The organism is Acidobacteriota bacterium (assembly GCA_038040445.1).
Lineage (GTDB): Bacteria > Acidobacteriota > Blastocatellia > UBA7656 > UBA7656 > Onstottus_A > Onstottus_A frigus.
The window spans coordinates 1-57,671 of record JBBPIG010000009.1; the positions used below are offsets into that span (position 1 = coordinate 1).

Annotated in this window: 54 protein-coding genes (1 of these 54 running past the window's edge); 24 read left to right on the forward strand and 30 right to left on the reverse strand. The window is 56.7% G+C overall.

Features of this window, described 5'->3' with window-relative positions:
• From AABO57_11630 to AABO57_11640, 3 genes are all read left to right on the forward strand, one after another.
• On the forward strand, nucleotides 1–1,178 hold a 1,178-nt coding region (locus AABO57_11630), incomplete at its 5' end, for an RHS repeat-associated core domain-containing protein (GenBank protein MEK6286383.1).
• A gap of 53 nt (nucleotides 1,179–1,231) precedes the next feature.
• Nucleotides 1,232–1,717 carry a hypothetical protein gene (locus AABO57_11635; GenBank protein MEK6286384.1) on the forward strand — a complete coding sequence of 162 codons (486 nt, stop codon included), beginning with the start codon at nucleotides 1,232–1,234 and terminating at the stop codon, nucleotides 1,715–1,717.
• Nucleotides 1,718–2,316: 599 nt separating this feature from the next.
• Complete coding sequence (locus tag AABO57_11640; GenBank protein MEK6286385.1) at nucleotides 2,317–2,922, forward strand: hypothetical protein; 606 nt, start codon at nucleotides 2,317–2,319, stop codon at nucleotides 2,920–2,922.
• A gap of 1,619 nt (nucleotides 2,923–4,541) precedes the next feature.
• On the opposite strand, the gene dnaE is transcribed toward AABO57_11640, so the two are convergent.
• Nucleotides 4,542–8,045 carry a DNA polymerase III subunit alpha gene (gene dnaE / locus AABO57_11645; protein MEK6286386.1) on the reverse strand — a complete coding sequence of 1,168 codons (3,504 nt, stop codon included), beginning with the start codon at nucleotides 8,043–8,045 and terminating at the stop codon, nucleotides 4,542–4,544.
• 413 nt (nucleotides 8,046–8,458) lie between these two features.
• Here dnaE and AABO57_11650 point away from each other — a divergent pair, with 413 nt between their 5' ends.
• Nucleotides 8,459–10,915: an SBBP repeat-containing protein gene (locus tag AABO57_11650; GenBank protein ID MEK6286387.1), complete on the forward strand. Its 2,457-nt coding sequence runs from the start codon at nucleotides 8,459–8,461 to the stop codon at nucleotides 10,913–10,915.
• Between the two features lie 170 nt (nucleotides 10,916–11,085).
• Here the strand turns inward: AABO57_11650 and AABO57_11655 are convergent, their stop codons facing one another.
• The gene (locus AABO57_11655; protein MEK6286388.1) at nucleotides 11,086–12,966 is read right to left on the reverse strand and encodes an ABC-F family ATP-binding cassette domain-containing protein; all 1,881 of its coding nucleotides are present in this window, start codon (nucleotides 12,964–12,966) and stop codon (nucleotides 11,086–11,088) included.
• 115 nt (nucleotides 12,967–13,081) lie between these two features.
• Nucleotides 13,082–14,269: a SurA N-terminal domain-containing protein gene (locus AABO57_11660; GenBank protein ID MEK6286389.1), complete on the reverse strand. Its 1,188-nt coding sequence runs from the start codon at nucleotides 14,267–14,269 to the stop codon at nucleotides 13,082–13,084.
• 184 nt (nucleotides 14,270–14,453) lie between these two features.
• Between AABO57_11660 and rpmB the strand changes: the two genes are divergently transcribed.
• Nucleotides 14,454–14,645, forward strand: coding sequence for a 50S ribosomal protein L28 (gene rpmB, locus AABO57_11665; GenBank protein MEK6286390.1), 192 nt, complete (start codon nucleotides 14,454–14,456; stop codon nucleotides 14,643–14,645).
• An 88-nt stretch (nucleotides 14,646–14,733) separates the two neighbouring features.
• On the opposite strand, the gene AABO57_11670 is transcribed toward rpmB, so the two are convergent.
• The 12 genes from AABO57_11670 to AABO57_11725 form a co-directional block, all read right to left on the reverse strand.
• On the reverse strand, nucleotides 14,734–15,114 hold the full coding sequence (locus AABO57_11670; protein MEK6286391.1) for a RidA family protein: 381 nt from the start codon (nucleotides 15,112–15,114) through the stop codon (nucleotides 14,734–14,736).
• Nucleotides 15,115–15,284: 170 nt separating this feature from the next.
• Nucleotides 15,285–17,468, reverse strand: coding sequence for a bifunctional (p)ppGpp synthetase/guanosine-3',5'-bis(diphosphate) 3'-pyrophosphohydrolase (locus AABO57_11675; GenBank protein MEK6286392.1), 2,184 nt, complete (start codon nucleotides 17,466–17,468; stop codon nucleotides 15,285–15,287).
• A gap of 92 nt (nucleotides 17,469–17,560) precedes the next feature.
• Nucleotides 17,561–18,370, reverse strand: coding sequence for a hypothetical protein (locus AABO57_11680; protein ID MEK6286393.1), 810 nt, complete (start codon nucleotides 18,368–18,370; stop codon nucleotides 17,561–17,563).
• A gap of 59 nt (nucleotides 18,371–18,429) precedes the next feature.
• Nucleotides 18,430–18,885, reverse strand: coding sequence for a biopolymer transporter ExbD (locus tag AABO57_11685; protein MEK6286394.1), 456 nt, complete (start codon nucleotides 18,883–18,885; stop codon nucleotides 18,430–18,432).
• Nucleotides 18,886–19,000: 115 nt separating this feature from the next.
• A complete protein-coding gene (locus AABO57_11690; protein MEK6286395.1) occupies nucleotides 19,001–19,453 on the reverse strand; it encodes a biopolymer transporter ExbD in 453 nt (150 codons plus the stop codon).
• 9 nt (nucleotides 19,454–19,462) lie between these two features.
• A complete protein-coding gene (locus AABO57_11695) occupies nucleotides 19,463–20,242 on the reverse strand; it encodes a MotA/TolQ/ExbB proton channel family protein (GenBank protein MEK6286396.1) in 780 nt (259 codons plus the stop codon).
• Nucleotides 20,243–20,326: 84 nt separating this feature from the next.
• Entirely contained in the window at nucleotides 20,327–21,088 is a 762-nt protein-coding gene (locus AABO57_11700; protein MEK6286397.1) for a TonB family protein, read from the reverse strand.
• A gap of 369 nt (nucleotides 21,089–21,457) precedes the next feature.
• Nucleotides 21,458–22,951, reverse strand: a complete 1,494-nt coding sequence (gene secF, locus AABO57_11705) for a protein translocase subunit SecF (protein MEK6286398.1) — start codon at nucleotides 22,949–22,951, stop codon at nucleotides 21,458–21,460.
• Between the two features lie 58 nt (nucleotides 22,952–23,009).
• Nucleotides 23,010–24,668 carry a protein translocase subunit SecD gene (gene secD, locus AABO57_11710; protein MEK6286399.1) on the reverse strand — a complete coding sequence of 553 codons (1,659 nt, stop codon included), beginning with the start codon at nucleotides 24,666–24,668 and terminating at the stop codon, nucleotides 23,010–23,012.
• Between the two features lie 18 nt (nucleotides 24,669–24,686).
• Entirely contained in the window at nucleotides 24,687–25,040 is a 354-nt protein-coding gene (yajC, locus tag AABO57_11715; GenBank protein ID MEK6286400.1) for a preprotein translocase subunit YajC, read from the reverse strand.
• A 71-nt stretch (nucleotides 25,041–25,111) separates the two neighbouring features.
• Complete coding sequence (gene tgt, locus AABO57_11720; protein MEK6286401.1) at nucleotides 25,112–26,287, reverse strand: tRNA guanosine(34) transglycosylase Tgt; 1,176 nt, start codon at nucleotides 26,285–26,287, stop codon at nucleotides 25,112–25,114.
• Nucleotides 26,288–26,585: 298 nt separating this feature from the next.
• A complete protein-coding gene (locus AABO57_11725) occupies nucleotides 26,586–27,230 on the reverse strand; it encodes a Uma2 family endonuclease (GenBank protein ID MEK6286402.1) in 645 nt (214 codons plus the stop codon).
• 236 nt (nucleotides 27,231–27,466) lie between these two features.
• Here AABO57_11725 and AABO57_11730 point away from each other — a divergent pair, with 236 nt between their 5' ends.
• Both AABO57_11730 and AABO57_11735 read left to right on the forward strand, forming a co-directional pair.
• The gene (locus AABO57_11730; protein MEK6286403.1) at nucleotides 27,467–28,645 is read left to right on the forward strand and encodes a CoA transferase; all 1,179 of its coding nucleotides are present in this window, start codon (nucleotides 27,467–27,469) and stop codon (nucleotides 28,643–28,645) included.
• 219 nt (nucleotides 28,646–28,864) lie between these two features.
• Nucleotides 28,865–30,007 carry an acyl-CoA dehydrogenase family protein gene (locus tag AABO57_11735; protein MEK6286404.1) on the forward strand — a complete coding sequence of 381 codons (1,143 nt, stop codon included), beginning with the start codon at nucleotides 28,865–28,867 and terminating at the stop codon, nucleotides 30,005–30,007.
• Between the two features lie 300 nt (nucleotides 30,008–30,307).
• Here the strand turns inward: AABO57_11735 and AABO57_11740 are convergent, their stop codons facing one another.
• Nucleotides 30,308–31,141 (reverse strand): MqnA/MqnD/SBP family protein, encoded by an 834-nt coding sequence (locus AABO57_11740; GenBank protein ID MEK6286405.1) that lies wholly within the window; start codon nucleotides 31,139–31,141, stop codon nucleotides 30,308–30,310.
• Between the two features lie 84 nt (nucleotides 31,142–31,225).
• Between AABO57_11740 and eno the strand changes: the two genes are divergently transcribed.
• The 3 genes from eno to AABO57_11755 all read left to right on the forward strand — a co-directional run bounded on the left by eno (nucleotide 31,226) and on the right by AABO57_11755 (nucleotide 34,353).
• Nucleotides 31,226–32,560 carry a phosphopyruvate hydratase gene (gene eno / locus AABO57_11745; protein ID MEK6286406.1) on the forward strand — a complete coding sequence of 445 codons (1,335 nt, stop codon included), beginning with the start codon at nucleotides 31,226–31,228 and terminating at the stop codon, nucleotides 32,558–32,560.
• A 108-nt stretch (nucleotides 32,561–32,668) separates the two neighbouring features.
• Entirely contained in the window at nucleotides 32,669–33,739 is a 1,071-nt protein-coding gene (gene rsgA, locus AABO57_11750) for a ribosome small subunit-dependent GTPase A (protein MEK6286407.1), read from the forward strand.
• Between the two features lie 26 nt (nucleotides 33,740–33,765).
• Nucleotides 33,766–34,353 (forward strand): class I SAM-dependent methyltransferase, encoded by a 588-nt coding sequence (locus AABO57_11755; GenBank protein ID MEK6286408.1) that lies wholly within the window; start codon nucleotides 33,766–33,768, stop codon nucleotides 34,351–34,353.
• 59 nt (nucleotides 34,354–34,412) lie between these two features.
• Here AABO57_11755 and AABO57_11760 read toward each other — a convergent pair whose 3' ends face one another.
• The 5 genes from AABO57_11760 to AABO57_11780 all read right to left on the reverse strand — a co-directional run bounded on the left by AABO57_11760 (nucleotide 34,413) and on the right by AABO57_11780 (nucleotide 38,633).
• Entirely contained in the window at nucleotides 34,413–34,736 is a 324-nt protein-coding gene (locus AABO57_11760) for a hypothetical protein (GenBank protein MEK6286409.1), read from the reverse strand.
• A gap of 99 nt (nucleotides 34,737–34,835) precedes the next feature.
• Complete coding sequence (locus AABO57_11765) at nucleotides 34,836–36,431, reverse strand: PQQ-dependent dehydrogenase, methanol/ethanol family (GenBank protein MEK6286410.1); 1,596 nt, start codon at nucleotides 36,429–36,431, stop codon at nucleotides 34,836–34,838.
• A complete protein-coding gene (locus AABO57_11770; protein ID MEK6286411.1) occupies nucleotides 36,428–37,210 on the reverse strand; it encodes a c-type cytochrome in 783 nt (260 codons plus the stop codon). The genes AABO57_11765 and AABO57_11770 overlap by 4 nt, the downstream gene beginning before the upstream one ends.
• Nucleotides 37,211–37,273: 63 nt before the next feature.
• On the reverse strand, nucleotides 37,274–38,221 hold the full coding sequence (locus tag AABO57_11775; protein MEK6286412.1) for a slipin family protein: 948 nt from the start codon (nucleotides 38,219–38,221) through the stop codon (nucleotides 37,274–37,276).
• 25 nt (nucleotides 38,222–38,246) lie between these two features.
• Nucleotides 38,247–38,633 (reverse strand): GntR family transcriptional regulator, encoded by a 387-nt coding sequence (locus AABO57_11780; GenBank protein ID MEK6286413.1) that lies wholly within the window; start codon nucleotides 38,631–38,633, stop codon nucleotides 38,247–38,249.
• A 184-nt stretch (nucleotides 38,634–38,817) separates the two neighbouring features.
• On the opposite strand from AABO57_11780, the gene AABO57_11785 reads away from it, so the two are divergent.
• The 5 genes from AABO57_11785 (at nucleotide 38,818) to AABO57_11805 (ending at nucleotide 43,688) form a co-directional block, all read left to right on the forward strand.
• Nucleotides 38,818–39,279: a rhodanese-like domain-containing protein gene (locus tag AABO57_11785; protein ID MEK6286414.1), complete on the forward strand. Its 462-nt coding sequence runs from the start codon at nucleotides 38,818–38,820 to the stop codon at nucleotides 39,277–39,279.
• Between the two features lie 154 nt (nucleotides 39,280–39,433).
• Entirely contained in the window at nucleotides 39,434–39,922 is a 489-nt protein-coding gene (locus tag AABO57_11790) for a glutathione peroxidase (protein MEK6286415.1), read from the forward strand.
• Between the two features lie 161 nt (nucleotides 39,923–40,083).
• The gene (gene gpmI, locus AABO57_11795; protein MEK6286416.1) at nucleotides 40,084–41,658 is read left to right on the forward strand and encodes a 2,3-bisphosphoglycerate-independent phosphoglycerate mutase; all 1,575 of its coding nucleotides are present in this window, start codon (nucleotides 40,084–40,086) and stop codon (nucleotides 41,656–41,658) included.
• 106 nt (nucleotides 41,659–41,764) lie between these two features.
• The gene (ychF, locus tag AABO57_11800) at nucleotides 41,765–42,826 is read left to right on the forward strand and encodes a redox-regulated ATPase YchF (GenBank protein ID MEK6286417.1); all 1,062 of its coding nucleotides are present in this window, start codon (nucleotides 41,765–41,767) and stop codon (nucleotides 42,824–42,826) included.
• 157 nt (nucleotides 42,827–42,983) lie between these two features.
• A complete protein-coding gene (locus AABO57_11805; GenBank protein MEK6286418.1) occupies nucleotides 42,984–43,688 on the forward strand; it encodes an HAD hydrolase-like protein in 705 nt (234 codons plus the stop codon).
• Between the two features lie 198 nt (nucleotides 43,689–43,886).
• Here AABO57_11805 and AABO57_11810 read toward each other — a convergent pair whose 3' ends face one another.
• Entirely contained in the window at nucleotides 43,887–44,318 is a 432-nt protein-coding gene (locus AABO57_11810) for an aspartyl protease family protein (protein ID MEK6286419.1), read from the reverse strand.
• Nucleotides 44,315–44,524 (reverse strand): DUF5678 domain-containing protein, encoded by a 210-nt coding sequence (locus tag AABO57_11815; GenBank protein MEK6286420.1) that lies wholly within the window; start codon nucleotides 44,522–44,524, stop codon nucleotides 44,315–44,317. Before AABO57_11815 ends, AABO57_11810 begins: the two co-directional genes overlap by 4 nt.
• 250 nt (nucleotides 44,525–44,774) lie before the next feature.
• Here AABO57_11815 and AABO57_11820 point away from each other — a divergent pair, with 250 nt between their 5' ends.
• Complete coding sequence (locus AABO57_11820) at nucleotides 44,775–44,936, forward strand: hypothetical protein (GenBank protein MEK6286421.1); 162 nt, start codon at nucleotides 44,775–44,777, stop codon at nucleotides 44,934–44,936.
• 87 nt (nucleotides 44,937–45,023) lie between these two features.
• Here AABO57_11820 and AABO57_11825 read toward each other — a convergent pair whose 3' ends face one another.
• Nucleotides 45,024–46,265, reverse strand: coding sequence for a cation:proton antiporter (locus AABO57_11825; GenBank protein ID MEK6286422.1), 1,242 nt, complete (start codon nucleotides 46,263–46,265; stop codon nucleotides 45,024–45,026).
• A gap of 199 nt (nucleotides 46,266–46,464) precedes the next feature.
• Here AABO57_11825 and AABO57_11830 point away from each other — a divergent pair, with 199 nt between their 5' ends.
• Together AABO57_11830 and AABO57_11835 are read left to right on the forward strand one after the other, a co-directional pair.
• Nucleotides 46,465–47,481 carry a hypothetical protein gene (locus AABO57_11830; GenBank protein ID MEK6286423.1) on the forward strand — a complete coding sequence of 339 codons (1,017 nt, stop codon included), beginning with the start codon at nucleotides 46,465–46,467 and terminating at the stop codon, nucleotides 47,479–47,481.
• A 200-nt stretch (nucleotides 47,482–47,681) separates the two neighbouring features.
• Complete coding sequence (locus AABO57_11835) at nucleotides 47,682–47,897, forward strand: hypothetical protein (GenBank protein ID MEK6286424.1); 216 nt, start codon at nucleotides 47,682–47,684, stop codon at nucleotides 47,895–47,897.
• A 174-nt stretch (nucleotides 47,898–48,071) separates the two neighbouring features.
• Here AABO57_11835 and AABO57_11840 read toward each other — a convergent pair whose 3' ends face one another.
• The 4 genes from AABO57_11840 to rsmD form a co-directional block, all read right to left on the reverse strand.
• Nucleotides 48,072–49,274: a pyridoxal phosphate-dependent aminotransferase gene (locus AABO57_11840; GenBank protein ID MEK6286425.1), complete on the reverse strand. Its 1,203-nt coding sequence runs from the start codon at nucleotides 49,272–49,274 to the stop codon at nucleotides 48,072–48,074.
• On the reverse strand, nucleotides 49,271–49,639 hold the full coding sequence (locus tag AABO57_11845; GenBank protein ID MEK6286426.1) for a hypothetical protein: 369 nt from the start codon (nucleotides 49,637–49,639) through the stop codon (nucleotides 49,271–49,273). The genes AABO57_11840 and AABO57_11845 overlap by 4 nt, the downstream gene beginning before the upstream one ends.
• A gap of 62 nt (nucleotides 49,640–49,701) precedes the next feature.
• A complete protein-coding gene (gene coaD / locus AABO57_11850; GenBank protein MEK6286427.1) occupies nucleotides 49,702–50,181 on the reverse strand; it encodes a pantetheine-phosphate adenylyltransferase in 480 nt (159 codons plus the stop codon).
• Between the two features lie 218 nt (nucleotides 50,182–50,399).
• Nucleotides 50,400–51,065, reverse strand: a complete 666-nt coding sequence (rsmD, locus tag AABO57_11855) for a 16S rRNA (guanine(966)-N(2))-methyltransferase RsmD (GenBank protein ID MEK6286428.1) — start codon at nucleotides 51,063–51,065, stop codon at nucleotides 50,400–50,402.
• Between the two features lie 243 nt (nucleotides 51,066–51,308).
• Here rsmD and AABO57_11860 point away from each other — a divergent pair, with 243 nt between their 5' ends.
• From AABO57_11860 to AABO57_11870, 3 genes are all read left to right on the forward strand, one after another.
• Entirely contained in the window at nucleotides 51,309–51,950 is a 642-nt protein-coding gene (locus AABO57_11860) for a carboxypeptidase-like regulatory domain-containing protein (GenBank protein ID MEK6286429.1), read from the forward strand.
• Nucleotides 51,951–52,307: a helix-turn-helix domain-containing protein gene (locus AABO57_11865; protein MEK6286430.1), complete on the forward strand. Its 357-nt coding sequence runs from the start codon at nucleotides 51,951–51,953 to the stop codon at nucleotides 52,305–52,307.
• Nucleotides 52,308–52,407: 100 nt separating this feature from the next.
• A complete protein-coding gene (locus AABO57_11870; GenBank protein MEK6286431.1) occupies nucleotides 52,408–52,755 on the forward strand; it encodes a hypothetical protein in 348 nt (115 codons plus the stop codon).
• On the opposite strand, the gene AABO57_11875 is transcribed toward AABO57_11870, so the two are convergent.
• Complete coding sequence (locus AABO57_11875) at nucleotides 52,744–53,763, reverse strand: hypothetical protein (protein ID MEK6286432.1); 1,020 nt, start codon at nucleotides 53,761–53,763, stop codon at nucleotides 52,744–52,746. The two genes, AABO57_11870 and AABO57_11875, sit on opposite strands and share 12 nt — an antisense overlap.
• Nucleotides 53,764–53,822: 59 nt before the next feature.
• Complete coding sequence (locus tag AABO57_11880) at nucleotides 53,823–54,839, reverse strand: hypothetical protein (protein ID MEK6286433.1); 1,017 nt, start codon at nucleotides 54,837–54,839, stop codon at nucleotides 53,823–53,825.
• Between the two features lie 335 nt (nucleotides 54,840–55,174).
• Between AABO57_11880 and AABO57_11885 the strand changes: the two genes are divergently transcribed.
• The 3 genes from AABO57_11885 to AABO57_11895 all read left to right on the forward strand — a co-directional run.
• Nucleotides 55,175–55,612 carry an NUDIX hydrolase gene (locus AABO57_11885; GenBank protein ID MEK6286434.1) on the forward strand — a complete coding sequence of 146 codons (438 nt, stop codon included), beginning with the start codon at nucleotides 55,175–55,177 and terminating at the stop codon, nucleotides 55,610–55,612.
• A gap of 42 nt (nucleotides 55,613–55,654) precedes the next feature.
• A complete protein-coding gene (locus tag AABO57_11890) occupies nucleotides 55,655–56,452 on the forward strand; it encodes an SAM-dependent chlorinase/fluorinase (protein MEK6286435.1) in 798 nt (265 codons plus the stop codon).
• Nucleotides 56,453–56,800: 348 nt separating this feature from the next.
• Nucleotides 56,801–57,671: the 5' portion of a citrate synthase gene (locus AABO57_11895; protein MEK6286436.1), read on the forward strand. The gene runs 269 nt beyond the window's last position; only the first 871 of its 1,140 coding nucleotides appear in the window; the start codon lies at nucleotides 56,801–56,803; its stop codon lies beyond the right edge, outside the window.

Here is a 57,671-nt window from a genome sequence, read left to right on the forward strand (position 1 = left end):
TTGAGTACGATGGTGAGAACCGCCAAACGAAATTCAATAGCACGGTTGGGCAGTACTTCTATGATGGCGACGGGCGTCGGGTGAAAAAGATCGACGGGTCTGGAACGACTGTGTTCGTGTACAATGTCGGAGGTCAGTTGATAGCTGAATATCACAACGACCCGGTGCCTGCACCTCCGGGTGGAGGCGGCACGAGCTATTTGACAAGCGATCATCTCGGAAGCACTAGAGTAGTGACGAAGTCCGATGGGAGCGTGAAGGCGCGTTATGATTATCTGCCCTTTGGTGAGGAATTGGGCGCGACGATCGGCGGTCGGACGGTTGGGACCGGCTACGGAGCTGCTGATGGCACGAAACAGAAGTTCACCCAAAAAGAAAGAGACAGTGAATCGGGCCTCGACTACTTCCTTGCGAGGTACTACTCGTCGGCGCAGGGAAGATTCACAAGCGTCGATCCCCTTATGGCGAGTGCTAGTGTCACCGCGCCGCAAAGCTGGAACCGATATGCTTACGCGTTTAATAATCCTCTAAGGTTCATTGATCCGGATGGCCAAGAGGTAAAGGTGTTAGATGAAAAGGCGTTGGAGTACATCAGGAGCACATTGCCAAAAGCGGTAAGGGATCGAGTGAAGCTCGACAAGAACGGAATGATCGATAGAAAGGCCCTGAATGGAATCAAGAGCAAGGACAAAAACGTTCTCGATTTGAAGGCGTTGGCTAACTCATCTAGCGTCATCGAGGCCGCGACCGGGAAGGGCGTTTCTGGCCAGCCTGAGTTCTCATACACGTCAGTCGAGCAAGTAAGAAAAGAGGTAATTGACGCGCTCGTCAAGCGAGGTGAGGACCCGAAAGACGCAGCTGAAGTAGCAAAGGAAGTCAGTCTGCCGACCGAGTTCCTTGGGCGCACTCAGACTGCGAATGAGAGTGGATCGGGAAATCCGCGGGTCGTAGTCTCGGACGGTACTGGAGCGGCGGCTACCGCCCCGATGCAGGAACTCGTTGTCACTATGGCACACGAGCTTTACGGACACGGGTTGCCTTTGACTAAAGGGAAACCTTGGGGGCACGACAATGGTGGTCCTGTGGACGTGAACATCAGACGAATTGAGCAGCAAACAAAGCGCAACTTTCCAGGACCGCAGGCCACGCCACAAAGTCCTCGGCCTAAGAAACCCTGAGACAGCGAGTTTCTAAGTCAGAGTCTTTAACGCAGCCTACCAAGGAGAAACGTATGTTTATACTCCCGATGTTGTTAGTTATTTATGGGATCTTCCTTGACAATCCAGCGACAGAGAAAGTCGCAATAGAGCTTAGTTTCTGCAACTTCGAGCTTCCCGACTCTGTGAAGATTAGCAATGCCAGCTTTGATGTCATTTACTCCTTTGAGATCGGTGATGACGGACGCCCTGCTAGAATTGCCAAAGTGTTGGATGATTACGTAGGTAAAGAACGGGTTTCTAGTTGTCTGGCAGACTGGCGCTTTCAAGGTGTACAAAGAGGCCTACGAATGATCGCGCTCTTTCGCTGGCAACACGGAGAGGGATGGGTGCACGCCAGTGCATCTGGCCCGGGGTTGTCTCAACGAGTGAAGATCACAGGAGAGCGCTGTCCTTATCAACGTCCGCAATCACGAGACCTTAAACGGACCACGATTACTCACCGAAGGAAAGCCGCAAGACGGCAGGCACTTGAGCGCGCGTTCTCTCCCCTTGTGTAAATCACAAAAAGATATCAGTGCCATCCCCCTGTGGGGCGTCGGCGCAAGGGGGGATGAACCGCAGCGCGCGGCGGCGGTGTCGTTTCCGCCGCAAGCGCGAGGAAGATATTGGAGGACCTCAAGCGCGTAATCGAGCACGGCACCTCGGAGCTTTCGTCCGAGAGTTGAATAGTGAGCATTGACCTTGGAGCATCGGCGATGCGGGCTTGATCGCGGCACTCATCCGGCATATGCTGAGCGTGAGTTGCTTCTCTCTTTAGCCGCTTCTTAGTTGCGTTTTGAGAGGCCCTGATCTTTGACAACTTGCACACGCGGCGGGGGTTGGCGGGAGTCACTGCGCGTTCTTAACCCAAAAAGAAAGAGACAATGAATCGGGGCTGGATTACTTTCTTGCTAGGTACTACTCATCGCCGCAGGGGAGATTCACATCTCCTGATGAGTTTAACGGGGGACCCGTCGAATTCTTTGCGGCAGCCGCATCAGCTAATCCGACCTTCTATGCTGACATAGTCGACCCGCAGACTCTCAATAAGTATCAGTATTGTCTCAACAACCCGCTGAAGTACGTTGATCCTAATGGACATCAAGAAAAGAAGAGTTTGACGGAGCAGCTGAAAAACTCCATGAGGGCCGTTGCCGAGTATTTTGGAGTATCAAGTAAGCCCGTCAAAACTGAGGATGATGCTAATCCGAACAACCCAGAGAATAAGAATTATGGTCCCGGTGGTGTCCTGCCAAGCAGCAGCGATGTAGCTGGAAAGACCTTTGAGACATACGCAAAGGCTGTAGACAAGTACACCGACGTTCTTGAGTTTCTAGACCCTGTAGGCGGCGCCAGCTTTGTCCGAGCCTTTATGAAGGGGGATGCCGGAGGCGCGACGTTAGCAGGGGCGGGAATTGTTTTCGGTAGTAAAGCGTCTGTAGAGGCGCTCAATATTCTAAGAACGGCCGGGACTCATGAGGTTTTGGAAGTTTCGGGACGCTTCGGAATTCAGAAACTAATTCCGACCCGGCAAGAAGCTGAGAAGTTGATTGCAGCTGCAGGCGGACGTATCCAGAGGATAGAGAAGGCTCATAAAGGAGAGGGCCACGCATACGCACACATCAATTACTACCTTGGTGGCGATCCAAAAAAGACGGCAACCATTCGGGTTCAAAGCGTGGGTAAAGAATTCCACCGAACGCCAAAAAAGATAGTCGACTAGAGTAGCCTCGAAGTTGCCCAAGGTCAGTGCGGTCGACCGGGGGATATAAAATGAACTACCGAGTCCCGACCAAGGAATTCATCCGAGCGTGGTACGAATGGCAACATACGCCGGAGCCTGTTTCCAATTTTAGGCGTCGTCGCGCAGCCGCACCCACGTACCAGATTGAGTGTGACTTGGACCATCTGGCAAGCAGCATATACTCACTTGGTAGTGGGGTGATTGGCCGGGCAAGTTGGGATCCTGCCGAGCTTGCTTCTGAGCAAATCCTTGAACTCGAGAGGATAGGTTCTGAACTAGAAGGTTGCGCAATATCGGATACCGACAGGGACCAGTTCACGAATTATCTGTCGGTTACAATCGCTCTGCTCGAAGAGTTGATGAAGCTTGGCGGAGGAGACGAAAAGGTTCCCAGCCACCCGACCGAAGGAACAGGATAGCTAGCCCGATCCGGTTGAACTTCCTATGCTGAGCAACTTGGTCGCTTCTCGCTTTAACCGCCTTTTGGTAGTTGCTTTTTGGGCGACCCTGATCTTTGACAGCTTGCACAACCAGCCGGGGTTGGCGGGAGTCACTGCGCGTTCTTAACCCAAAAAGAAAGAGATAGTGAATCGGGGCTGGATTACTTCCTCGCGAGGTACTACTCATCGGCTCAAGGGAGGTTCAATAGTCCTGATGAACCACTCGTCGGCCAAGACGAGGAAGATCCCCAGACCTGGAATCTGTATGCCTACACATCAAACAATCCAATAAACCGGGATGATCCAGATGGCCTGTGGGAAGTTGTCTGGGGTCTTCATAATCTCTTGCCGGACAGCGGAGAATCAGAGCTAAGGAGTGTTGCCGAAAGAGAGATAAGGGAACTCTTGGCGAAAGGCCGGGTATCTCTGTTTCGACGTAACGGAGTCGAAGGCGAAGAAAGACCGCTTCCGCCGGATGAGGTAGCGTCTGCACTCTCGGACCAGAAAAACTGGGAAGAACCGAAGGCTAATTCGATGCAAATTCTCATAGGCGCTACGGAAGAAGGAGAACGTGTTTACTACTCGTTGGAGACGGGACCATAATGTAATCTACTGTCGCAGAGGAACCCCAGGGAGCCGACCCGCAAATTACGCCTACAGAGTTCAATCCGTGTGATCGTCTGGCTCTTGAGCATCCGTGCTGGCTGTTTATGATTGGCCATCGGAGGCGTCAAGGGTAAAGAGAGATCGGAAGGTCATCCGATAACCGTGGCTTATAACTCCGAAGACAACCGAGCGCGCCACTAGAAAGTAGTGTCACGCCGGTTGCGTCGTCGTCATACTACGCCAGACCCTTCGAGACGCAGCGACCAGAATGGCGCAAGGGGGGAGCCAACCGGAGCGCGCGGCGGCGGTGTAGTTTCCGCCGCAAGCGCGAGGAAGATATCGGGGCGTACGATAACGCGTATTGTGTTGTCGTGCAGCGCAAGTGCCACTGGCTTTTTTTAGTGGCACGCGCGCTGCGTCGACGAACATAATGCCGCGTTATCGGATGACCCTTCCGGTTAGACAAACTCTCTCGCCACGAGGGGACTTCGGACTACGACGCGCGGTTCTAATCGATTGAAGGGGAGGTGGTCAGGATCGCCCTTACATTGATCATCGCGCGGCACCGCTGGCCCGCTGAACTACAAGCTCGACGTTGCAGTCGGCTATGATTTCTTTTATCGAATTGGTTAGAGCGGCTGTGACCTTAACCCGAACATGTTGATTCGGCTGTACGCGAGCGATGCTGCCGTCGGCAAGTTTCACTTCAAAGATGATTCCGCATTCACCGCGGTTGTTGTCGAGCAACCAATGCAGGCGCTCCAATCTTTTTTCATCGACCGAATCGACATCGAAGTGCAGCACCACAGTTCGCGCGGCTCGCTCGCGAATGTTCTCGAGCGGTTGGACCTCATCGGCGATAATGGTAATCGAGCCGCCGTCATCTATCTCGAGCCGGCCGCGCACCAGCACAGGGGTGTCACTCTGCATCACGCCGTTCGCCTTGCTGAACACGTCGGGCCATGCGACGACCTTGACCGATCCGAATTGATCTTCGAGTTGAAACAAACCGAAGCGGTCTCCCTTCTTCGTCGTGCGCACGTTGAGGTCCATCACCACGCCGCCGAGCGTCACCACGGAACCATGACTGAGACCGGACAACCGATCGACGTCCGCATCGGCGAAATCCTTGAGCGCTGCTTCGTAGTTGGACAGCGGGTGACCGGAAATGTAAAAGCCGAGTGTTTCCTTCTCGCCTTTTAGGAGTTCGTGATGCTGCCACTCCGGAACATCGGGGAGCGGGGGCTCAACGGCCGGCATCGAGGCGCCGAGCGCGCCAAACAGATCGGTCTGCCCGCTTGCACGCGAGCGTTGAACGCGCTGGCCGCTTTCAATAGCCGAGTCACTCGCTGCGAACAACCGCGCGCGGCTCTGTTGTACCGAATCAAACGCGCCGGCGCGAATCAGGCCCTCGAGCACTCGTTTGTTGACGGCTCGGGAGTCGACGCGTTCGGTGAAGTCGAAGCTCGACGAGAAAGGCCCGCCGGCATTGCGGGCATCGACAATCGAAGAGACTGCCGACTGACCTATACCTTTGATCGCGGCAAGCCCGAATCGAATCGAGTTACCGGCGGCGGTGAAATTGTCGAGGCTCGCGTTCACATCCGGCGGGAGAATCTGGATGCCTTGTGACCGCGCTTCGTTGATGTACCTTACGACCTTGGCGGTGTTGTTCAATTCGTTCGAAAGCACCGCCGCCCAGAAGTGCGTCGGATAGTGCGCTTTCAGATATGCGGTCTGATAAGCAAGGTACCCGTATGAAAATGAATGCGCGCGGTTGAAAGCGTAGTCGGCGAATCCTTCAAAGCTTTGCCACAATTTTTCAAGCCTGCCTGCGTTGTGACCGCGCTCTATCGCTTGCCTCAGAAACTTTTCCTTGTGCTTGTCGAGTTCCTCACGCTTCTTCTTGCCCATCGCGCGGCGTACAAGGTCCGCTTCGCCTAACGAGTAGCCTGCGAGCTTTTGGAATACTGCCATTAGCTGTTCTTGATACACGCAAATCCCAAGCGTGTTGCCCATGATCTCTTTTAGCTCGGGGAAGTCGTAGCGCACCTGGCGGCGCCCGTGTCTGCGCTCGATGTAATCGTCCACCCAACCGCTGTCGATCGGTCCGGGCCGGAAAAGCGCGTTGAGCGCGGACAGGTCTTCAAGCCCCTCAGGTTTGAGTCTGCGGCAGAGGTCTTTCATGCCGCCGGATTCAAACTGAAAGATCGCTTCGGTCTTGCCTTCGGCGAACAGTTGCAGGGCGCCGCGATCATCGAGCGGGATCTTTGTGAGATCAACCGTCGTGCCCGTTTCGCGCGCGATCGATTTCAGGCAGTCGTCGATGATCGTCAACGTAGTCAGCGCCAGGAAATCCATCTTCAGCATCCCGGTCTTCTCGAGATCGTTCATCGGAAACTGGGTCGTTATTTCATCGCGCGCCGTCTTCGAGATTGGCACAAGCTCGTATAGCGGCTTTGGCGAGATCACCACGCCTGCTGCGTGAACCGAAGCGTGACGCGAGCAGCCTTCGAGCCGTTGGGCTATCTCGATGACTTCGCGCACTCGCTCGTCGGTGTCTATGGCTTTCCTAAGATCGGGGTTCTGTTTGATTGCGTCTTCGATCGAAACGTTGCGCCCGCGCACCGGCGGTGGAATCATCTTGGCTATCTTGTCTACCTCGGAGTAGGGCATCTCGAGCGCGCGGCCGACGTCTTTGATGACCGCCTTCGAAGCCAGGGTGCCGAATGTGCTAATCTGCGAGACGTGATCGCGGCCGTAATAGTCGGCTACGTAATCGATCACCTTCTGACGGCCGCGCACGCAGAAGTCGATGTCGATGTCGGGCATCGACACGCGCTCCGGGTTCAGGAACCGCTCAAAGAGGAGGTCGTACTGAAGCGGGTCAAGATCGGTGATCCTCAGGCAATAAGCCACAAGCGAGCCGGCCGCCGAGCCTCGCCCCGGCCCGACCGGGATTTTGTTCTGTCGCGCATAGGCGATGAAGTCCCAAACGATCAGGAAGTAGCCTGCGTAGCCCATCTTCATTACCACGGCGATCTCTTGTTCGAGCCGCGCGCGGTAGTCATCGAGACCGCATTTGCGGTCGGGCCGGTCCTTGAGATCAGCCCATCTTTCTTCAAGCCCGGCCCGCGCGCGCTTGGTGAAGTAGCTGTCGGCGGTTTCGCCCTCCGGCACCCGGTACACGGGCAAATGGTTCTGGTCCTTTGGCAGCTCGAGCTCGCACATCTCGGCGATGGCGACAGTGTTCAAAAGCGCTTCCGGCAGATCACCACCGAAGATTCCCCACATCTCCGCAGCCGATCTGACGTAGAACTCGCCTTCCTTGTACTTGAGCCCGCGCTTCTCGTTCACCGTCTTGCCGGCGCCGATGCACACAAGGATGTCGTGCGCGCGCCAGTCGTCCTGCATCAGGTAATGACAATCGTTCGTCGCGGCCAGCGGTATCCCCGTCTTCTTCGACAGCGCGATCATCCCCGGAATGACTGTCTGTACCTCTTGTTCGAGGCCGTGGTTTTGAACTTCGAGGTAATAGTTGCCTTTGCCCAGAATGTCTTCGAACTCTTTGGCCTGGCGGGCGGCTTCATCGAACTTGTCGGAGAGAAGGAGCGATGACGGCACACCCGAAAGACAGGCAGAGAGGGCGACAATCCCCTCGCTGTGCGCGGCCAGCAGTTCTTTGTCGATGCGCGGTTTGTAGTAGTAGCCCTGGGTGAATGAGAAGGACGACAGCTTCGCGAGATTGTGATAGCCCTGCAGATTCTTGGCGAGCAAAATGATGTGGTTCGTGCCCTTCTCCCCGGATGCGTCGCCGCGATCAGTGTGCTTGCCCTTGGCGATGTAGGCTTCCATGCCGATGATGGGCTTGATGCCCGATGACTTCATCTGATTGTAGAAGGAGATCGCGCCGTACAGGTTTCCGTGATCGGTGACGGCTACGGCGCGCGCGCCAAGTTCCTGGGCGCGCTGAGCGAGTGGCTTGATTTTGATTGCCCCGTCCAAGAGACTAAAATCAGTGTGCAGATGAAGGTGTACAAAGTCTTTTTCGTTCATAGTCCCGTTTCCGGAGCCTCTGTTTTTGATAAGAGACTCAGCTATATGCACTGCCGGACCGTGGTTGTGGAAGCGTGTTCAGATGATAGCGAACTCGGCTCTACGGTTCGGGAGTCTAGCACAGTCGGCATAAGGTGTATACCGCAAGTTGTAGGGGGAAGAGAGCGACGTACAATATATTGACAAAAGTCGCTTGATCGGAAATGAATATCGAGATACGCTTTCCGTCTGTTGCTGCCGCCGTAGAGAGTACAGTCACAATCCCTTCTATGCGGCGCAGTGCCATCGTTGATGACTTCAGACACGCTTCGGGAGTATGCTATCGGGAAAGGGCTGTTTAATTGGTGGACGCGATTGTCTCCGATTCTTTTGAATACCGATAACCGAATCGCCGGTTACAAAGGAGTGATGCGGTGAAGACGAGACGTTACAAGATCCAACGCGCAGTTTTAGTTCTTGCAGTCGCTTCTCTGGCCTCTGCTGTGTTTCCAAACACTCGGCCCGGAGTCGAGCCGGCAATTGATAAGGCTCGCGCCGCGTTGCGCGATGAGGGCCCTGTCCAATTCGCCACGTCCGCTTTGAATGAAGCCCGCGATTGCTTGCCGATGATCTTCGAGTCCAATCGCGGACAGGCCGAAGCCGATGTGAAGTTCGTCGGCCGCGGAGACGGCTTCGCTCTGCTTCTCAAACCGCGCGAAGCGGTGATGGCATTGCGCAAACTAAAGCCGAGCTTCGCAAGCCGGGTGAAGGCGGATGGCCAGCCCTCAAACGGTGAACTCTCTTGGCAACGGCTGAGCATGAAGCTCGAGGGCGCTAATCCGGCGCCGCTGGTTTCCGGGATCGAACAGCAGCAGGCTCGAGCGAACTACTTCATCGGCAGTGATTCGACCAAATGGATTCGAGGAGTGGAAACCTATTCTCGTGTCTCGTATTCGGGAGTGTATCCCGGCGTCGACTTGATGTTTTATGGCGATCAACGCCAGCTCGAATATGATTTCACATTGGCCCCGGGCGCCGACTGCCACGTAATAAAGCTCCGCTTCGAAGGCGCAAATGATCTCGAATTGAATCCGGAAGGGGCGTTGATCCTGCACACGGCCGCCGGCGAAGTGAGACACGAGCGCCCGGTGGCGTACCAGGAGACCAACGGCGCGCGGCTTCAAATACAGGCCGACTTCAAGCGAATGGATGACGGCACGATCGGCTTCGAGGTTGGTGACTACGACCCAACGCTGCCGCTTGTCATTGACCCGGTGCTCGTCTACTCAACCTACGTGGGCGGCAGCGCAGCCGACGCTGGCAGAGGCATAGCAGTGGATTCCGCGGGTAATGCATATCTGGTCGGCGATTCATTTTCTTCTGATTTCTTATTCCGGGCTTCAACGACCAACTCCGATATCTTCATTGGGAAGCTGAGTTCGAACGGGTCGTTACTCACCTACACCTTTTTCGGCGGAATGAAGAACGACTTTGCGACAGGGCTGGCGCTTGACGGTTCGGGCAACGTCTATCTATGTGGGGAGACCGAGTCGGGGGACTTCCCGCAGCTAAACTCAATTGGTTTGGCTCTACGTGGCGTGTCCGACGCATTTGTGGTCAAGCTGACCCCCATGAATACGGCTCCGGATAATCTTCTATTCGAGTATTCGAGTCTGGTGGGGGGTAGCGGCGAAGAAGGAGGAGCAAGCATTGCCATCGATGGCGCGGGCAGCGCCTATCTCACCGGACGAACTTCGTCGCAGGATTTTCCCACCGTAGCCGCGATCCAGCCGTCCTACGGGGGCGGCGACTCGGACGCCTTTGTCTCAAAGCTGGCGCCCGATGGAAAGTCGCTCGTCTACTCGAGCTTCCTGGGCGGCGGTGGCACAGAGAATTCGATCCGCAGAACCGGAATAAGCGTTGACGCCTCCAGGAATGCTTACGTTGCCGGTGATACGCAATCGAGTGATTTCCCGACCAGGAACGCCCTCCGTGCGGCCAAGACCGGCTCGGCGGCGTCGTTCGATGGTTTTGTCGCCAAGATCAACGCCAGCGGGTCCGACTTTGTTTACTCCACATATCTGGGCGGAAGCGACGATGACTCTGCTCTGGCCATCGCCAGTGATCAAGCTGGCAGCGGCTACGTTACCGGGCGAACGAGATCGATCACTTTTTCGGGGTCCACATCCACTCGTCCTTCGTCCGCGACGACCGATGCTTTCGTAGCCAAGCTCAACGCATCCGGGTCGGCGCTCTCCTATCTCACCTTTATCGGAGGCAACAACGGTGACGAGACCGGAAACGCGATCGCGGTGGATACGGCAAACAATGCCGCGATAGCGGGCACCGCTGGCCTTGGATCCCCGACGGTCGATGCGATCCAGTCGTTCTTCAAGGGAGGTGCGAACGACGCTTTTATCGCGAAGCTGGGAACAACCGGCGCCGTTTCTTTCTCGACCTACCTTGGCGGCAGCGGCGATGATGTAGCGCTGGCCGTCGGCCTGGACCCGGCGGGCGGGATTTACGTCACGGGGTTTACAGATTCAACGGACTTTCTGACAGTTGCACCGCTGGTACGCGACAACGCCGGAGGGCGGGACATTTTCATCGCAAAGATCGACCCTAACACGAATCCCAATCGCCCTGTCTTGCTTCAGGCCTTGATAAGCGGGAAGCACTTGATCCTATTCGGACAGAACTTCGCCCCGGGCGCCGTGCTGCGAATCAATGACGAGCCGACCAAGACTAGAAACGATGATCCGGACCAATCACAAATACTGTTTGCCAAGAAAGCCGCCAAAAGGATCGGGGCTGGTCAGACTGTTCAGTTGCAGATCGAGAATCCGAACGGCAAGAGATCTAATTTTCTGTTCTTGACGAAACCACTTTAGTGAACTTCGCCGACGTACCTGGAAGCAACTACGTGTCTGATTCTCAACACGGCGAGGCGTTCACTTGTGCCACAAACGTAGGTCGCCCCCGGTCGGCGCGGGTCACATTGCGGCGGGCTCGCCCTTTCGAGGGACCCGTCGAGGGACTCGCGAGAGGTATCCCGTCCTGATCATTTGGATGTGGTTGCCGCAGCCTGCCACTCTTTATAAAGCGCGTCAAGCAGTGACGCGATCTCTTCTTGCCGGCCCCCGATTTGAGTGTACTGCTCGGGGCGCCAATCCGATGACGCGCTGGAGAGCGCCTCGGTAAGCTCGGTCAACTCATTCTCCAATATCCTTATCTCCTCTTCTATCTCTTCGACCGAACGGCGTCTGTGGTTAGGAGACAATCTCCCGGAAGACCTGGCAGGTTTCCCGGGCTGACGCTTCCGTAGGGCAGGCTCCCTGGGCGCTGGCTGCCGGACGTGGTGGACCGCGTAGAAGTCGGAATAGGCGCCGGTGTGATAAGTTGCGATGCCTTCTTCGAAATGCAGTATCTCGGTTGCGAGCTTGTCGAGAAAATAACGGTCGTGCGAAACGGCTATGATGGTGCCCGTATACTCAGCAAGCGCGCGTTCGAGCGCCTCGCGAGAAGGAATGTCGAGATGGTTCGTTGGCTCGTCCATCACCAGAACGTTTGCCCGGCTGTAGATTAGCTTCGCGAGCGCGAGCCTGCTCTGCTCGCCGCCCGATAACGCAACCACGGGTTTCCCTATGTCGTCGCCGGTGAAAAGAAACTTCGCCAGGTAGCCTCGCAGCTCACCGGGAGTCGCACGCGGAGCTACCGAGGCGATTTCTTCGATGACCGTCGATCCAAAGTCGAGAGACGAGAGCTCTTGATCGAAGTACTCGATGTTGACGTTGGCGCCCCACGTCAAGCCGCCGCTGATCGGCTTAAGCTCGCCAAGGATTGTCTTCAACAGGGTCGTCTTGCCGGAGCCGTTGGGGCCGATGATTCCAAGCCGCTCTCCTCGCCTGAGCAAGAACGAAACTCCGCTCGCAAGTATTTTCTCATAGCCGATTGAAAGATCCGCCACCGCGAGCACGTTGTCACCTGCCCGGGCTACGCTCTGAAGCCGAAAGTCGCCGACTCGTTCGTCACGTACTGCCTGCACCCTCTCGATTCGTTCGAGCATCTTGCGGCGGGACTTGGCCTGCTTGGTTTTCTGACCAGCGATGTTCCGGCGTATGAAGTCTTCCGTGCGAGCGATCAGCTCTTGCTGCTCCTCGTACTCGCGCGTCTGGGTGAGACGCCTTTCCTCGCGTTGCCTGGTGTACGCGGTGTAGTTCCCCGGGTAGACCGTGGCGTCCCCGCCGTCAATCTCGATTATCTTGATGGCGGTGCGATCGAGCAGGAACCTGTCGTGCGAGATGATCACGAACGAAGACTTGTACTCGGATAAGAAGTCTTCCAGCCATTCGACGGCATTGACGTCAAGGTGATTGGTCGGCTCGTCGAGAAGGAGAAGGTCAGGCTCGGAGAGCAGCAGCTTCGCGAGCGCGAGCCTGGCTCTCTGTCCGCCGCTTAGTTGTTCGGGCCGTTTGTCCGTTTGATCGTCCTTGAACCCGAGTCCGGCAAGTACGGCTTCGGCCTGCGCGTGATAGCTGAAGCCCCCTGCAATTTCGTATGCGTGCCGCAGATCGCTGTAAGTGTGCATTGCCTGGTCAAGAGTCTCGCCGGCCGCCTCGGACATCGCGCGTTCGAGACGCGTCATCTCCGCTTCCATCGCCTGCATCTCGATGAATACCGAAAGCGCTTCTTCACGCACGCTCCGCTCACCGCTAAAGATTGGTTGTTGTTCGAGAAGGCCGACTCGAAGTCCTCTAAGCAGGACGACCTCGCCGCGGTCGGTTTCTTCTTGACCGGTGACCAGACGAAAGATGGTTGTCTTGCCCGCGCCGTTACGGCCTACAAGCCCCGCGTGCTCGCGCGGGTTGATCTGGAAGGTCACGCCTCGCAGCACCTCGGCGGCGCCGTAGGACTTGAACACGCCGTCTAGCCTGAAAAGCATTGTTAGGAAGAAGCAGGGTCAAAATTTTCCATTTTCCATTTAGGATTTGTCATTTGTTATTGAATGGCTGGATGACAAATAGAAAATGGAAAATGGAAAATGGAAAATGGCGTCGTTATCGCTTATTGCCGTTCGACGTTGCGGCTTTGTTCGAATTTGACGGAGCCGGACGATTGGAACTCGGCGCTGGCTGAGCGGCGCGATTCTCATTCTCAATTCGCGGCTGTGCCTGCTGCTGCTGAGCCGCCTGCTGCAACAACTGCGACGGGCGCATCTCGACGATCGTCTGTGGATTCTGGACGATGCGTTCAGCAAGGTAGTTCTTGGTCGTGGTCTCGGAAAGTGTCACCAACACGAGCGCGTTCAACAGCACTTGCTGACGCTGCTGGGTGATCGTGTTTATTATGTCTGCGCGAACACGGTCGAGGGTCAGGTTCTCTGGCTGTTCCTGTTTTCGGTTGAGTTTGAAAATGTACCACGCGCCAGACAAGTTGTCTTTGACGGGCTCTGTGTACTGGCCTACGTTTAGCGCCATTAGTTTTGCGGGCATATCCGGGCGGCTGGGGAACGTCTGTCTAAGCTGAGCCTCGGTGGCGAACCCCAGGCTACCGCCTCGAAGCGCCGAAGCCTGGTCCTCGGATTTCTGTGCCGCGACCGTCGCAAAGTCCGAATTACCGCGGAGCTGTTCATAGATGGCTTTTATCTTCTGCTCGGCGCCTGCCTCGCCCCCGTTGTTGGCGGGGCTCACGACGATCATCGATATGTCAGTGCCTCGTTGGGCTACGAACTCAGCTTTGCGATCAGCGAAGTACTTTTCGATTTCGGAGTCGGTCGGTGCGCTGACCCGAGTGCGCTCGCGCTCTCTGAGCGCATTGATTGCAAGCTCGCGGCGAATCTTGTCGCGGATCTCTTGCTCGGTAAACCCGGCTTGCTTGATCTGGGCCTGGTATTGCTCTTCAGTCATCTGGGCTTCTTGCTTGCGCTTCTGAACTTCCTGATTGACCTTTGTGTCGTCCGGGCCAAGATTTTCCTTCTCAGCCTTTTGGAAAAGAGCTTCCTCCTGAATCAGGTTATCAAGCACGCTCAGCCGCGCCGCGACCAGCTCCGCGGGTGTCAACGGCGCCCCGGCGCCGTTCGCATCGAGTTGCTGTTTGATGGTGCTGTCGACCTGCTTCAATGTGATCTCACGCGAGCCAACTTTCGCCGCTACTTCAAGCGTTGACGGGTCCGCCGCGCTCTTGCACGCGGCGATCAGCAGTGAGCAGAAAAGAACTAAAGTGATTGGTTTGAGGGAACGAAACACGGTGATGCTCCTTAGTAAAGAGTCCGACAAAAATTCGGTTTGTCGTTGATTGTCTAATGCGCTCCATTGCGAACCAGCGACAAACTGAGGTTTGTCGGACGAAATGGTTTGACGGACAGCGATCTGCCCGTGCTAGACTGTCGCTTTGCTTTCATAGTGAAATTCTCATCGGAGGTACGTAACAATGTCAAAACGATGCGAGGTCTGCGGCAAGGGGCCTCAGTTTGGCCACCGCGTGAGCCACGCCAACAACCGCACCAACCGACGCTTCAATCCAAACCTGCAGGCGGTCCGCGCTCTCATCAGCGGCCGCGCACAGCGCCTTCGGGTGTGCACGCGCTGCCTGAAAGCGGGAAAGGTCGTCAAAGCCGCCTAACCCATTTTGGATTTTGGATTTGCGATTTTGGATTACGATGTCTTCTGTAAATCCAAAATCCAAAATCCAAAATCTCTTCCGGCCCCTTCTACCCAGCCAAAGCGATTACATCGATCTCGACGCGCACATCGCGCGGCAACCGCGATACCTGGACTGTTGATCTGGCCGGAGGCGCCTCTCCGAAGAATCGTCCGTAGGTCTCGTTCATATCGGCGAAGTCTCCGAGATCAGCCAAAAACACGGTTGTCTTGACCACGCGGTCCAACGAGCTGCCGGCGGCCTGAAGAACGGCGCTCAAGTTGTTCATCACTCTTTCGGTCTGTTCGCGTATTCCGCCTTCAACGATCTGCATGGTTGCCGGATCGAGCGGAATCTGACCCGAAGCAAAAATGAGCCCGCTCGCCCGGATCGCCTGCGAATATGGTCCGATGGCTTTAGGCGCGCTGTCAGTCTGAACGCGTTCTTTCATGCTGACCTGACTCACAGTCGGGAATCAAGCACTGGGCTGAAACTCCGAATTATCCCAGATGGGCGTGTGGTTGTCCACCGGAGGGAATTGCGGAATGCCGATTTCGCAGTGCGGATGTGAAGTGCAGGAGGCTTTGAAGCTTGCGCGTGCTTCAAATCCGCATTCCGCAATCACACCTGCACGGGCTCGCCGCTGATGCGCTCGACATCCATAACGCCGCGAACCGACTTGAGCGCGCCGGTTATTTTTTCAAGATGCTTTAGGTCGAAAATCTCGGCAGTCAGCACGAGTTGGCCGCGGCCCTCCTCGTCCAACGACGCGTGTATGTCGCGAATGTTAGTGCCGACCCCTGCAATCGCCTGCGTCACGTCGGCCACCATTCCAGGCCGGTCCTCGGTTACAAGCTTCATCGTCACCGGGTAAGCTGACTCGTGCTTTGCGTCTGACTTCATCCATTCAACTTCGATCAGCCGCTCAGGGTTAACCAACAAGCCCGGCATGTTCGGGCAGCGGTTCGAGTGAACGGCGACGCCCTTGCCGCGAGTGATGTAGCCGAGGATCTCCTCGCCGCGAATCGGGTTGCAACAGCGTGCCCGGTACACCATTACGTCGTCGATGCCTTTGACTACGATTCGGTCCTGCAACCCAAGGGCGCGCTTGACGACCTGCTTAAGAGTGGGCCGCTTCTCTTGCTCGATCTCGGCGGCGCGGTCCGGCGGCAAGAGCTTAGCGATCACGTTGCGGGGAAGCACCTTGCCGTACCCGATCGCCGCCAGCAGGTCATCTGCGCGGGCCGTTCCGTAGTCGGCGGCCACGCGGTCGAGGTCGCCGTTGGAAAGCATCTTCCTGGTGTTTAACCGAAATCTGTCTGCTTCCTTTTCGAACAGCTTCTTGCCAAGCTCGATTGCGGTCGTACGCTCGCTTTCGGCCAGGTAATGACGAATCTTGGATCGCGCCCGCGAGGTCTTGGCGAAGTTCATCCAGTCGCGAGACGGGTGCGCGGCGGGTGAGGTCATTATCTCCACAACGTCGCCGTTGCGAAGCTGATACTTCAGCGGCACTATCCGTCCATTGACCTTCGCCCCGATGCAGGCGAGACCCACCTGTGTGTGGATAAGGAAGGCAAAGTCCACCGGTGTTGCTCCCCGGGGCAATTCGATCACCTTGCCCTTGGGGGTGAAGCAATAGACTTCCTTCGGATAAAGATCGAGTTTGAGTGAATCGAGGAATTCGCGCGAATCTTTTACTTCCTGTTGCCACTCGACCAATCGCTTGAGCCACACGAAGGCTTCGTCTTCATCAGTGTGAGTGCCGCGGCGTCCCTCTTTGTACTTCCAGTGGGCTGCGATGCCCTCTTCGGCGATCGACTGCATCTCGCGCGTGCGGATTTGCACTTCAAAGGACTGGCCGCCGTCGCCCACGACCGATGTATGCAAAGATTGATAGAAGTTCTCTCGCGGTATGGCTATCCAATCCTTGAAGCGCCCTGGAATCGGCTTCCATGCTGTGTGGATCACGCCCAACGCACCATAGCAATCCTTCACCGATTCGGTGATGATGCGAATGGCAACGAGATCGTAAACCTGATCGATGTTGATGTGCTGGCGCCGGAGCTTCTGATAAATCGAAAACAACCGCTTGATTCGACCTTCGATGTAAACGACTTCGATAATAGAGGTCGCCATCATATCGAGTATCCGCTGCTTCACCTCTTCGAGGAACGCTTCCAGCCGGGATCGCCGGCTGTCGACCAGCTCCTTAAGCTTCTGGTACTCCTCGGGCTCGAGATGCTTGAACGCCAGGTCCTCGAGTTCACCTCGCACGCGCGCCATACCAAGCCTGTGTGCGATCGGAGCGTAGACATCGAGCGTCTCCTGGGCGATTCGCCGGCGCTTCTCGCCGGGAAGGTATTCGAGCGTGCGCATGTTGTGAAGCCGGTCGGCGAGTTTGACCAGAACCACTCGCACGTCGTCAACCATCGCCAATAGCATCTTGCGCATATTGAGCGCCTGACGCTCTTCTGAAGAGGCGTGGTCGAGCTTTGATATCTTGGTGAGTCCGTCCACCAGATGTGCTATTTCCGGGCCGAAGTACTCTTCGATCTCTTCGGCTGACGTTTCGGTATCTTCGACGATGTCGTGCAGCAATCCCGTCGCTACGCAGATCGGATCGAGGTTAAGGTCGGCCAGAATGTTCGCGACTTCTAGCGGGTGCACAAGGTACGGTTCGCCGGACTGTCGAGTCTGCCCGCGATGCTGGCGCGCGGAGAACAGATACGCGCGGCGCAGCAGCTCCTCATCGACATTGGGATGGTTCTTCCGAAGCTTTTCTATTATCGTCTCGAACCTGATCATGGCTGTTAAGAGGCCGGGATGTGCCCAAACTAAAAAAGGTGACCACCCGTTGAAGGGCGTCACCTGAATTCTAGCACAGGAGGGAAGCTACTTCATTTCGGAGCCGATGCCGCCTCGGCGGCAGCTTGCTGCTGTTGCTGCTTCTGCATAGCCATGTACTTGTCTTGCATTTCCATGGCTTTCTTCGTCAATTCTTCCTTTCGCCCGGGTTCGCGCTTCATGTCTTCAATGTAGACCAGCTTTTCATAGAACCAGGCATTGGCGTAGTGTTCGTCGACTGATATCGCCTTTTGCAGGTACCGGTGCGCCTTCAGAACGAGATCCTTCATCTCGTCGAGGATGTTCTGCGGTACGGTTCTGTTCTTCGATACGTAACCGGCGTTCAGATCGTAAGATTCCTGCCAGTAGCCCACCCCCAGAGTGTAGTAAACATCAGCCTTGGTCTTGGCCGTAGCGGACGGCAGTGTCGCCCTTTTCTCCAGAGTCTCGCGCTGAGCCGCTCTGTACTCAGCCGCCCTGGCGGGGTTGACTCGAGTGAGCTGGCTATAGATGTTTGCTTTGAAGGCAAGCGCCTGATCTATTGCCTCGGCGTTGTCAGGATTCTTCCGGATGATCTCATCGTAAGCGTCGATCGTTTTCTTGCCGAGCTCGTCGGTGAGGCTCTGGTCAAACTGGGCATTAAGCGCGCGAGCATAAAACAGTTGCGCGTTCGTCAAATCAGGGCTCAGATCCAGCGCTCGCGCGAACTGCTCTTCGGCCAATTGATATTTGCCCTTGTTGAACTCGCGCACGCCATCGTTGAGGCTGTTCTTGGCACGCAGGCTGTTGACGACTCCACAACCTGGCATCGTTAGCGCAACCGCCAGCAACACTAGAAGGACAGGTCTATTCTTCTTGTTCAAGGCTCGTACCTCCGGTTCTTGATCCGCGCCCCTTTTTCGATTTGGCGGGGCGAGCCCGTCTACTGCAAGTAGTCTATCTGGAGCCCAATGGGAAGTGCGCCCGCTCCCTTGACAGCGTCGATGACCGAAACAATGTCGCCGTACTGTTTGTCCTTCGGCGCTTTGATGAACACGGTTTTGTCGGGCCGCTGTTCGAGCAGGTCCTTGAGCGTGGTAGATAGTTCCACCAGGGTCATGGGCTTGCTGTTCAACTCGACCTGCTGATCCAGCCCAGCGCCCTGCATCTTGACGTCGACCATCAGCAAGTCCGATGGCGGCACCAGTGAGTCCTTCGTCTCTTGCGGCTTCTGCGGGATTAGCGATTCGAACTTCGCTTCCTTCTGTGGCTGGATGACCATGAATATGATCAGCAGCACAAGCAATACGTCAATCAGCGGGGTGACGTTGATGTTCGGGGGCGCAAGTCCCAGCCCTCTCGAATGATGGACTCCTTCGTCAACTTCTCCGTATGCCATGTTTGTTAAAGCTGCCGTGTGTGAAGCAGCATCCTCCCTGGTGTTTGATGCACAAATCCGGCGGGCGCTCGCAGGGAGCACCCGCAACCAATGCTACTTGCAAAGGGCGTTCTCGTTACTGGCCGCCGGCCGCGCCCGGACTCGTCTTCTCTTTTTCGGCGACCAAGCCTATACGGTCGAAGCCCGCGTCGCGAATCGAATCGATCACGGACACGACTGTCCCGTACTTCACGAGCGTGCCGCTCTTGATGTACACGACCTGATCAGGCACTGGCTTGTCCTTGAGGATTGTCCTGATCCTCGTAGGAATATCTGCCATCGCGACCTTCTCGCGGCCAATATAAAACTCGCCGTCGTTTGGTATGGCGACAACCGCCGACGTTTCCTTGATGATGTTCGGGTCCGGGTCTGGATACTTCGATTTGGGCAAGGCGACGCTGACACCGCTTTGCAACATAGGCGCAATGACCATGAAGATGATCAAAAGCACCAGCATCACGTCCACCATCGGTGTGACGTTGATATCGGCGACGTAGCCACCTTCGCCGCTGCCTACTGCCATTGACATAGCGTTACCTCACTTGAGTTCGCGGCGTTTGATGAAGTAGTCGATGAGTTCCGATGACGAGTTGTCCATCTCGATCTGGAAGCCCTCGACTTTGTTGGTGAAGATGTTGAAGGCCCACACCGCAGGAATCGCCACCAGCAGTCCGAACGCAGTTTCGATCAGCGCCTCGGAGATGCCGCCCGCGACCGCCGCGATGCCGGTCCCTTCAGCCGCCTTCATTCCCTGGAATGCGCCGATGATCCCGATGACCGTTCCGAGCAATCCCACGAACGGAGCCGTCGATCCGATGGTCGCCAGACCCGAAAGACCGCGCTTCAGCTCGGCGGTCTTCAACGCCGTCGAGCGTTGCAGTGCTCGCCGCGCGGCATCCATCGTGGTTCCCGATATGTCGGCGCCCCCCTGATGAGCCTGAAACTCCTGCAGCCCGGCATTGACTACCATCGCGAGATGCGACTTCTTGTGGCGATCGGAAATAGCAATCGCCTCGTCAATGCGGTTATCGCGAAGCGCGGCCGCGACCTTGGGCGCGAACTGTCGCGATTGGTTGCGGGCGGCGTTGAAGGTGAGCCAGCGCTCGACCATAACGGCAATCGAGTACATGCTCATGATGGCCAGCACGACTGCAATGAGCAGCGCGGGCCATTTCATCTTCTGGATCATGCCCCAGAGCGAAAAGTCCTCGGTTCCGCTAGCCGCGCCCTTGTCAACGGCTGCCTCTTCGGCCGCTTGGAGCAAAAAGAAAGCGAGCTTGTTGCCCGCCAGCCAGATGTTCGATAGAAGAAGTAGCATTGGTAGAAACCCTCCAAAGTCAAATTAGGATCGTTGTACAGTGAGGCTGCGACTCGGAGCGCTCGCAACCTCATACCATATTGTTCACAGGTTGAAGTTGAACGTGATCGTGCCAATCACTTTGACTGGCACCCCGGTTAACATTGTCGGGCTGAACTTCCAACCTCGTGCCGCATTGACTGCCGCGTCCTTAAGCAGTGGGTGACCCGAAATTGCGCGTGCTGAAATCACGCTCCCTTGTTCGTCAACGGTTACTTCTACGACCACCGCCCCGTTAACCCGCGCGGCTTTTGCCAGCGGCGGATAGGTCGGCTCAACGCGTCTGGTGGCGGACCCCTGAAACACGCCTCCCGATTTTCGGATGATCTTGGGCGGCTCAGGTTTCTTTTCCTCCGGTGGAGGCGGAGGCGGCTCTGCCGGGCCCGTCGGACCAATTCCACCGGGCACGCCACCTGGTACGCCACCCGGCACGCCCCCGGGAACCCCGCCCGGCTGACCGCCAACGTCGCCGATGTTGCTGCTCACGAACTGCGGTGGCTTGGGTGACGGCGCCTTGATTTCTTTTGGCGGCTCTTTAGCAGAGACGAAACCAGTGGGCGCGTCCGGTTTGAGTTGCTTGACGGGCGCTGCCGCAGGCGGGGGAGGAGGCGGAGGAGGCGGTGGTGGTGGTGGCGCCAGCAGTGTCAGTGCGTTGAATTGTTCGTTCAGCTTGGCGTCGTAGGCCACGATACCCCACACGATCACCGCCGTTAAAACCGACACCCAGATTGCCGCAGTCACCGTGAAGTAAACCCACCGCTCGGATCGTCTCCTCGTCGCCGACGACTCTACTAGTTGGTCAAACATTGAACTAAACCTCCAGTTATTGCGATGGGTCGGAGAAGCACCTTATTGAGCGCCAGTCTGCATCCGGTTGCAATCCATTGAATGAGGCGCTCGCTTCGAACGTGCCCGATAGACGTCGCCACCGTCTCTCTGGAGAGACAGGTAAAGCATGCAGACAGAAGTACGATTAATAAAAAGCACTTATTCTGCTGAAAGTCTGGCTGAAAACCGGCTGAGTCTACACTTGCCTTCCCATCTAGTCAAGAAGTTTTCAAGCTTCCAACAAGTTAGACACCGGCAATTCCGGCTTTGTTCCCGCCAGTCGATCGCGCACCGAAGAGAGCGGCTACGCTCCGAGGCCGGCGATCGCCGCTCCGCACTCCAAGAGGGTTACACCTTCGCCAGAGTTCGCTCGGCAGCGCGTGCCTTCGTTTCAACGGATCTACCGCGCCCTTTATTGCGGCCGGTCACATATTCCCACCAGAGCATCACCGGGCTCGCAACCGCGATAGTAGAATAGCAGCCGACGATTATGCCGATCGTCAGAGCGAGCGCAAAACCCCTCAGCACTTCGCCTCCAAACAGAACTATCGCAACAACAGAAAGGAACGTCAGCCCGGAGGTGATGACCGTTCGCGAAAGAGTCTGATTGATCGCGTCGTTGGCGAGCTGGACGAGGCTATCCCTTCGACGCAGCCTGGTGTTCTCGCGTATGCGGTCGAAGATGACTATCGTGTCGTTCATCGAGTAGCCTACTAGCGTGAGCAACGCGGCAATAACCGTCAGGCTGATCTCCCACTGGAACAAGGCGAAAATCCCGAGGGTGACCAACACGTCGTGAAAGACCGCAAGCACCGCCGCCACTCCATAGATCCACTCGAAGCGGAACGCGATGTACACAAGCATTCCTGCCAGCGCCGCAAGCGTCACGTAAATCGCTCGGTTGCGCAAGTCCCGCCCCACCACCGCGCCAACCACGTTAGCAGAAATCACGGCGAAGGAGCCTTCCGTGAAGTACGGCTTCATTTTGTCTAGCAACTCTGCCGACACGTCTTGGGTTTGAAGCAGGCCGATGTCGGTTATGACTCCGCTACTATTCTTGCGATAGTCGGCGATGGCTTGCGCCGCCTTCGAATAGGTGTCAGATCCAGGGCCAACACCAAGCGGGTCGATGCGTCCCAGCGCGTCTTCGATCTCGCTCTTTCCAGCCAGGTTCAAGTCGATCTTACCTGCGAAGAACCGGTCGAGAATCACCTGGTTGACCTTGTTCTGATCGAAGTTGGCCAAATCCTTCACGTCCAGAGTCAGACCCCGTAGCGCGCTGATGTCTTGAAGGAACCCCTTGTTCGGCCCGTCGCGGAAAGAGATGATCTGATCGCCGACCTGACGATAGGGATGGTCAGTAGGGAAGTACTGCGCCTTTATTTCAAGCGGATCAATCTGACGCAATTCTGCTTCGATTCCCGCGGCGTCAATACTGTTGATGTTGACAACGCCCGCGGCAATATCGCCGGAGGGATTGAGCCGTTGTAACGCCCCAATAATAGCGCGCTTGTCCTCGTCAACGCGGCGCTCAGCCTCCGTCCCGATGCCAAGCTGCGGAGAATGGATGATCAGCTCATTATGCCGGCTCGTTACCGGCTGAAGTGTCACCTTCTGCGTGTCGATGCCAGCCGAGCCGAGAGCCGTGCGAATCTGGTCGAGCGAGGGCGACTCTCTGAATCGCACGTGCATCATCGTGCCGCCGGTGAAGTCGACTCCCAGATTGAACCCGCGAATCTGGACCGCGGCTGCGCCCAACAACAACAGGAAAATCGTGATGCCGATGAAGAACTTCTTCGCTTTGATCCAGTCGATCTTAGGATTCCTGAATAGCTCTACCATAGTGACTCGTGATGCGTGAACCGTGATGCGTGACCGGATCACGCATCAGGTTCACGTTTCATATACTCAATGTCTCCACTCTTGCGCTGCGGTTGAGATGCCACATGAAAATCGTCCTCGACACGAACACCGCCGTGAACAGGTTCGCCAAAAGACCGACAACCAGTGTGACCGCGAAGCCACGAATCGGACCTGTGCCGAACACGAACAGGAAAACCGCTGAAACGATCGTCGTCACGTGCGTGTCTATGATCGTCAGGAAGGCCTTGTTAAACCCGACGTCTACGGCCGACGCGACTACCTTGCCGCTTCGCATCTCATCGCGTATGCGCTCGAAAATCAGCACATTCGAGTCAACCGCCATGCCTATCGTCAAGATCACCCCGGCGATACCGGGCAAGGTCAGCACCGCTTCAAACATGACCAGCGCCGCAACCAGCAAAATAAGGTTAAGAATGAGCGCCAGCACTGCGTTGATCCCCGATCCGCGATAGTAGAACAGCATGAACGCTACTACCGCGAGCAGTCCGGCTATCGAAGCGGTCACGCCTTGCCGTATCGAATCGGCGCCAAGCGATGGACCTACGGTACGTTCCTCCAGGTACACGGCCTTCGCCGGCAGCGCCCCTGACCGCAGAATCAGCGCCAGGTCCTCGGCTGCTTTTTTCGTGAAGGTACCGGTTATCTGGCCCCGGTCGCTGATCTGGCCATTAATTGAGGGCGCTGATTTGACTTCGTTATTTAGGACGATCGCGAGGTGATCCTTTATATGTTTCCCGGTGGCGTCCGAGAATCGTCTTGCGCCCTCGGGCAATAGCGTGAAGTCAATCTCGTAGGACGCGCCCCCATATTCAGAAGATCTCGCAGATGCGTCGCGCATGTCGAGCCCGGTGATCACCGAATTCTTTCCTACGACCACCCACCCTTCCTGAGCCGCTCCGCCTGAATCGGGACGGTCCCGATAGAAGAGAACTTCGTACTGGCTGGTGTACGGGTCGTTACCCGGCGGAGTCGATTTGGCGATCGCCTCCGCCTGCTCCTTTGTGGGGTACGGAATCTCCGTCCCCGGCGCCACAAGCTTCAGCTCGAGATTGGAGTCGGCGTTGAGCGTGTTCTTCACTCGTTCAGGGTCGTCGACTCCGGGCATCTGAATCACGATCTGATATGTTCCCTCGCCGCCCTGCCGCTGAATCGTAGGCTCGGTAACGCCGAACGCGTTGACCCGATTCTCGATGATCGCCTTCGCCTGCTCCGTCGCCTTTTCGCGCAACTCGTTCTGCTTGGTTTCGGAAAGCGACGCTATTACTGAGTTGCCCTTCTCGCTGATGCTCCAATCTAGTCCGAAATCGTTCTCCAGTTCCCTCACTATATCCGAGTTCTTCGTGCTGTCGGGGACTTCCACGGCCACCTTGCCAGGCGTATCGCCGTTCACAGTCGTAAAGGGCAGGTTCTTCTCTTGCAGCTTGACGGCGGCCACCTCCGCATTGCGCTGAGTAACCTTCCGTATGACCTCGTCGGTCTGCACCTGCATCACCAGGTGGCTGCCGCCGCGAAGATCGAGACCCAGGTGGATGTTCTCCGAAAGATTCTGTTTGATCTGCGACCAACTGGTGAAGTCTTTGATCGTGGGTTTGTGATGCGGCTTGAAGACTATCGCGATTCCGGCCAGTGTTACGATCACTATTATGATGACCCTGTTTCTAATCTTGCTTTGCATACTGCCTCGCCTTAGACGTTACTTGCTCGCTTCGACTTCCTTCTCCGAGTCCTGTAATCGGGCTATTGCGCTGCGTTCGGCTTCGATTGAGACAGACTGGGCGATTCTCAACTGAACCGTGTCGTCCTTCTCGCGCACCGCGACGATCGTCCCGTAGATTCCTCCGGTGGTCACTACCTTGTCGCCGGCCTTCAGCGCTTTCAACAGATTCTGTCGTTCCTCCTGCGCCTTACGCTGCTTCTTTTGCTGCGGTCGTATGAGCAGGAAGTAAAAGATGACAAAGATCAGGATGAATGGCAGCAGACCAGCCAATCCACCCAATCCACCTGGTTGAAGAAAAGCCAAAGAACCGAAATTCATGGTTGTAGTCATTGATGACGTTTTGGCACTTCCAGTGGGAGGGTTCGCCCGCGGGGGCTGCGGTCCGAAATCCTTTGGTAGGCTCAGTCCTGTCCGCGTGCTAGGCCGCTCAGAAAAGAATCACGAAACTCGTTAAAAGTGCCAAGCAAAATAGATTGCCTCAACATACCCATCATGTCAAGGTAGAAGCTCACGTTGTGAAGCGAGCTTAGCACTGATCCGAGTATCTCGCCGCTCATATACAAATGCCGCACGTAAGCTCGCGAATATCTTGCGCACACGGCGCACCGGCAAGCTCCATCAATAGGCCGCGAGTCATCTCGATAGCGCGCGTTCTTTATGTTGAGCTTCCCGCTGCTGGTGAAGAGCTGACCGTTGCGCGCGTTTCGGGTTGGCATCACACAATCGAACATGTCGACGCCCAGCGCAACCGCTTCGACGATGTCCTCAGGTGTGCCAAATCCCATCAAATAGCGAGGCCGGTCCTCAGGCATTAGCGGCGCGATGTGAGAAACCACTTCGAACATCGCGCTCTTCTCTTCGCCGACCGACAGCCCGCCAATCGCATATCCGTCGAAGCCTATCTCGACCAGCCCGGCAAGGCTCTGCTCTCGAAGGTCAAGGAATGTGCTTCCTTGATTGATCCCGAACAAGGCTTGAGTGGGATTGACTATAGTGATCGCGGCGCTTTCAGCAGAAGCGGGCTCGGAGTGTAGCTCGTGGAGCCGCTCCTTGGATCTTCTAGCCCAACGTTGGGTGAGATCGAGAGACGCGAGCGCTTCTTCTCGAGTTGCGGGAAACGAGGTGCACTCATCAAAGGCCATCACGATGTCCGACCCGAGCGCCGATTGAATCTCCATCGATTTTTCGGGTGACAAAAAGTGCGTCGAGCCGTCCAGATGAGATTGGAACTCGACACCTTCCTCGCTGATCTTTCGAAGGGCAGTCAAGCTGAAGACTTGAAACCCGCCGCTGTCGGTCAAGATCGGGCGCTGCCAGGACATGAACCGATGCAAGCCGCCGAGCTGATTGATGGTCGGGTGGCCCGGCCTCAAGTAAAGGTGATAGGTGTTGCCAAGGATGATCGAGGCTCCAGCCTCTTCGAGCATTTGCTGGGTTAGAGCTTTGACCGTTCCTTGTGTGCCGACGGGCATGAAAACAGGCGTGTCAATCGAGCCGTGAGGGGTCGTGACGCGCCCGACGCGTGCTCGCGTGCCGGCGTCGGTTGCGATCTTCTCGAATGAGAACTGGTTGTTCATTTCAGTAGCGATCTTGCCCGCGCAGGGTAAGTCCCGCAAGCCGGCACGCACGTTTGTCGCGATCAGCGGCTTGTGCTACAAGTTCGTAGTCCCGCCTTTAGGCGGAAGTTTGTATCCGGTTTGCACGAGGACACAAATTCGATGAAGGACTTCTTCATCAGCTATGGGCGACGATCATCCAAGTACCAGAACGGTTGAAGGGAATTTGAGGCTGCTCGAGGAAAAACTGAAGAATGCGTAATAGCCACCAGCAGCGAATACCTTCACGACCCAAGCATCCTTCTTCACAACGATCAGCTCAACCCGTGGCGGGAGTCGGTTCGTCATCCGGGAGGCCAGCGAAAACTATTCGGTCGTAGACCTCGCTCAACCGTAGCGTGCAGCCGATTGAGCTGAGTACCACGCTCTCTGAGAGGTCTGTGGCAGTCGCCGCAATCACCCATTGACCGTTTGGCTGACGCGCGAAGTGCTCGACCAGCGGCCGGTTCTGAGCCACAACGACGTAGTCGGTCAGCGAATCGAGGTGCGTGCGATAGCGCAAGAACTTCTCACCTCGGTCAAAGGCTTCGGTGGACGGGGATAAGACTTCGATGATGACTCTCGGATTGACGAGCACGTCGCGGTGTTCGTCGAGGAATTGCGGCTCACCGCATACGACTACCAGATCGGGAAACGAATACAGTCCTTTGGTGTAGTAACGCGACATCGGGATCGGGCCGCTGCACACCTTCGTGTCTTTAGAAAAAACCTGGCACGGACCTCCCCTCAATTGACTATAGAGCTGGCCTCCGCTATTGGTGCAGATGGCTCCGTGTTCAGGGCTTTCGCCCGCCATCAGATAAATCCTTCCGTCGAGATATTCGTGACGTTCTTCTGACTCGCGTTCCTTCGCGAGATACTCTTCAACCGTGGAGAGAGTTGCTGTCGTCGGTAAGCTCGCCATCTTTAACCTCCGTTGCCCGCATCGACTGCCCCGATTATAATCCGGTCGCGTCGACTAACCAAGGCTCACGCGCGTCGCTCTTGCGGTTATCGGTAAACGGATCTGCAGTGTATTGCCGAGAATTCTCGACCGAGCGGTACGCATTGCGATGTCGCATCAAGCATCGTAGGATTGGAGCCGATCAAATTCGATTTCGTGATGGAACTTTCGATTGGTGGGCGGTTTTGGGTGAGCCTATGACGAACGCACTGCAAGGCATCCGGGTATTGGACCTCTCGCGCATGCTGCCCGGGCCCTATTGCTCGATGATGCTTGCCGATCTCGGCGCTGAAGTGATCAAAGTAGAAGAACCCAAAATCGGGGACCCCACGCGCCATAGCCCACCGATGATCGACGGTCAAAGCGCGCCGTTCAATCAAGTCAATCGCAACAAGAAATCCATCGCAATCGACTTGAAGCAAGCCGAAGGTCGCGACATCTTTTTGGAGCTCGCTTCCACAGCCGATGTCGTGTTGGAGCAGTTTCGGCCGGGAGTCGTCGAGCGCCTAGGCATCGGCTACTCGAACGTCGCCGAAGTTAATCCTCGAATCGTCTACTGCTCGCTTACCGGTTTCGGTCAGGACGGCCCTCATCAAAAACGAAGCGGACACGATCTCAACTATCTCGCGTTATCCGGCGTGCTCGGGCTGACAACGGACGAGCGTGGCAAGCCGGTGATTCCCGGCGTGCAGGTCGCAGACCTTGCAGGCGCGATGATCGCTGGGTTTGCAATACTCGCCGCGCTGTTAGCGCGCGAGCGCACAGGTCGCGGGCAATATCTCGACGTGTCGATGTTCGACGTGATGCTTTCGATGTTGCCGATTCCGGCTGCGCATCATTTCGCGGGCGCCACGATCCCGGTTGGCGGCAAGTATGTGCTGTCGGGCGCGTATCCTTTCTACAACGTCTACGAGACAGGCGACGGCAAGTTCATGACGCTTGGAGCGCTCGAGCCGAAGTTCTGGGCTAACTTCTGCCGCAAGGCCGGCCGCGATGATCTGGTCGCGCGCCAGTTCGATTCGGGCGCGCAGCGTGACACCTTGTTTGAAGCCGTGCGCGCGATCTTCAAATCTAGAACGCAGTCTGAATGGGTCGAGCTGATGCGCGACGCGGATTGTTGCTGCGAGCCTGTGCTCTCAATGACCGAGGCGTTCGAGCACCAGCAGACTCGCGCTCGTGAAATGGTAGGCGAAGTCGACGGTGCTCGGTTTAGGCAACTCGGCTTTTCGTACAAGATGAGCGATACTCCGCCGCGCGATAAGAACGCGGCGCCTGCGCTCGGGGAAAACACGGCAGAACTCTTGGCGGCTGCCGGGATATCTAAGGAAGAACGCGATCGACTCAGCAAAGCGGGGATCATAGTCGTTCGCGAATAAAGCGAGTTCGCGCTAATCGCGGACAGTTTCCGGGCGGCGATCTGAGACGGGCGCAGAAACGATGAAGCGTTCGTAGTTACGGCCTTCTGGGTTCAGAGTTCAAGCTTCAGCTTGCGTGATTCGATCTTGTTAGGCCCTGGAAGCAAGCTGAAGCTTGAACTCTGAACGACGAACTTCCGCCTGAAGGCGGTACTACGAACTCTTTCAGAGGAGGCAACAATGGACTACACATTAACCGAAGACCAGGAACAACTGCGGCGGCTGGTCGAAGACTTCGTAACGCGAGACGTGAAGCCATACTGGGAGAAGCACGGCTACGAAGACTTTCCCTGGCCGCTGTTTCGCAAACTCGGAGAACTCGGCCTCGCCGCCATTCCGTTTCCCGCTGAGTACGGCGGCGGCGGTTTGGATTATTCGGCATACATCACCGTGCTCGAAGAACTCAGCCGGCTGGGCAGTCATCTCGGCAGCGTGCTCTCGGTTCACGGGCTTCCTCAGTTGATCATCAATCATTTCGGCACGGTAACTCAAAAGCAAAAGTATCTGCCCGCGATGGCCCGCGCTGAGTTGCTGGGAGCTTTCGCGCTCACGGAGCCACACGCCGGATCGGACGCTGCGAACATCAACACTCGAGCCGAGCTTCGAGGCGACAAGTACATTCTGCGCGGCCAAAAAATCTGGATCACTCACGGCGGCGAAGCGGATGTTTACATCGTGATGGCCGTGACCGAGAAGGGCAAAGGCGCCAAAGGCGTCAGCTCGTTCATAGTCGAGAAGGGAACAGCGGGTCTTGCGTTCGGCAAACGCGAGCGGCCGATGGGCTTGCCGCATCACACCCGCGAGGTCTTCTTCGAGGACTGCGAGATCCCGCGAGGGAACTTGATCGGCCGCGAGGGCGAAGGCTTCAAAGTCGCGATGACCGCGCTCGACTCAGGGCGCATCACCGTCGCGGCCACGTCGATCGGCACTGCGCAGCAAGCTTTCGATCATGCGCTTCGATATTCGACCGAGCGCAAGGCATTCGGCCAGGCGATCGGCGACTTTCAAGGCATTCAGTTCATGCTTGCCGATATGGCTGCGGCGATCGAAGCTGCACGATTGGTGATGAAGAAAGCCGCGTGGCTTCGCGATCGAGGTTTGCCGTTTAACATTGAGGCGTCGATGGCGAAGTTGCTGGCGACCGACACGGCGATGAAGGTGACCACCGACGCTGTTCAAATCTACGGCGGCTACGGCACCAGCGAGGACTATCCGGTTCAAGCCTTGATGCGCGAAGCGAAGATCGGTCAGATAGTCGAGGGAACAAACCAGATTCAGCGAATGATCATAGCTCGCGAGCTGCTAAAGAAGCTGAGGCAGTGATACTGACTCTAAAACAAAGACAGAGGATAGAAAAAACAGCGCCCGAGCAAGACCAGTCGCTTTTCATCAGTTCACCAAACGGCTGGCGGTCAGAACCTATGTGTCAAGTTCGCGGTCGGGAAGGTTGGCTTGCCCCCGGCTGGTCCTAAGGTGAACTCTCCTGTCATTCAACTCAGCGGGGGCAAGCCAACCTTCCCGACCGCGAGCTTGACGAGGTTGCTGATTCCTCACTCCACCAGAATGGAGGTAATCCTCGACGAAGGATGACTCTCACTAAAGGAGGCGGGGAGCGGCGCAGTTCTAGGCAAACTCGAGCCGCACAGGCCGCGGAATAATCCCGGCTTGGTGACCGCGCTCTAATAGGAGTCTCACTCCTGCGCGTCCTCGCTCGCCATAGTCAATCGTGTAGTCGTTCACGTACATCCCGACAAACTTATCTGTCAACGATTCCGCCATCCCGCGGCCGTACTTCATCGAGTGCCTCACGGCGACCTCGCGGTGCTCCAAGCCGTACTCGATCGACTCGCGCAGCAGCTTCGACACTTTCGAGATAAGCTCTGGGCCCAGAGACTTCTTGATCGCGTTGCCGCCAAGCGGGAGAGGCAGGCCTGTCTGGGACATCCACCACTCGCCGAGGTCGATAACCTTGTTGAACCCACGCGCCGAGTACGTCAACTGGCCTTCATGAATCAGCAGCCCCGCGTCTACGTCGCCCCGTTCGACCGCGTCCATGATTTGATCGAAGGGGACAACAACCGTATTCACGTCGCCCACGCACAACCGCAACGTAAGGTAAGCCGTAGTCATCAGGCCCGGCACGGCGATCGTCGCGCTTCGAAGCTGGTCGAGGCTCATCGGCTCGCGCGAGATCACCAGAGGGCCGTAGTCGTCGCCCATCGAAGCTCCAGACGTCAGCAGCGCGTATTGATCGAGCACGTATGCGTACGCGTGAATCGAGACCGCAGTCACATCCAGCTCGGCGTTCATCGCTCGGCGGTTGAGCGTTTCGATGTCTTGAATGACGTGGCTGAAGGTTAAACCCTCGGTGTCAATCTTGTCGGCGGCGAGTGCGTAAAACATGAATGCGTCGTCGGGGTCCGGGCTGTGTCCGAGTGTGATTTCTGTTTTGTTCATTAAAAGATGTTATCTCTTGCGAAGGTCGATTAGTGTATAGCAACCTTTGAGGCTCAGGGCAATCTGTGGAACAATGGAGCCACGATGACAACGATTGAACGAGTGTGCGCAAGGGAAATTCTGGATTCACGCGGTAACCCGACGGTCGAAGCGGAGGTCACGCTTGCAAGCGGGATCATCGGACGCGCGGCGGTTCCGTCAGGCGCTTCGACCGGAGAGAACGAAGCTCTCGAGATGCGGGACAGCGATAAGAAGCGTTACGGCGGAAAAGGTGTGCTCAAAGCCGTCGCCAATGTCAACACCGCGCTAGCTAAGGCCGTCGCTGGGCGGGATGCTCTCATGCAAGCCGACATCGATCTGGCTTTGCTTGCAGCCGACGGGACGCCAAACAAGCGCAAGCTCGGGGCGAACGCGATTCTGGCGGTTTCGCTTGCGACCGCTCGAGCCGCTGCTGATGCCCTTGGGCTGCCACTGTACGCATATCTGGGCGGCGTCGGCGCGCGCACATTGCCGGTTCCGATGATGAACGTGCTCAATGGTGGAGCTCACGCCGACAACAACGTGGATTTCCAGGAATTCATGATCGTACCCGGCGGCTTCGGATCGTTTACTGAAGCGTTGCGCGCGGGCGTCGAGGTGTTTCACTCGCTGAGTGCCGTGCTCAAGAAGCGAGGCCATTCAACGTCTGTCGGTGACGAAGGCGGATTCGCGCCGAACCTGAAGTCCAATGACGAAGCTATCGAAGCGATACTGGAAGCCATTAATCAGGCAGGCTACAAGCCGGGAGATCAAATCGCGCTCGCGCTCGATCCGGCGTCGAGCGAGTTCTATGAGCGAGGCGCTTATGTGTTCAAGAAGTCGACCGGCGCCCGGATGAGCTCGGATGAGATGGTGGGGCTCTACAAGAGTTGGGTCGATCAGTATCCGATCATCTCAATCGAAGACGGGCTCGCTGAGTCCGACTGGGAAGGCTGGGCGGCGCTCACCCGAGAGATGGGCGGCCGGGTTCAACTCGTCGGCGACGATCTGTTTGTTACCAATACCGAATATCTCGTGCGAGGCATTCGGGAAAAAGTGGCGAATTCGATTCTGATCAAGGTGAATCAGATCGGCTCACTGACTGAGACTCTGGACACGATCGAGATGGCAAAGACTCACGCCTACACCTGCGTGATTTCGCATCGGTCGGGCGAAACGGAAGACACATTTATCGCCGATCTTGCGGTTGCTACAAACGCGGGCCAGATCAAGACCGGCTCCGCGAGCCGCACGGATCGCGTCGCGAAATACAACCAGTTGCTGCGCATCGAAGAGGAACTCGGAAAGGCTGCGCGGTACCCGGGCTTCGCAGCATTTGCCGGCTCGGGTATCGGGCAAGCCGCAGCGAGGCGCGCATCCAAGGCTGCCGCGAAGAAGTGAGCAGAAGGCTTTCTCAGGGAGTGCGTCAACTGCCTTGGTGGGATTCTAGCGAACTCTTCCGTCAGCGATCTCAGTAGCTTGTTAGATGTAAGCGACAACGAAGACACCATGCACGACTTGAAGTCACTCGGGTGGACCGAGTTCTTTGAGATTCAGTTTGAACCGTATCGCGAGCGAGGCCACTTCGCTGGAAGAGTCGCGCTCGAGGAGCGGGGCGCGTACCGGCTCTACACCGAACTGGGCGAACTGAGTGCTGGCGTCCGGGGCAAGCTGAGGTTTGACAGCGAGAGCGCCGCAGATTTTCCGGCCGTCGGAGACTGGGTGTCGGTTTCGAAACGCGAGCGCGACGGTCTCGCTCAAATTCACGCCGTGTTACCGCGCCGCAGCAAATTCTCACGCAAAGCCGCCGGCTCGAGCGCGGTCGAACAAGTTGTAGCCGCAAACGTCGACACTGTATTTCTGGTTCAAGGTCTCGACCACGACTTCAATCTGCGCCGCCTCGAACGCTATCTCGTAGCCGCTTTCGAAAGCAACGCCGCTCCGGTTGTCATACTCAGCAAAGCTGACCTTTGCGAAGACGTGGAGAAGAAGAAGGCCGAAGCCGAGTCGGTTGCCCCTGGCACACCGGTTCACGCCATCAGTTCAGTTTCAGGTCACGGTTTGGACGAAGTCGATCAATACATACGGCCCGGTCTGACCGTCGCGTTCCTGGGTTCGTCGGGCGCCGGCAAATCTACTTTGATCAACCGAATCGTCGGAGAAGAGATTCAGAAGACGGCCGAGGTGCGCGAGCATGATAGCCGCGGACGGCACACCACTACGCATCGCGAGCTGATCGTTCTGAAGACCGGCGGCCTATTGATCGACACGCCGGGCATGCGCGAGCTTCAGTTCTGGGACGCTAGCGGCTCGTTGGGCGAAGCGTTCTCGGATATTCAGTCGATCGCAGCGACTTGCTACTTCAGCAACTGCAGTCATCAGAACGAACCTGGCTGTGCGCTGAGGGAAGCGCTCGAGGACGGCTTGCTCGACAGAGACAGATACGAGAGCTATGCGAAGATGGAAAAAGAGATGGAGTATCTGGATTCGAGGATGGACACCAAGCTCCATTTGAAACGCAAGAGCCGGGAAAAGAAGATCCATCGGGCATTTCGGACTATCAAGCCCAAACGGACTTGAATCCAACGGCATTTCTCATGAGCAGAATGGAGACGAGAGCCGAGCCGCTGATCGATTCGCGCAAGCCGCGAGTGTTGGACATTGGCTGCGGAACAAACAAGGTTGCGGGCGCAATCGGCATGGACGTCAACCCGCGGACCGCGGCTGATGTGATTCACGATCTAGACGACCTGCCGTATCCTTTCGCCGATGACGAATTCGACGAAGTGATCGGCCGCCACGTCATCGAACACGTCCGCGACCCGATGGCCGTTATGTGCGAGCTTCATCGGATCACTCGAAATGGCGGCATAGTCAGGCTCGTCGCGCCTCACTGGACTAATCCGGATTTCGCGACTGACCTGACTCACCGGAATCATCTGAACAGCTACTCGTTTCGCAATCTGACGGATGATCGAGCTGTCTTTCCCTTCTACACTGAGGTCCGCTTCCGCCAGCTCCGGGCGCGAGTGACGCTGCTGAATCTGTGGAAGCTCACCGGGCTCGAGTTCTTGATCAACCTCGATCACCGCTTCCCCTCGTTGAGGTTCATCCGAAAATTCTGGGAGCAGTATCTCAACGCGGTAATCAGAGGGAAGGAGATTCACTTCGAGCTCGAGGTGGTGAAGAAGTAAGGGGCTCGGCGCGCGGACCGCGAGCGCCGAACCCGAAAGGTCTATGAGGTTTGCCGGCCTTACTTTCTGCGCTTCAAATAGAATGTCGGGTCAGCAGGGGAACCGGACACCGTCACCAGTTCCCAACCCTTCGCCCCGAGCTTGTCGAGATTCTTTTCCAGAGGGAACGACTCGCGGCTGAAGGCACCCGGCTCCTTGCGCATACTCCCACTGTCGGACGGCGTCAGGTTGGTGCTTCCACCTTGCACTACAAGATACTCCCAACCTCCCGCGCCTTGTTCGTCGTTTGCTCGGCTTCGGTCGCTAAAGCCCGAACGAGCTTCGACCGCAACGATCGAAGCTATCAAAGCCGTCGCAATCGAGATAAATATCGTGCGTTTCATACTTCCTCCTCTTCCGTTTGCCTGAAGACTCAGCCTGGAGCGATCTCCGCGATCTTGGTCCTTGGTCGAACGCGCTTGGTGCCGCTCGCGGTGCGTTGATCATCGCAAGCCGAACACAAACAATGAGTGGCCCGCAGCGATCGCGACATGCTGCTTGCCGTCTATCAAGAAGCTGATCGGATTGGCGGCCATCGCTCCGCCTGTTTGAAAATCCCACAGCGGCTTCCCACTCAACCCATCAAGCGCATAGAAGTTCCCTTCGTCTGAGCCGCCGAACACAAGGCCTCCCGCCGTAGCCAACACTCCAGCCCAGGGCGGCGATTGAAGGCGGAATTCCCACTTCATCTTTCCGGTCTCGACTTCAAGCGCGCGGATCGCCCCGGAAGCCTGATCGCCGGCGAGCGCCCGTTCGCCCCCGCCGGCAAAGAATGTCCCCGGTTTGTATTCGGCTTCGCCCTTGTAGTAGTAGGCACCCATCTCGCGAACAGCAACGTAAAACAGCCTGGTCGCCGGGCTGTACGAAGGGCTGAACCAGTTAGTCGCGCCTTGCAGGCTCGGCCAGACGAGATTGCCCTCGACCGTAGGCTCAGTGTTGGGAAGCACGATCGGGCGGCCGCGCGCGTTGAGTCCCTTGGCCCACGTCTGCTTCGCGTAGGGAGTTCCAAGTATGAATTCACCGGTTGCGCGATCGAGCAGGTAATAGAACGCGTTGCGGTTGGCCATCGCAACCAGCTTGCGCGTCCGTCCTCCGATGCTGGCATCAAGCAGCACCGGAATCTCCGTCGCATCCCAGTCATGCACGTCGTGCGGCGTGAACTGAAAATACCATTTGAGCTTTCCAGTGGAAGCATCGACAGCAAGGAGCGAACACGAATACAGATTGTCCCCGGGACGAACGTCTCCGTTCCAATCCGGTCCCGGATTTCCCGTTCCCCAGTAAATCAGATTCAACTCGGGATCGAATGAGCCGGTCACCCAGGTCGGCGCGCCGCCGGTTTTCCAACTGTCGCCGCTCCAAGTGTCGTGACCCGGCTCACCCGGAGCTGGAACCGTCCACAACCGCCAGGCGAGCTTGCCTGTCTTCGCGTCATAGGCGTCGAGGAACCCGCGTATTCCGGCTTCGCCGCCGGAGATGCCGACGATGATCTTTCCATCAATCGCCAGCGGGGCCGCGGTGATTGAGTGCCCGGTCGTGTTGTCGGCGACTTTCGTCGCCCAGCGAACGGCTCCCGACCTGGCGTCCAGCGCGATTAGATGACAGTCGAGCGCCCCGACGTAGAGGGTGTCATCGAGAATCGCAACGCCTCGGTTTGTCGGTCCGAAACCAATCGTTCTGACCACAAGCGGCATAGCTCGTTGCCACGTCCACAACCGCCGGCCCGTGCGCGAGTCCAGCGCGGTGACCTTAGTCGGCGGCTCGGTGACATACATGATTCCGTCCACCACCAGCGGCGACGTTTCAAATCTGCTGCGGGCCGCAATCTGGTAAACCCATGCCGGTTTCAAACGGGCGACGTTTTGAGGATTGATCTCCGTGAGCGGCGAGAAGCGATGCGCTTGATAGTTGCCTGAATAAGTAAGCCAATTGCCGGGTTCGCTCGCGGCGTTGACGATTCTCTTATACGGGACCTGTGCCAGAACAAATGCGGGGAAGAGAAGGCTACAGGCTGTCACCAGGAAACGGAGGCTCTTCATTTGCCACCTCGCAGGCCCGAAAGGTAAGCGACCAGATCGTCGAGCTCGGAGGCAGAAAGAGCATCGCGATAGGCCGGCATCATAGAGGACCCGAATTCTTTCTTTAACTCCGCAAGATCGAGCTTGCGGAAGGAGTGGAAGACGCCCGCCGCGTCTCGAAGTTGTATGGTGAATGAATCCTCGTTCGCGCGCATGCCTCTCACTTTATGACCGTCACGTGTGACGATGCTGACGACGAGAAACCCATCCGGGACCGACGCGCCTGGATCAGTCAAGGCTTCGCGCAAGTAGGCCGCGCTGCGTCGAGCGCCGATGTCAGTGAGCTTGGGGCCGAGACTTCCACCTCTCCCGCTTACGATGTGACACGCCGCGCACGCTCCCTTCGAGTCGTAGATCGCTTTGCCTCTAGATGTATCTCCGGGAAGTTTGACGACGGCAGTTCCGCCAAGCGACCTCACGTAGCCGGCGACTTGCCAGATTTCGCGATCGGTCATTTGCCATGCGTCTGGCATCTCGGTTTCAGGGATGCCGTTCTTGATGATTTGAAACAAGGCGCTGTTGTCCGCGGCCCGAGGGAGATCCGGTTGGTTTAGCGCCGGACCGCGGCCGCCGGTTGCGCCGATTCCATGACACAACGCGCACTGCCCAACGAACATTTGTTTGCCGCGCGCCAGATCGTCCGCCGTCAGCCTCGAGACCGGGTCTTGATTCGGCGGGGTCATCCCCAGCGAGATGACCGCGGCGGCCATCAGCGTCACCATCTGCCAACCCAATTTCATAGGCACCTCCTAACTGGATCAGGTTGCGAGAATGTAGTCGACTTCGGGTGGAGTTTCAAGGAACTACTTTATTTCAATGTCTTCTTTGGTTCCAGTGAGCGCCTGCTGTCTGAATGCCGCTGCGCCGAGCAGACCGCCCATGCTCATCGATTCGACTGCCGAGCTCGGCACAAGCATCAACGCGCCCTTCTCCTTCAAGCCTTCGTACAGCATGTTCATCGCGCGCAGGTGAAGCGCTGTTGGGTTTCCCATGTAAGACTCAGCCGCTTTAGCAAAGAGGTGCGCGATCTCTACTTCAGCCTGGCCCAGGATGATGCGCGCTTGCTTCTCGCGAGAGGCCTGGGCCTCGCGCGACATCGCGTCTTGCAGGGCGTCCGGGATTACAACGTCTCGCATCTCGACCGATTGAACAGTCACGCCCCAGGGATTCGAGCGTTCGTCGATCAACTTCTGTAACTCTTCCTCAATGCGCTCGCGGCCTCTCAACAGCTCAGTAAGGGCTGTGCGGCCGATGATGTCGCGCAGCGCGGTTTGCGACGCCCAACTCACCGCTTGCTGATAGTCCTGCACTTCGAGTGCGGCCTTCTCGGGATCGTAGACCATCCAGAACAACACAGCGTCCACGTTGACCGGCACGGTGTCCGAGGTGAGCGTTTGCTCCGCTACGAAGTTGGTAGTGATGATGCGTTGATCGATCCACGAAGATACCGTGTCGATCAACGGCACGATCCAGAACAGACCGGGGCCCCTGATGCCGACGTAGCGACCGAGTCGAAGCACTACGGCTTTCTCCCATTGCTTGGCGACCTTGGGAGCCTGCGCCAGCAACAGTCCGATGACCAGGCCGATGATCGGGCCGATCGGGTTGTTAAACATGACCGCGGGGATCACACCGAGGAGCAATGGAAACAAAAAAAGCATCGCAGCCACGATGTTCAAACGCGGTGCGTTTGGAATGGGGAGTGCTGGTTTGGTTTGCGCCAGTTGAGTGTCCTTATTGGTGAGTCCCATGATTCAATTCTCCTTTTCAATGCTCTCATTTCTTCTTCTTGAGCCGATCCCTCAGATGTTCGAGGGCTTCTTTAGCCGAGAAGCCCAGGTGAGCCGCCGTCGAAAGAAAATGGTCTTCGAGTTCGCGCAACTCATGCTCGCGATCTTTTTCGTGAGCCGCTGCAAGGGGGCGTGCCCTTACAAAAGTCCCCACACCTCGTCTGGTTTCGACTACGCCTGCCCGTTCAAGCTCCAGGTATACCTTAGCGACAGTGTTGGCATTAATTCGCAGGTCCACGGCGAGTTGTCGGACAGTAGGCAACTGATCGCCTACCCCCAATTTGCCGGTAGCAATCGCAAACCGGATCGCCCGCTCGAGCTGATGGTAGAGCGGCGTCGGATGCGCGGTGTCAATGTTGAACGGAACGCTCATTGTCCCTTTGTCCGCTTGTACTACGACAATAGTACAAGGGAAGTTCGAAGAGTCAACTGCTCTTGTGCTTCACCGTGACTTAACGATCAAGCGAATGGTAGAATCGTGGTCTCAGGCAATCTTAAGACTGCGCGACGGTGTTAAGCCGGTGAGTGGTTCACCAAGGAATTCAGGGAGGGACATAATGCGATTCAGAAACTCTATACTGGCGGCGATTCTTACGATGGCACTTGCGGGGGCGGCATTCGCTCAGACAAGTAAACATACCCACGAGCACGACTCAGATAAGGCGGCAGACTCGAAGGCTTCAGCCGATGACGCCAAACCTAAAATAACGGCGAAGGATCTCAAGCAACGGCTCGACAAGGGCGAGAAAATCACAATCCTCGACGCGCGCTCCAACCTCGGCGGGCAGATTCTAAAGGGCGCGCTTCACGTCCCGATGGATAAACTGGAAGAGTGGGCGAAGGACGTTGCCAAGAACGCGGTAATAGTCACCTACTGCACATGCCCAAACGACGAATCGGCGGACAGCGAAGTGCAAAAGCTGCGTGAGATGGGATTTAAGAATGTTTATGCGCTCAGCGGCGGTCTGGATGCCGCGCGTGCGGCGGGGCTCGAGGTGGTGACCCCGGCCGACAAGTAAAAACTCAGCCGTGTCAAACGGCTACAAACTCAGCCTGGAGGAATCGATGAAAGCAAAGCTCACTTTCGCATTCGCAGTAACGGTTGTTTGCGCCGCGCTCTTCGCCATTTCTATTTCGAGTCGCGAGAGCAGCGCGGCGAGCAGTGGGGAAAAAATGAACTCGATTTACGACTTCTCGCTAAAAGATATCGATCACAAGGAAGTCAGCCTGAGCCAGTATCGCGGCAAAGTTGTGATGGTCGTCAACGTTGCCAGCAGGTGTGGCTACACTCCTCAATACGAAGGCCTGCAGAAGGTCTACATGAAATACAAGGATCGGGGATTTGTGATTCTCGGATTCCCGGCGAACAACTTCATGTCTCAGGAACCCGGCACTGATGAGGAGATAAAGACGTTTTGCTCGACGAAGTACAGCGTAACCTTCCCCATTTTTTCAAAGATTTCGGTAAAAGGCGACGACATCCATCCGCTGTACAAGTTTCTTACCGGCAAGGAAACGAACCCCGATTTTGGCGGCGACATAAAGTGGAACTTCAGCAAGTTCCTGGTGGACAAGAGCGGGAAGATCATTGCCCGATTCGAGCCGAAGGTGACGCCCGAGAGCGATCCGGTGATTCAAGCAATCGAGAAGGCGCTACAGTAAACGCGATCCAATAGGCTGACATTTGTGTGAAGGGGGCGAAGGCGCCCCCTTTTTGATTGCCCGCGTAGCGTAGTGCTCTCAGACGGTATGATCGCAACTTGTACGCCTGAGGCGCGCGCCTGTAATCTGTAGCTTCCTTTTTTTGACGGAGACAATTCTCGTTGACCAAAGTTAAGAATGCGCCTCTTGTGTTGATAGTTCTCGACGGGTTCGGGTACTCGGCCAAACGAGAAGGCAACGCGATTGCTCTTGCCCGGACGCCGCATTTCGATGAGTGGTACAAGCAGTATCCCAACACGCTCGTCGAAGCTTCCGGACAATACGTCGGCCTGCGCGCCGGGCAAATGGGTAACAGCGAGGTAGGGCATCTGAACATCGGCGGCGGGCGGATCGTGCGAATGGACACTTCGCGCATCGACCACGCGATTGAGACGGGTGAGCTCTTTCACAACGACGCGCTCATACAAGCGATAGAACACGCGAACAGCCGCAAGTCGGCTTTGCACCTGATGGGCCTCGTCTCTCACGGTGGAGTTCATTCTTCGCAAGAGCACCTGTATGCGCTGCTGCGAATGGCCGGGGAGCGAAACCTCGAACGAGTCTTCGTGCACGCGTTTCTTGACGGCCGCGACACCGCACCCGATTCAGGAGCCGGCTTTATCGCCGAGCTTATCGACAAGACGGGCGAATATGCCCTCGGCCGAGTAGCTACGGTTGTCGGGCGCTACTATGCGATGGACCGGGACAAGCGATGGCAGCGCACGGAGAAGGCTTATCGGTTGATGCGCTGCGGCGAGGGACGCGCCCGGCGAGATCCGGTTGCGGCGATTCGCGAGTCCTACAGCGAAGGCGTCACCGACGAGTTCGTGAAGCCGATCGTGATTGTCGATGACGGCGGCAAGCCAATCGCGACCATTCGAGACGGAGACAGCGTGATCTTCTTCAACTTCCGTTCGGATCGCGCGAGACAGATCACGCGCGCGTTCACCGAGGATGACTTTACTTTCTTTGATCGAGGACCGAAGCCGGAGATACGGTTCACTTGCATGACCTATTACGATCGCCAGTTTGCTTTGCCCGTAGCGTTCGGGCCGGAGCATCTCGATCACATACTCGCCGACGTGTTTGCCGAAGCCGGGCTCAAAAACCTGCGCATAGCCGAGACGGAAAAATACGCGCACGTAACCTTCTTTTTCAACGGCGGAGTCGAGCCCCCGTTTCCCGGCGAGGAGCGAATCTTGATCCCGTCTCCGAAGGTGGCCACTTATGACTTGAAGCCGGAGATGAGCGCGCACGGCATAACGGATGAAGTGGTGAACCAAATCGAAAGCGGCCGATTCGACGTGGTGATAATGAACTACGCGAACGCGGATATGGTGGGTCACACCGGAAACCTTGAGGCAACGATTAAGGCGATCGAGGTGATCGATGAATGTCTTGGCCGAGTAGTCGGCGCGACGCGTGCGAAAGGCGGCTCGGTGATCATCACGGCTGATCACGGCAACGCCGAGCAGATGATCGATCTCGCGACCGGGCAGATCTTCACGGCGCACACCACGAATCCGGTGCCCGCCATTTTGATTGGCGATCATCGCTGCCGGCTGCGCGAGGGTGGATCGTTGAGAGACATCGCGCCGACGATGTTGGGCATCCTGGGCCTCAAGAAGCCTACGCAGATGACCGGGCAGGATTTGAGGATAGAAGATAGAGGATCGAGGATAGAGGATAGAGGATAGAGGATAGAAGATAGAAGATAGAGGGTCGCGATCGACGATTCGTAAAGCTATCCCCGATCCTCGATCCTCTATACTCGATTCTCGATTCTCAAGCAATGGGTGAATAATGAAAGTGGGATTAGTAGGTTTTGCAGGATCGGGAAAGACGACGATCTTCAATACGCTCACCGGGCTCACCGCCGAGGTTGGTGGCTACGGCGCGCGCGAGAAGGCTAACGTCGGGGTGATAAAAGTGCCCGACCATCGGGTCGACAAGCTCGCCGAGATCTTCAAACCGAAGAAACAGACTTATGCGGAGATCAGCTTCGTCGACGTCGCCGGTCCGCAAGCCGAAGACGCCGAGCGGGTCCAATCGGGACTTGACCCGAAACTCGTTCAACACATGCGCGAAGCCGATGCGTTGGTTCACGTCGTCCGCACGTTCGACAATCCGGTGCTGTTGCAAGGCGCCGATCCGGCGCGTGATATTCGCGGGTTCGACGATGAGTTGATGCTGACCGACCTGGTGCAGATCGAGAACCGAATCTCGCGGCTAAAGAAAGAGAAAGACTCGGCGCGCGAGAGCGAGATGATGGAGCGATTGAAGGCGGCGCTCGAAGGCGAACAACCCCTTCGCGATTTGGACCTCGCGCACGAAGATTTGGCGATCATCGCCGGGTTCCGGTTCCTAAGCCTGAAGCCGCTGCTCGTATTGATCAATCAGCCCGAGGAAGCGGCGGGAGCCGGGGCGCCCGGCGGCGTCGGCGAGCTGGCCGAATCGAAGAAACTCAGCGTTATTGCAATGTCAGGGAAGGTCGAAATGGAAATCGCGCAGCTTGCGCCCGAAGACCAGCGCGAGTTCCTTCAAGATGTAGGAATCGCGGAACCGGCGCGCGATCGATTCATCCGCGCGGCATACTCGCTGCTCGACCTCATAAGCTTTCTGACGTCGGGTGAAGACGAATGCCGGGCCTGGTCGATCAAACGAGGAACCACCGCGCACAAGGCGGCGGGCGTAATTCACTCGGACATCGAGCGGGGCTTCATAAAAGCTGAAGTTATTCGATTCGACGACCTCGCGGAATTGGGCAGCGAAGCGCGATGCCGCGAGCACGGCAAACTCAAGGTTGAAGGCAAAGACTACGTTGTGCAGGACGGCGATGTAGTTCACTTCAGGTTTAATGTCTAAGAGAAGTCCGTTGTCCGTAGTGCGTAGTCCGTTGTCCCTTGACGGCGGGCATCCGCGCGAAGGTGCATCCTCCAACGACGGCCACTATCCCGCATCAAACGATCGTCGACGGACTGTTGACGACAGCCTACGGACTACGGACCACGGACTACGGACTATGGACTTCCGCGTAGTCCTTTTCGACATCGACGGCACGTTGATCAAGACCGTTCGGCGGGGCGAGTATCGCGGACTCATACACGCGATGCTGTTAGACGTCTTCGGGACGTGCGGGCAAATCGCTCAGGTCGATTTCGCCGGCAAGACCGATCTTGCGATTTATCGAGAGGCGCTCGAGTGTGAGGGTGTCACTCCGGCGCAGATACGCGAGCGGCTTCCGCTGGTCGAAGCGGCAACGGTCGAAATCTTGAATCATCTCGCGGCGACCGGCGACGTGTTTCGACTTTGCCCCGGCGTCCGAGACTTACTTGAAAAGCTTGCCCTCGATTCGCGATTCCTGCCGAGCTTGCTCACGGGCAACGTCGAGAAGCTCGCAGAAGCCAAGCTGCGAGTCGCCGGAATCTGGCACTACTTCAAAGGGCGCGGCGCGTTCGGCAGCGATGACGAGGATCGCGACCACCTGCCTGCGATCGCCGCTGAGAGACTCAACGCTCATCTAGGACGAGCCCTCGCGCCCGATCGATTTATCATAGTCGGCGACACGCCTCGCGACATATCGTGCGCTCGCCATTTCGGCGCGCGGGTGCTTGCGGTGGCTTCGGGAGCACACACGGTCGAGCAACTGGAACCCTTCGCTCCCGATGCCCTGCTGGCAGACTTGAGCGATACCTCATCAGTGATTCGGCTGCTGACAGAGATCTGAATTCAGGGCTTCCAATCAAGAAAAGCGATGCTAGAAGTAAGAGCCGGTCGTAAAGGCGTAAGAAGCGCGGTCCTTGCTAGTGGCATTGCCGCCCGAACAGCGACCCATGATCGCCAGGACTGTAGCACGCGATCGGTGGGATCAAAAAAAGAGGAAGCGCAGCTAAACGTGAGGTGCGGCTCTTCAGCTAGTGTGTCCTTAATTGATGAAGGGAACGCTAGGTTTTACTTCTATTTCTACCTGCTTTTTGTACTCCTCAAACTTGATCATAAAGTTACAAAAAAATCCGTATCGCCCTAATATTGTCATATCCGGATATCTTTCTGAGTCAGTAAACGCAACAAGGGTGTCTACACTTCCCACGTCCTTGATTGCTATGTTCACCTGATGTAGATAGCCAGCAAATTCGTTTCCTTCCATAACCCCAGCGAGGCGGAGCTTCTTGCCCTTCTTGAGATCCACGTTGAATATCTGAGCAAAAGAGGCATTCAATACACTGTAATCTGCACCGGAATCTATCAGAGCCCACACTGGTAATACTATCTTGTTACACGTAATGCGGACTGACACAATCGGTAATTGTACGAGATTGCCATCTGGGTCTTTATACTTGCGGTACGGAATGATCATAAGAACGCATACACATAAGATTTTCCAAACGGTCGAACCTTGAATAGGGCCGCTTCGCTATATCCATTTGCATCCGCTTGGACTTTGGCCTGATAAGCGGTATCTCCACTTCCGACAACCCTATCTTCACTCTCAAGGATTGCAACCCACTTATTCTCATAGTTCCTGAGATCGTCTTCTAGCGGTCCTCTTTTCTCTTCAGCCATAATCACTCTCCCAGGGGAGATTCTACCGTAAAAGACCAATATTAGGGACACTTTCTTGTCGTCAATGCCTGATCATTTTAGTAATGAGCTAAGAAATGAACTGCCAAACCTGCACCGCCGATGGAAGATGAAATTACAGATCATTTTCTGCGATTGCACCGTGCTTGGCAGATGCAACCGCTTCTTCGATCCAGTCTGTACATACCGGCGTTTGTATCACGCCCCGTTCTGAGCCGCAAGTGCAGTCTAGTTGCACGCTTCACCTGCGGCAACACACTGTGACGCCACTACCCGGTTGGGAGACGACCTGGCGCCCGGTGACTACATCTTACAGATCATCGTCACAGACAAGCGGGCGAAAGAGAAATACCGCTGGGCTACGCAGTGGATGGATTTCGAGATAGTGAAGTGAAGAGTGATGGGCCAGTGATGCGTGAAGTGATTCGTGATGCGTGAAAAGCAAACCCGAATGCGGTCACGCATCACGTTTCACGCTTCCTCAGCTTATCTCGTCTTGTAGCTCTGAAACGTACTCTGAGGGTTGAGTGGCTGCTTGCTCGCCCGCGAAAGCGAGCTTTAGGAAGGGCGGAGCGGCGAGCGTGGTTATCACCGCCATCGCCAGCACTACCCCGTATACCGTGTCGCTGATGACCGCCATCGCGACTCCGATCTGGGCTACGACAATTCCGACTTCTCCGCGCGGAATCATTCCGACTCCAACTTGAATAGCTCGCCGCCGGCCCATTCCAATGGCGCCAAGTCCGCAGCCGACTAACTTGGTCAAGATCGCCAATACGATGACCACCGCGGAGAGCACCACGACATCTGATGACAGGAATATCGCCAGGTTGAGCTTCATTCCTATGGTTATGAGGAAGAAAGGTGTGGTGAACTCCGTGAGCGCTTGAGACTGTTGATGCAGTCTGGTTCCGTCGGTAGCTTCTGAGAGTGCGACTCCCGCCAAGAACGCGCCGATGATTCCGGCTATTCCTATCAGGTTGGCAACCGCAGCCAGTCCAAAGCACAGCACGAGCGCGAACATCAGCAGCGAATGATCGATCTTCAAGTTTCTGACCGGGTGTTTGACTCGATTGACCACTCGCGAACCGAACGCGACCACTAGCAGGGTAAATCCGATAGCCAGAAAGGTGATGAGTCCAATGTGGAAATAGTTCACGCTCCCCTCTGCTAGGCTGCTCGCTACGGCCAGAACCAACAGGCCAATCACGTCATCGATCACGGCAGCGGCAAGGATCACCCGGCTGGCTTCGGCAGTTATCAAACCCATTCCGGACAGCACTCGCGCGGTTATGCCGACGGAGGTCGCTACCATCGCCGCGCCCAGAAAAATCGCTTCAATCGACGAATATCCGGGCCACAAGGAAAGCAAGCCCCATCCGGCAAGAAACGGGACCACCACCCCGAGCACTGCGACGATCGTGGCCGTTCCCCCAACCTTGAAGATTTCACTCGGGCGAGTCTCGAGCCCGACGGTGAAAAGCAAAAAGATCACGCCGATCTCGGCGAGGGCTTCCAGCACATCGGTAGGCTGCACGAAATTGAGCACCGATGGACCGATGATTATGCCGGCAATTATCTCGCCGACCACGGCGGGCTGGCGGATTCGCTCGAACAGCTCCGCCGCAAGCTTGGCCGCAAGCAGCGCAATAAAAAGTGCAAGCAAGATTCGTCCGTGATCCGCGGATGCGAGCAACAATGCGTGAAATCCCGTTGCGATCAAGTCTCAACTCCTGAAAACAAAGTCCTATGGTGTTACAGATGGACGAGGCGGCGCAAGGCTCGGGAGCGCCGGCAACCCTGCCTGCCGTGGGTGGTATTCCCTGAGTTTCATAGTCTCCGTCAGAGGTGATGCGCGAAACCCTGACGCGCCCCGCACGACGCTGCCGCAGCAGAGAATCAAGCTGTATAATGCTCCATTCATGCCTTACCCTGCGCACTCGATCATGGCAATGGACCTGTCGCCTTTCGGGCGGTCGATTGCGCTGTTGCCTGCGATGAGGGCGCTCCGGACTTCATATCCAGAAGCAGTTCTTGTAGCTGCCGCACCGAACGGAACATGCGAGTTGCTGAGTGGCTGCGGGCTCGTCGATGAAACCATCGGGCTCGGTGTCATCAAGCTGCCGGACCGCGCGTACGCGGGCGCGCTGAAAAGGCTGGTGAGCTTGCTGAGGCGCTCGCGACGCTACAACTTCGATCTCGTGCTGGATTTTTCACCACGGCTTGAAACGCAGATAGTCTCACGAATGATATTGCGAGCTCGCGTGTTCGCCCCGTCCAGGCTTCCGCGCGTGATAGAGACGCTTCTGGGGTTGGGCGGAATGCCACGCTCCGCCGGTCACTCAGGTCTTTCAGATTACTCGAACGTCTTGCGCAAGGCCGGCGTCGAAATGATTGACGAGCGGCTCAGGATCATTCCGCCAGTCGAAGAGGATGCGCGATTCGAGCACCGGCTTGCGAGCAGCGGGTCGCGCGGAGGCGAGCTGATTGTATTGCTTTACGCGTCGAATTCTGGGAGCCGGCGCGGCTGGCCGGTCGCTTCCTTTGGAGAGATTGGGATGAGGCTCGCGAACAATCTTGGCGCGCGGATAGTTGCGGCCGATGAGCCTTCGGATGGGGCTTTTACTAACGATGTGAGTGCGCTCCTACCGCCGGGTGCAATCAAGCTCGCTGAGCCGCGCGCGCTTGAGCTGGCAGCCGCAATCGCCCGTGCCAGCATCGTTATCACCGATGAGCGGGCGATTGCGCAGATCGCCTCAGAGCTGAATACACCGGTCATCGAGGTAGCCGACACGGTCACACTGGAAGCCGCCTCGTCCGGGACTCATCGAATCGCGCAGGCTTCCCCGGCGAGCCACGTCTCGACCGATGAGGTCTATGAGATAGCTTGTGAGATCATTCAGGAGAGCCGGAGCGCGTCGCTTTTTCAGCGCCGTTGAATCGGTCTAATAGTCTACGGTTGCCAGACCGAGATTGTCCTCCCCGGCCAGCGGAGGGTATGCCGTTCTCAGCGAATCCGTCGGGTAGGGTTCTTGACAGAAATGGATTTCGTGTATAATCGGTGTCGCACGGCAGTAGAATCCACACGCACCGCAGTTGAAAGCTTATAGTCTGATGCTTTTTCCTAACTGGAGGGGCCATGAAGAATGTGCTTTTGCTTGTGGCAGTGATCGGCCTGGGGGCAGGGGCTTGGTTTCTCTATCAGTTTCTGTACCAGCCGGCGAACGACCCCGACAAATCGAACCTGATCCTGGGCGGAGTCTTCTTCTTAGCCGCGCTAGTCTGCTTTGCCTTCTTCTTCTTCATGAAGTTCAGAGATGAAGGGGACCAGGACATAAGCATCACGAAGTTCTGACCCTGGCAGATTCTGGCGTTTGAAGACTTGCAGCAGGAACTCCTCGATTAGCGCGGCAGTCCCGGGCTCCTGCTTTCTAGCCTGGGGCTGGACCGTTTTGTTTGGTCGATTCGTTTGGTCGAAGCGAGAAAAGAGCGTCGATCGCCCGTATAGGGCAGCGGCGGGGGTTGAAATCTATTCTTCGGCTAGTGCCCTTGCAACCTTGGCGATTCTACGCACGCCCTCCTGAATTGCCTCGAGTGAGTTGGCGTACGAGATCCTAAGGTAGCCTTCGATCCCGAAAGCTGAACCCGCAGTCACGACTACCCGCGATTCCTCAAGCAGCAGTTTTGAAAGCTCGATCGAGTCGCGCACACGCCCGCCCAACAAGCGCTTCACGTTTGGCATCACGTAGAAGGCGCCCTCAGGCATCGCGCACTCGATGCCTTCGATCCCATTAAATGCCGGAACCACCCAATCGCGCCGGCGCATGTACTCGCTTATCATCGAGCGCACCGAGTCCTGAGGACCGATCGCCGCCTCGACGGCGGCTTTTTGGGTTATCGAATTAGCGTTCGAGGTGGAATGACTCTGCACTTTGAGCATCGCCTGAATCCACTGCTTCGGCCCCAGCCCAAAGCCCAATCGCCATCCGGTCATCGCGTGAGTTTTGGAGAACGACCCGCAGATCATCACACGCGAACGCAGCGCTTCCGGTAACTGACCGGCGGTGAAGAGTTCGGCGGGAGGATAAGCAAAATACAGATAGCACTCGTCGCTGATCACCCAGATGTTGTTGGCAGCAGCGACTTCCACGATTCTGTGAAACTCCGCCGGTGGAACTATGCGGCCGGTCGGGTTGTTCGGCGAGTTGATGATCAGCAGCCTGGTGTTTGGTGTGATGGCGCTGCTGACCGCGTCGGCCGTCAACAGAAACTCGTTCGGCTCGGTGTCGATGAAGACCGGACGCGCGCGTAAGAACTTGACGATCTCAGGAAATGTGACCCAGTAAGGCGACGGAATCAACACTTCGTCGCCCGGGTTGAGCAGCGTTGCCATCGCATTGAAGAGGGCCTGTTTGCCCCCCATTGTGACAACCACTTCGGATGGATCGTAGTTTGCGCCGAAGTCGCGGCGCATCATCTCGGTGATCGCCGTGCGCAGCGGAGCGATTCCGCTGGTAGCCGTGTAGCGCGTGAAATTAGTTTCGATGGCTAGCTCGGCAGCGTCTTTCACGTTGCGCGGGGTAGGGAAGTCGGGCTCTCCAGCTCCGAGGTCAATCAGATCGACCCCTTCAGTTCGAAGCCGCTCCGCTTCCATCAAAACGGCCAGCGTGGAAGAGACTTCCATGCCGGCCACATTTTCTGACTCTTTGAATACGGCTTTGCTTGTTGTCAACCGCCTCCTCCCGGAATCTCGTTTGAGTTGTTCTGTAAGCCGCTCTTCTGTCCGTCGCTGAAATACCGCTCGACTACCTCGATTAGTGAGTTAAGGCGCACGTCCGTCTCCTTTCCGCTCGCGGCCAGTTCAGCGATTCGCCTGTCAGTTTCCTTTCCGTGTTCGATCAACTCGGCAATCTGACGGCTGTTTTCCTGAACAGGGAGGGTCAGGTTCATGATGGCGCCCACGAGCTTGACGATGTCTTCCGTGTTCTGCCGCTGCTTCTCTTCTATCTCGAGCATTTTTTCATCGAACCTCGCATCGAACTTCGCTTGCTGCTCGAGGATGAAGTCTATTTGCCTTTGTATCTGGTCGCTGCTCATTTCTTCCGCTCCGCTTTAGTCGAGTTGTATGTATCTCGCAACGGCCCCTCGCCGTGAAGCCTTCACCCGTTTGCAATCTTATCGCGCATTCGTTTTTCCACCGATTCCGGCACGAGGTCTTTGATCGAGCCGCCCAGTTTGAAGACTTCCTTGATCAGCCGCGAGCTGATGTAAGAATACGCTTCTCCCGCCATCAGGAAGACCGTTTCCACGTTATGCTCGAGGCGCCGGTTCATCAACGCCATCTGAAGCTCGTACTCGTAGTCGGAAATAGCGCGAATGCCGCGAACCACGAACTGGGCCTGCTGCTGGACCGCGTAGTGGACCAGCAACCCTTCGAAAGTGCCGACTCGCACGTTCTTCCACGGAATGACCTCGCCGATCATCTCGACGCGCTCTTCGGTCGTGAACATCGGTTGCTTTTCTACGTTGAGGAGGAGAGCGACGATGACTTCATCGAAAAGCCTGGCTGATCGTTCGATGATGTCGAGGTGACCCATCGTTATGGGGTCGAATGACCCCGGGTAGATTGCGCGACGCATCACCATTTATCTCCTGGAGATTTCTGATAGCAAGAATCGCACTTAAGGCGAGCGATAGTAGCATGGAAAGAGATGAGTAGCCAGTAGCCTCAAGCCAGGATTGCATTTGGACTATGCCGCACTCTAGCGACGAATTGCCTAACCATTACCTGAGACGTAGCTAGTGGCGGGCGGCGCACTTGCAAAAAAATCCAGGCGCGGCGAGCTGCTCTAGAAGCTCAGTCAGGGAGTGTTTCATAAAACGCCAGCCCGGATTCTCCCTGCTTCACTTCGCGGAATATTCGCAGCTTCTCGTACTCCGGCGCAGGAGGAGTCTTAGCTCGGTGCTCGACGATGACGAGACCCTCGTTCGCCAGCAGATTCCCCGAGCCGAGTTGGTTCATTACTTGAATGTAGAGCTGCGAGGCGTACGGCGGATCAAAAAAAATTATGTCGAATCGTCTGGACTCCCGATCGAGCCGTTTGAGGGACGCCGTGGCTTCGCGGTTGACGATCATTGTTTCTGGGGTTTCTGGGGTTTCTGGGGTTTCTGGGGTTTCTGGGTCAATCCCAAGCGAGGCGAGGTTGGCGTCAATCGCCGCGCATGCGTAGCGCGAGCGTTCGATGAACGTGACCTCACTGGCGCCACGGCTGAGCGCTTCAATGCCGACGGCTCCCGAGCCTGCGCAGATGTCCAGGAAGCGGCTGCCATCGATCCGCGGAGCGAGGATGTTGAACAACGTTTCTCGAAGGCGGTCCGATGTGGGCCGCACGGCCAGCCCCCCGACCGTGCGCAGTGTTCTCCCGCGATGAATTCCGCCAATCACTCTCATTTCGGCAACGTGATCATAGAGAATCCTCCTGCAGGCCTCAATGTGAATAGTCCGTGGTCCGTAGTCCGTGATCCGTAGTCCGTAGTCAGTGGTCCGTCGTAACTGTTAATCGAGCGCCAAAGCGCTACGGACTACGGACTACGGACCACGGACTACTACGGACTACGGACTACTACGGACCACGGACTACGGACCACGGACCACGGACCACGGACTTCCGCCAACTTGCTAGTTGACTTTTCCCAGACCAGAACCGCAAAATCAGAATCACTCAACTAAAGCAATACTCTCGATTGAATGTTTAAGAGAAAGCTGATGAATAGAGTCTTCATAAGCGCTCTGTTTGTGTTCTGCCTGGCGAGTGTCGTCCTAGCTGTTCCGCAAGGGACCGGAACTCTCAAAGGCAAGATCGAGAGCGAAAAGGGCAAGCCGATTGCCGGTGCTGAAGTTCGGGCTACGCGCAGCCGCGACCGGTCAGTCAAAGAAACAAAGACGGACGAAGCCGGCAATTATTCTTTTGAGCTCCTGCCAGATGATTACACTGTGAGCTTCGACGCCGAAGGGTACCAGGGTGGAACGCTTGTCCAGATGCAGCAAGTCGAAGAAGGAAAAGAAAACACCGTCAAGACCATAAGGCTCGGAAAGGCCAGGAATCGCACTTCGCTTATACGCGGGGCCGTGTTTGAGTCGAGAGGCGCTTCGCTGGCCGGCGTGCACCTGAAGCTCGAACGAGTGCCCACCGCCGACGAAGAGAAGGATCATAAGCGCTTCCATTCAATTTCGATGAGCTACACGAGCAACAGTCGCGGAGAGTTCGCGTTTCGAGTACCGGCCGCTCGCGCCAGATATAAGATTACGGCCACGCTCGGCGGCTATAAGCCGGAAACCAAGATGGTTGAGGTAAGCGAGGGCGAGGCTGTTCCTTTAGCATTTTCACTTGAACCGGTGAAAAATTAAGTGCCAGCAGAGCGACAAAAACACCACGCGAAAGCCGGCGAAGCCATCACGCCGGAACAGCCAAAGGACAAACGCGCCGACTACCTGACCGCCCGCCAGCTTGCCGACGTTCTGCAGGTTAGCGAAGCAACCATCCATCGCCTTCGCCGCGCAGGACGCATCCCGGCAGTGCTGCTCACCGATAGGTTGATTCGGTTCAACTTGCGCGATGTGCAAAAGGCGCTGCGGCCACAGTCCGCGTCTCATTCTTTGGACGGCAGTGAGGCTGAGCAGGAGCAAGAGCCAAGCCCGCAATTGTCATTTGAGGATCTCCTCTCCGATTCAGGCAAGACCGAGACGGCCCCAAGCGCCGATTGAACTGGCTGATCGCTTCTGACCCTCACACAACGAACGATTGCTGCGCAACTTGTCAGTCTGAGAAGATACCGAGGTGGATCGCAGGCGACGAAACGTATGGTTGACTGGTCTCATCCTCTCGGCTTTGATGGTGCTTTTTCCTCCCTGGCTTTACTACGACGGGAACACATCCAACCAGAGATCAGCGGGTTATCATTTTCTTTTCAGCCCTCCACACATTAAGACCTACGACGAGATGTTTGGCTTCGACGATGACATGCCGACGCAATATGTTCGCGTGCGCTTAAACGTCATACGCCTGATAACTCAGCTTTTGACTCTCGCGTTCTTGGTTATGGGACTCGACCTGAAGCTACAGAGAGACAGTCCCGGGTTGTCGGGTTGTTTGCTGGCTCAAGGAACCTGCGGGATTCTGCTGCTGATTCTGCTGATGTCGTCAAAGTTCTGATGTGATTCTCGCGATGTCATTCATTATCGTCTGCGAAATTGCGTCGCGTCCCGATTGACCTAGAGCCAACACGTCGCCCTGAGTTTCTGACCGGAAGACCGCCGCTTTAGACGTACCCGACACAGCATAGAAGGGGGAATCAGGCGCAACCAGTTTGGGCGCGACGCTCACGCGCACTCGCCCCTGCCAAATCCGCGCGCGGCCGACCAGTCTAACCACGCGGTCGCTTTCACCCGCGATTCTGATCAGAGACTCAGTTTGCAACCCAATGCCCGTGCGCGACACTTCCGCTATAGTAGCGTCCGCTCCCATCAATGACTTTGCCAGGATCAGAATCTTGAACGCGGTGTCCCATCCTTGCACATCGAGAGAGGGATCGGGCTCGGCGATGCCTTCAGCCCGAGCCGTTGCCAGAGCTTCATCAAAGGACTGGTGATGGTGTTGCATCTGGGTTAGCACGTAGTTGGTTGTGCCGTTCAACACGCCGCGTATTTCCAGAACGCGATCGGTTAAGACTTCTTCGGGGATGCTGACGCCAGTCGTGCCGCCGTAGCAAATTCGAACGCCACCGTTTCGCGCCGCTTCCTTGAGCGAATCGAACCCGTGCACGAGTGGTCCCTTGTCCACGGTGACGACGTTCGTCCCTTGTGCGAGCGCGGCAACGATCCCATCCAGCGCGGGTTGTCCGTTGGTGGTGTTTGTCGGGAGTGATTCAACCAGGATTGAGACGCCTGCCGATGGCAGCGCTCGAATAAACTCGTCAGTGCCGAGGATCGGTTCGCTCGATGCAAACTCGCGCAAGCTGCGACCCGACTCTTTGTGAGCAATAACGCGCTCGATAGTAGAGCCCTGCTTCAAGATCAAACCGCCGCTGCTGTCGGCGACTGCCCCGAAATGAATGCGGAGCGGGCGCCCATCAGCAGTGGCCTCAACGTATCGAACGAAGGCGCGGCCCACGTTGCCCAGTCCGAGAAGCGCGACGTTTACTTGTGCCCGCGGAGGTAGCATAGACTTTAGTCTGTGTCCGGGTTTGCTCAGTCTCGGAGCCGCAGTACACAGACTAAAGTCTATGCTACCTCTGCCGGCAGCAAGCCTTTGATGTCGCGCACCACGCGGGCGACGTCTTTTTGATCGCCGAGCGCCATCATGAAGAACTTGTAGCCGTTGTAGAAGCAAACCAGCCCGTTGCCGAATAGCCAGATGCTCGAGAGCATCGGGTTGCCGCCGAGCACTATATTGATCGGAAACCCGGCAACCGCCCCGCCGGTGAACGCTTCGAAGACCAGGCCGGCGCCTGCCGCTACGCTGAACGCCCCAAGCAATGGAGCGCCGACGTACTTCGCCGCGTCGCGTTGAAACTTGACTCGATCGCGCTCGGCTTCTGTGAGCTTGCCGTCGCGGATCAGTTCTTCCTGGCGGTTCAAGTAGGCTTCGTACTTCTGGGACAGCTTTCTCAGACCGTAAGGCGCGATGGCAGAATGGAAAAACCAGTTGCCGGCGCCGCCCGCTCCGAGCAAGACGACGTCAAGCGACGAAAAAGCAGCGCCGGCACGCGCGCCGGCGATAAAGGCGAGTGAGACAGCAGCAGCTTTGCCGGGGTTCTTCTTTGCCCATCGGCGCGCGCTTGCCAGCGTACTGACGAGTGACGATGGCAGCCGCGCGGCAGACACACTCGCGCGCGCGGCCCCGGTCGCGTTCTCGTAGTAGCGTCGAGCTTCACCGAAGACGTCCGACGCTGTCTGCTTCGCATCGTTGACCACCTCACTGGCTTTTTGGGAGGCGTCGCTTGCGGCTTCAGCAGCTTTGTCCTTGATGCCCGAACGCCGCAGCGCGTCTTCGGCGGCATCGGCCGCTCGCCGAGCGTGGTCACTTACCCGCTCGCTGACCTTATGTTCGCGGTCGAGCCGGGAGACCTCTTCGCGCGCGGCGTCAAAAGTCGATGAAGCGGCCTCGGCCCCCTTGCGCAATGCGTCGGTAGTTGCGCGCGCACCCTTATCGAGCTTCGATTTGATCTCGAACTTTTCGTCGATTTGACGAGCCGCTTCTTCGGCTCGCCGCCTCAATTCATCAAGCTTGCTGGACATGACTGTTACTCCTGATTTGAATCTTACTCTGAATGCAACGTGGTCAGCTACCGATGATTCATACGCGCGGGGTTGATCGTCAGTTCCTTGGTGAGCGGGCGCTGATGTATTTGGAGTAGAGGTGGTCGAAGATTTCCGATTGCCGATTGCCGATTGGGGATGCCAGGGTGCGGATGCAGAGATTGACGTTTGAGATTGGTACGACTGGCGGCGAAATGTAAGGGAACTGCGAACACTGGTCAATCACCTCATGAAGCAGGCCCGGCTCGATTTCGCCTAACTAAAGGCGGTACTCTCAGCTTTGAGTCTTGGCGTCTTTGTGTTTAAGTCTTGATGTGATCGAAGACGAAAGGCTCGCGGCCGGTGGATTAGTGATTGATAACGGGACTGGTACGCCGCGCGTGTTGCTTGTGCATCGCCCGCTATATGACGACTGGTCTTTCCCAAAAGGAAAGTTGGACCCGGGCGAGACCGTAGAAGAAGCCGCATTGCGCGAAGTGAGAGAAGAAACCGGGCTCGAGTGCCGCATCATCCGCAAGCTTGCGACCACGCGTTACCGCTATCGAACGCGCAGTAAAGGGCGGCTCAGACCGAAGGCTGTCCACTACTTTCTGATGGAGCGCGTGAACGGCGAGATCCAGGCGCCGGGTGAAGAAGTCGACCGCGCCGAGTGGTTTGAATTTGACGAAGCCGCCCGCAAACTCAGCTACGAGCAGGACGGCAAGCTCCTTCGCTTCATTTTGACCGGCGAGGACTATTGCTTGTGGTTATAGAATAGTTGTGCCTCCTTAACATCCCGCCCGTTGGAGCATTCGATGGCTGAAAAGAAAACGCTCATAACAATGACCACAGACTTCGGCGAAGCCGACTACTTCGTCCCGGCGATGAAAGGCGTGATTTATTCGATCAATCCTGCGGTTGAAATCGTCGACCTCACGCATCAGATACCCGCCCACGATATCTATGCCGCCGCCTTCACGCTGATGTGCTGCTACAAGGATTTCCCCGGGAACACGATTCATCTGACGGTTGTGGATCCCGGCGTGGGATCGGCCCGCCGCCCGATAATGGTGATGATCGACGACTACAACTTCATCGGTCCCGACAACGGAGTGTTCAGCTACATCTACCAGCGAGCTCATGTAAATCGAGTTGTGCACTTCACGGCGGAGCATTATTTCCGCCAACCCGTTTCGAGCACTTTTCATGGCCGCGACGTCTTCGCTCCCTGCGCGGCTTATGTGTCCAAGCTTGTTGACTGGCGAATGATGGGAGAGGAGATCAGCGATCCGGTTCGTTTCAACACTCCAACCCCGACTGTTGTTGCCGGCCAGATTCGGGGAACTGTGATTCACATCGACCGCTTTGGCAACCTGATAACTAACATAACAACCGCGGAGCTGACCGAAGATCTCATTCGTGCCGGCGCCCGCGTGCGAGTTGGGAAGCACGAGGCGACGCGAGTGCTGGCTAATTTTGCTGAAGCAAATCAGAACGAACTATTCGCCTACTTCGGCAGCGCCGGCTTCCTGGAACTCGCGGTGCCGCGCCAGTCGGCGGCGCGGGTTGTCGAAGCCCGGCGGGGAATCGAGGTCGAGGTAGGTGTGCCCTGAGTTGGGCGCCGTCGGGCTCTTCGTTGGGTCGTGTCCTAATCTTGTGTTGGTCGACTAGGACACTATCGGGCGACCGCGTATCTGGACTGCGGTGGCGTCTTTGCGTTGCCACCGCTTTCTGTCGTTTCGTGGGCGATAACCAAAAGCGGCGGCAACGCACAAAGGCCGCCGCAGTCCAAATACTCCGTCGCTCGTCATAGGTCGTGCGTCAGGGCACCTGCAAATATCAACATAAGACTAGGACACTACCCTTCGTTGACACGCCTGCACTCGTGTCCTATTCTTCAATATTGACCGGGCGAACAGAAAAATCGCAAAAAGCAATGACCGACTGAAAGGAAGAGTAAGATGCCGGGTGAAGCCAACGTAGCCAAGGCTGGCCTCGAAGGAATAGTTGCTGCCGAGTCTCGAATCAGCGACGTAAACGGCGACGAAGGTAAGCTCATCTATTGCGGGTACGATATTCACGACCTCGCCGAGCACTCGACTTTTGAAGAGGTTGTGTATCTGCTTTGGCATGGTCAGCTTCCCACTCGCGCCGCGCTTGACGAGCTCAAGCAGCAACTCAGCCGCGAAACAAGCCTCCCAGTTCAAATTCAAGAGCTGATTGTTAGCGCGACTCCTAAGAACGCGAACCCGATGGACATGCTGCGCACGGTCGTCTCCGCGCTGGCGCTCTACGATCCGGACGGCCCGGATATGTCGGAAGAGGCAAACCAGCGCAAGGCTATTCGATTGACGGCCAAGTTCCCGACCATAGTCACGACTTTCCAGCGAGTGCGCAACGGGCTGGAGCCGGTCGAGCCGCGCAAAGACCTATCACTGGCCGCTAACTTTCTTTTCACACTACGCGGCGAGGAACCCGATGAGGTTTCGACTCGCACGATGGATTTAGCTTTTGTCTTGCACGCCGATCATGAGCTGAACGCTTCGACCTTTGCCGCGCGAGTCACCGCCGCAACGTTGTCCGATATGTACTCGGCGATCGTGTCGGCGATCGGCACGTTGAAGGGCCCGCTGCACGGGGGCGCAAATGAAGGAGTGATCAAGAACCTGCTTGAAATCGGCTCGGTCGACAATGTCGAAGCCTGGGTGAAGAAGGCCCTTGTCGAAAAGAAGAAGATCATGGGATTCGGTCACAGGGTCTATCACACAGAAGATCCTCGGGCGACTCATCTCCGCGAGATGTCCGGGCTTCTGGGCGAGCGCACCGGCGAGA

Coding starts and splice junctions, on each gene's coding strand:
- AABO57_11635 (MEK6286384.1), top strand. CDS start 1,232: ATGTTTATACTCCCGATGTTGTTAGTTATTTATGGGATCTTCCTTGAC.
- AABO57_11880 (MEK6286433.1), bottom strand. CDS start 54,839: ATGTCCAGCAAGCTTGATGAATTGAGGCGGCGAGCCGAAGAAGCGGCT.
- dnaE (MEK6286386.1), bottom strand. CDS start 8,045: ATGAACGAAAAAGACTTTGTACACCTTCATCTGCACACTGATTTTAGT.
- AABO57_11875 (MEK6286432.1), bottom strand. CDS start 53,763: ATGCTACCTCCGCGGGCACAAGTAAACGTCGCGCTTCTCGGACTGGGC.
- AABO57_11845 (MEK6286426.1), bottom strand. CDS start 49,639: ATGAGCAGCGACCAGATACAAAGGCAAATAGACTTCATCCTCGAGCAG.
- AABO57_11740 (MEK6286405.1), bottom strand. CDS start 31,141: ATGAACAAAACAGAAATCACACTCGGACACAGCCCGGACCCCGACGAC.
- ychF (MEK6286417.1), top strand. CDS start 41,765: ATGAAAGTGGGATTAGTAGGTTTTGCAGGATCGGGAAAGACGACGATC.
- secD (MEK6286399.1), bottom strand. CDS start 24,668: ATGCAAAGCAAGATTAGAAACAGGGTCATCATAATAGTGATCGTAACA.
- AABO57_11685 (MEK6286394.1), bottom strand. CDS start 18,885: ATGGCATACGGAGAAGTTGACGAAGGAGTCCATCATTCGAGAGGGCTG.
- AABO57_11780 (MEK6286413.1), bottom strand. CDS start 38,633: ATGAGCGTTCCGTTCAACATTGACACCGCGCATCCGACGCCGCTCTAC.
- secF (MEK6286398.1), bottom strand. CDS start 22,951: ATGGTAGAGCTATTCAGGAATCCTAAGATCGACTGGATCAAAGCGAAG.
- AABO57_11810 (MEK6286419.1), bottom strand. CDS start 44,318: ATGATCATTCCGTACCGCAAGTATAAAGACCCAGATGGCAATCTCGTA.
- coaD (MEK6286427.1), bottom strand. CDS start 50,181: ATGCGTCGCGCAATCTACCCGGGGTCATTCGACCCCATAACGATGGGT.
- AABO57_11830 (MEK6286423.1), top strand. CDS start 46,465: ATGCCTTACCCTGCGCACTCGATCATGGCAATGGACCTGTCGCCTTTC.
- AABO57_11765 (MEK6286410.1), bottom strand. CDS start 36,431: ATGAAGAGCCTCCGTTTCCTGGTGACAGCCTGTAGCCTTCTCTTCCCC.
- AABO57_11700 (MEK6286397.1), bottom strand. CDS start 21,088: ATGTTTGACCAACTAGTAGAGTCGTCGGCGACGAGGAGACGATCCGAG.
- rsgA (MEK6286407.1), top strand. CDS start 32,669: ATGCACGACTTGAAGTCACTCGGGTGGACCGAGTTCTTTGAGATTCAG.
- AABO57_11790 (MEK6286415.1), top strand. CDS start 39,434: ATGAACTCGATTTACGACTTCTCGCTAAAAGATATCGATCACAAGGAA.
- AABO57_11860 (MEK6286429.1), top strand. CDS start 51,309: ATGAATAGAGTCTTCATAAGCGCTCTGTTTGTGTTCTGCCTGGCGAGT.
- AABO57_11670 (MEK6286391.1), bottom strand. CDS start 15,114: ATGAAAGAACGCGTTCAGACTGACAGCGCGCCTAAAGCCATCGGACCA.
- AABO57_11655 (MEK6286388.1), bottom strand. CDS start 12,966: ATGCTTTTCAGGCTAGACGGCGTGTTCAAGTCCTACGGCGCCGCCGAG.
- AABO57_11730 (MEK6286403.1), top strand. CDS start 27,467: ATGACGAACGCACTGCAAGGCATCCGGGTATTGGACCTCTCGCGCATG.
- AABO57_11785 (MEK6286414.1), top strand. CDS start 38,818: ATGCGATTCAGAAACTCTATACTGGCGGCGATTCTTACGATGGCACTT.
- yajC (MEK6286400.1), bottom strand. CDS start 25,040: ATGACTACAACCATGAATTTCGGTTCTTTGGCTTTTCTTCAACCAGGT.
- AABO57_11690 (MEK6286395.1), bottom strand. CDS start 19,453: ATGTCAATGGCAGTAGGCAGCGGCGAAGGTGGCTACGTCGCCGATATC.
- tgt (MEK6286401.1), bottom strand. CDS start 26,287: ATGAACAACCAGTTCTCATTCGAGAAGATCGCAACCGACGCCGGCACG.
- rpmB (MEK6286390.1), top strand. CDS start 14,454: ATGTCAAAACGATGCGAGGTCTGCGGCAAGGGGCCTCAGTTTGGCCAC.
- AABO57_11890 (MEK6286435.1), top strand. CDS start 55,655: ATGGCTGAAAAGAAAACGCTCATAACAATGACCACAGACTTCGGCGAA.
- AABO57_11755 (MEK6286408.1), top strand. CDS start 33,766: ATGGAGACGAGAGCCGAGCCGCTGATCGATTCGCGCAAGCCGCGAGTG.
- AABO57_11835 (MEK6286424.1), top strand. CDS start 47,682: ATGAAGAATGTGCTTTTGCTTGTGGCAGTGATCGGCCTGGGGGCAGGG.
- AABO57_11695 (MEK6286396.1), bottom strand. CDS start 20,242: ATGCTACTTCTTCTATCGAACATCTGGCTGGCGGGCAACAAGCTCGCT.
- AABO57_11770 (MEK6286411.1), bottom strand. CDS start 37,210: ATGAAATTGGGTTGGCAGATGGTGACGCTGATGGCCGCCGCGGTCATC.
- AABO57_11775 (MEK6286412.1), bottom strand. CDS start 38,221: ATGGGACTCACCAATAAGGACACTCAACTGGCGCAAACCAAACCAGCA.
- AABO57_11675 (MEK6286392.1), bottom strand. CDS start 17,468: ATGATCAGGTTCGAGACGATAATAGAAAAGCTTCGGAAGAACCATCCC.
- AABO57_11815 (MEK6286420.1), bottom strand. CDS start 44,524: ATGGCTGAAGAGAAAAGAGGACCGCTAGAAGACGATCTCAGGAACTAT.
- eno (MEK6286406.1), top strand. CDS start 31,226: ATGACAACGATTGAACGAGTGTGCGCAAGGGAAATTCTGGATTCACGC.
- AABO57_11735 (MEK6286404.1), top strand. CDS start 28,865: ATGGACTACACATTAACCGAAGACCAGGAACAACTGCGGCGGCTGGTC.
- AABO57_11725 (MEK6286402.1), bottom strand. CDS start 27,230: ATGGCGAGCTTACCGACGACAGCAACTCTCTCCACGGTTGAAGAGTAT.
- AABO57_11805 (MEK6286418.1), top strand. CDS start 42,984: ATGGACTTCCGCGTAGTCCTTTTCGACATCGACGGCACGTTGATCAAG.
- AABO57_11760 (MEK6286409.1), bottom strand. CDS start 34,736: ATGAAACGCACGATATTTATCTCGATTGCGACGGCTTTGATAGCTTCG.